56 protein-coding genes, 2 tRNA genes and 2 other annotated features (2 of these 60 cut by a window edge) are annotated in these 57,671 nt (G+C 48.0%); of the genes, 9 read left to right on the top strand and 49 right to left on the bottom strand.

Features of this window, described 5'->3' with window-relative positions:
* The 34 genes from obgE to lonB all read right to left on the bottom strand — a co-directional run.
* Window positions 1-253 carry the 5' portion of a GTPase ObgE gene (gene obgE, locus AM231_RS03000; protein WP_053489377.1) on the bottom strand. 1,058 nt of this gene lie to the left of the window's left edge, so only the first 253 of its 1,311 coding nucleotides appear in the window; its start codon is at window positions 251-253; its stop codon lies beyond the left edge, outside the window.
* Window positions 254-266: 13 nt separating this feature from the next.
* The gene (locus tag AM231_RS29820; RefSeq protein ID WP_242615060.1) at window positions 267-1,007 is read right to left on the bottom strand and encodes a Spo0B domain-containing protein; all 741 of its coding nucleotides are present in this window, start codon (window positions 1,005-1,007) and stop codon (window positions 267-269) included.
* 170 nt (window positions 1,008-1,177) lie between these two features.
* Window positions 1,178-1,489, bottom strand: coding sequence for a 50S ribosomal protein L27 (gene rpmA, locus AM231_RS02990; protein ID WP_053489378.1), 312 nt, complete (start codon window positions 1,487-1,489; stop codon window positions 1,178-1,180).
* Window positions 1,490-1,506: 17 nt separating this feature from the next.
* On the bottom strand, window positions 1,507-1,839 hold the full coding sequence (locus AM231_RS02985) for a ribosomal-processing cysteine protease Prp (RefSeq protein ID WP_054401292.1): 333 nt from the start codon (window positions 1,837-1,839) through the stop codon (window positions 1,507-1,509).
* Window positions 1,840-1,852: 13 nt separating this feature from the next.
* Window positions 1,853-2,164 carry a 50S ribosomal protein L21 gene (rplU, locus tag AM231_RS02980; protein WP_006208810.1) on the bottom strand — a complete coding sequence of 104 codons (312 nt, stop codon included), beginning with the start codon at window positions 2,162-2,164 and terminating at the stop codon, window positions 1,853-1,855.
* A 163-nt stretch (window positions 2,165-2,327) separates the two neighbouring features.
* On the bottom strand, window positions 2,328-3,560 hold the full coding sequence (locus AM231_RS02975; RefSeq protein WP_054401291.1) for an Rne/Rng family ribonuclease: 1,233 nt from the start codon (window positions 3,558-3,560) through the stop codon (window positions 2,328-2,330).
* 117 nt (window positions 3,561-3,677) lie between these two features.
* Window positions 3,678-4,541 (bottom strand): M50 family metallopeptidase, encoded by an 864-nt coding sequence (locus tag AM231_RS02970; protein WP_054401290.1) that lies wholly within the window; start codon window positions 4,539-4,541, stop codon window positions 3,678-3,680.
* A complete protein-coding gene (locus AM231_RS02965) occupies window positions 4,534-5,427 on the bottom strand; it encodes a M23 family metallopeptidase (RefSeq protein WP_054401289.1) in 894 nt (297 codons plus the stop codon). Before AM231_RS02965 ends, AM231_RS02970 begins: the two co-directional genes overlap by 8 nt.
* A 176-nt stretch (window positions 5,428-5,603) precedes the next feature.
* Entirely contained in the window at window positions 5,604-6,398 is a 795-nt protein-coding gene (minD, locus tag AM231_RS02960; protein ID WP_053489383.1) for a septum site-determining protein MinD, read from the bottom strand.
* A gap of 3 nt (window positions 6,399-6,401) precedes the next feature.
* A complete protein-coding gene (gene minC / locus AM231_RS02955; RefSeq protein WP_054401288.1) occupies window positions 6,402-7,064 on the bottom strand; it encodes a septum site-determining protein MinC in 663 nt (220 codons plus the stop codon).
* A gap of 82 nt (window positions 7,065-7,146) precedes the next feature.
* A complete protein-coding gene (gene mreD / locus AM231_RS02950; RefSeq protein ID WP_054401287.1) occupies window positions 7,147-7,674 on the bottom strand; it encodes a rod shape-determining protein MreD in 528 nt (175 codons plus the stop codon).
* Window positions 7,671-8,546, bottom strand: a complete 876-nt coding sequence (mreC, locus tag AM231_RS02945; protein WP_054401286.1) for a rod shape-determining protein MreC — start codon at window positions 8,544-8,546, stop codon at window positions 7,671-7,673. Before mreC ends, mreD begins: the two co-directional genes overlap by 4 nt.
* Window positions 8,547-8,604: 58 nt before the next feature.
* Window positions 8,605-9,639 (bottom strand): rod shape-determining protein, encoded by a 1,035-nt coding sequence (locus AM231_RS02940; RefSeq protein WP_053489387.1) that lies wholly within the window; start codon window positions 9,637-9,639, stop codon window positions 8,605-8,607.
* Window positions 9,640-9,677: 38 nt separating this feature from the next.
* Complete coding sequence (gene radC, locus AM231_RS02935; protein WP_054401285.1) at window positions 9,678-10,367, bottom strand: RadC family protein; 690 nt, start codon at window positions 10,365-10,367, stop codon at window positions 9,678-9,680.
* A gap of 87 nt (window positions 10,368-10,454) precedes the next feature.
* Window positions 10,455-11,066, bottom strand: a complete 612-nt coding sequence (locus AM231_RS02930) for a Maf family protein (RefSeq protein WP_054401284.1) — start codon at window positions 11,064-11,066, stop codon at window positions 10,455-10,457.
* 27 nt (window positions 11,067-11,093) lie between these two features.
* On the bottom strand, window positions 11,094-11,336 hold the full coding sequence (locus tag AM231_RS02925) for a DUF4321 domain-containing protein (RefSeq protein WP_053489390.1): 243 nt from the start codon (window positions 11,334-11,336) through the stop codon (window positions 11,094-11,096).
* Window positions 11,337-11,463: 127 nt separating this feature from the next.
* Complete coding sequence (locus tag AM231_RS02920) at window positions 11,464-12,687, bottom strand: SPOR domain-containing protein (RefSeq protein ID WP_054401283.1); 1,224 nt, start codon at window positions 12,685-12,687, stop codon at window positions 11,464-11,466.
* Between the two features lie 196 nt (window positions 12,688-12,883).
* Window positions 12,884-14,260 (bottom strand): UDP-N-acetylmuramate--L-alanine ligase, encoded by a 1,377-nt coding sequence (gene murC / locus AM231_RS02915; protein ID WP_054401282.1) that lies wholly within the window; start codon window positions 14,258-14,260, stop codon window positions 12,884-12,886.
* A gap of 6 nt (window positions 14,261-14,266) precedes the next feature.
* Window positions 14,267-15,643 carry a bifunctional folylpolyglutamate synthase/dihydrofolate synthase gene (locus tag AM231_RS02910; RefSeq protein ID WP_207383593.1) on the bottom strand — a complete coding sequence of 459 codons (1,377 nt, stop codon included), beginning with the start codon at window positions 15,641-15,643 and terminating at the stop codon, window positions 14,267-14,269.
* Window positions 15,644-15,677: 34 nt separating this feature from the next.
* Window positions 15,678-18,347 (bottom strand): valine--tRNA ligase, encoded by a 2,670-nt coding sequence (locus AM231_RS02905; RefSeq protein ID WP_054401280.1) that lies wholly within the window; start codon window positions 18,345-18,347, stop codon window positions 15,678-15,680.
* A 110-nt stretch (window positions 18,348-18,457) separates the two neighbouring features.
* Window positions 18,458-18,758: a binding site (T-box leader), on the bottom strand.
* A gap of 212 nt (window positions 18,759-18,970) precedes the next feature.
* Window positions 18,971-20,323 carry a LysM peptidoglycan-binding domain-containing protein gene (locus tag AM231_RS02900; RefSeq protein ID WP_054401279.1) on the bottom strand — a complete coding sequence of 451 codons (1,353 nt, stop codon included), beginning with the start codon at window positions 20,321-20,323 and terminating at the stop codon, window positions 18,971-18,973.
* 163 nt (window positions 20,324-20,486) lie between these two features.
* Complete coding sequence (locus AM231_RS02895) at window positions 20,487-21,395, bottom strand: RluA family pseudouridine synthase (protein WP_054401278.1); 909 nt, start codon at window positions 21,393-21,395, stop codon at window positions 20,487-20,489.
* Window positions 21,392-22,687 (bottom strand): glutamate-1-semialdehyde 2,1-aminomutase, encoded by a 1,296-nt coding sequence (hemL, locus tag AM231_RS02890; protein WP_054401277.1) that lies wholly within the window; start codon window positions 22,685-22,687, stop codon window positions 21,392-21,394. Before hemL ends, AM231_RS02895 begins: the two co-directional genes overlap by 4 nt.
* A gap of 34 nt (window positions 22,688-22,721) precedes the next feature.
* Entirely contained in the window at window positions 22,722-23,720 is a 999-nt protein-coding gene (gene hemB / locus AM231_RS02885; RefSeq protein WP_054401276.1) for a porphobilinogen synthase, read from the bottom strand.
* A 61-nt stretch (window positions 23,721-23,781) separates the two neighbouring features.
* Entirely contained in the window at window positions 23,782-25,338 is a 1,557-nt protein-coding gene (gene cobA / locus AM231_RS02880) for a uroporphyrinogen-III C-methyltransferase (RefSeq protein WP_054401275.1), read from the bottom strand.
* Window positions 25,339-25,342: 4 nt separating this feature from the next.
* The gene (hemC, locus tag AM231_RS02875) at window positions 25,343-26,299 is read right to left on the bottom strand and encodes a hydroxymethylbilane synthase (protein WP_053489400.1); all 957 of its coding nucleotides are present in this window, start codon (window positions 26,297-26,299) and stop codon (window positions 25,343-25,345) included.
* 3 nt (window positions 26,300-26,302) lie between these two features.
* Window positions 26,303-26,962, bottom strand: a complete 660-nt coding sequence (locus tag AM231_RS02870) for a precorrin-2 dehydrogenase/sirohydrochlorin ferrochelatase family protein (protein WP_054401274.1) — start codon at window positions 26,960-26,962, stop codon at window positions 26,303-26,305.
* Between the two features lie 5 nt (window positions 26,963-26,967).
* Window positions 26,968-27,798, bottom strand: coding sequence for a cytochrome c biogenesis protein CcsA (gene ccsA / locus AM231_RS02865; RefSeq protein WP_053489402.1), 831 nt, complete (start codon window positions 27,796-27,798; stop codon window positions 26,968-26,970).
* 18 nt (window positions 27,799-27,816) lie between these two features.
* On the bottom strand, window positions 27,817-29,220 hold the full coding sequence (gene hemA / locus AM231_RS02860; RefSeq protein WP_054401273.1) for a glutamyl-tRNA reductase: 1,404 nt from the start codon (window positions 29,218-29,220) through the stop codon (window positions 27,817-27,819).
* A 328-nt stretch (window positions 29,221-29,548) separates the two neighbouring features.
* On the bottom strand, window positions 29,549-29,947 hold the full coding sequence (speD, locus tag AM231_RS02855; protein WP_006208786.1) for an adenosylmethionine decarboxylase: 399 nt from the start codon (window positions 29,945-29,947) through the stop codon (window positions 29,549-29,551).
* 354 nt (window positions 29,948-30,301) lie between these two features.
* Complete coding sequence (locus tag AM231_RS02850) at window positions 30,302-30,892, bottom strand: hypothetical protein (RefSeq protein WP_053489404.1); 591 nt, start codon at window positions 30,890-30,892, stop codon at window positions 30,302-30,304.
* Window positions 30,893-31,105: 213 nt separating this feature from the next.
* Complete coding sequence (gene yihA / locus AM231_RS02845; RefSeq protein ID WP_053489405.1) at window positions 31,106-31,750, bottom strand: ribosome biogenesis GTP-binding protein YihA/YsxC; 645 nt, start codon at window positions 31,748-31,750, stop codon at window positions 31,106-31,108.
* Between the two features lie 17 nt (window positions 31,751-31,767).
* Window positions 31,768-34,104: an endopeptidase La gene (gene lon, locus AM231_RS02840; protein ID WP_054401272.1), complete on the bottom strand. Its 2,337-nt coding sequence runs from the start codon at window positions 34,102-34,104 to the stop codon at window positions 31,768-31,770.
* Window positions 34,105-34,188: 84 nt separating this feature from the next.
* Window positions 34,189-35,898, bottom strand: coding sequence for an ATP-dependent protease LonB (gene lonB, locus AM231_RS02835; RefSeq protein ID WP_423212915.1), 1,710 nt, complete (start codon window positions 35,896-35,898; stop codon window positions 34,189-34,191).
* Between the two features lie 185 nt (window positions 35,899-36,083).
* Here lonB and AM231_RS28750 point away from each other — a divergent pair, with 185 nt between their 5' ends.
* Window positions 36,084-36,272: a hypothetical protein gene (locus AM231_RS28750; protein ID WP_131724717.1), complete on the top strand. Its 189-nt coding sequence runs from the start codon at window positions 36,084-36,086 to the stop codon at window positions 36,270-36,272.
* 266 nt (window positions 36,273-36,538) lie between these two features.
* Here the strand turns inward: AM231_RS28750 and ispG are convergent, their stop codons facing one another.
* The 5 genes from ispG to AM231_RS02810 all read right to left on the bottom strand — a co-directional run bounded on the left by ispG (window position 36,539) and on the right by AM231_RS02810 (window position 42,218).
* On the bottom strand, window positions 36,539-37,648 hold the full coding sequence (gene ispG / locus AM231_RS02830) for a flavodoxin-dependent (E)-4-hydroxy-3-methylbut-2-enyl-diphosphate synthase (RefSeq protein WP_053489408.1): 1,110 nt from the start codon (window positions 37,646-37,648) through the stop codon (window positions 36,539-36,541).
* A 113-nt stretch (window positions 37,649-37,761) separates the two neighbouring features.
* A complete protein-coding gene (gene clpX, locus AM231_RS02825; protein ID WP_054401270.1) occupies window positions 37,762-39,027 on the bottom strand; it encodes an ATP-dependent protease ATP-binding subunit ClpX in 1,266 nt (421 codons plus the stop codon).
* A gap of 14 nt (window positions 39,028-39,041) precedes the next feature.
* Window positions 39,042-39,632, bottom strand: coding sequence for an ATP-dependent Clp endopeptidase proteolytic subunit ClpP (gene clpP / locus AM231_RS02820; protein ID WP_053489410.1), 591 nt, complete (start codon window positions 39,630-39,632; stop codon window positions 39,042-39,044).
* Window positions 39,633-39,904: 272 nt separating this feature from the next.
* On the bottom strand, window positions 39,905-41,233 hold the full coding sequence (gene tig, locus AM231_RS02815; RefSeq protein ID WP_054401269.1) for a trigger factor: 1,329 nt from the start codon (window positions 41,231-41,233) through the stop codon (window positions 39,905-39,907).
* Between the two features lie 145 nt (window positions 41,234-41,378).
* Window positions 41,379-42,218, bottom strand: coding sequence for a hypothetical protein (locus AM231_RS02810; protein ID WP_054401268.1), 840 nt, complete (start codon window positions 42,216-42,218; stop codon window positions 41,379-41,381).
* A 356-nt stretch (window positions 42,219-42,574) separates the two neighbouring features.
* Here AM231_RS02810 and AM231_RS02805 point away from each other — a divergent pair.
* A tRNA-Arg gene (locus tag AM231_RS02805) sits at window positions 42,575-42,648 on the top strand.
* Between the two features lie 689 nt (window positions 42,649-43,337).
* On the opposite strand, the gene AM231_RS29400 is transcribed toward AM231_RS02805, so the two are convergent.
* The 3 genes from AM231_RS29400 to AM231_RS02795 form a co-directional block, all read right to left on the bottom strand.
* Window positions 43,338-43,484, bottom strand: coding sequence for a hypothetical protein (locus AM231_RS29400; RefSeq protein ID WP_207383525.1), 147 nt, complete (start codon window positions 43,482-43,484; stop codon window positions 43,338-43,340).
* A gap of 389 nt (window positions 43,485-43,873) precedes the next feature.
* On the bottom strand, window positions 43,874-44,830 hold the full coding sequence (locus tag AM231_RS02800; RefSeq protein WP_054401267.1) for a copper amine oxidase N-terminal domain-containing protein: 957 nt from the start codon (window positions 44,828-44,830) through the stop codon (window positions 43,874-43,876).
* 552 nt (window positions 44,831-45,382) lie between these two features.
* Window positions 45,383-45,826: an acetyltransferase gene (locus AM231_RS02795; RefSeq protein ID WP_054401266.1), complete on the bottom strand. Its 444-nt coding sequence runs from the start codon at window positions 45,824-45,826 to the stop codon at window positions 45,383-45,385.
* 133 nt (window positions 45,827-45,959) lie between these two features.
* Between AM231_RS02795 and AM231_RS02790 the strand changes: the two genes are divergently transcribed.
* The 3 genes from AM231_RS02790 (at window position 45,960) to AM231_RS02780 (ending at window position 49,508) form a co-directional block, all read left to right on the top strand.
* Window positions 45,960-46,388: an EamA family transporter gene (locus tag AM231_RS02790; RefSeq protein WP_054401265.1), complete on the top strand. Its 429-nt coding sequence runs from the start codon at window positions 45,960-45,962 to the stop codon at window positions 46,386-46,388.
* 144 nt (window positions 46,389-46,532) lie between these two features.
* Window positions 46,533-47,300 (top strand): class I SAM-dependent methyltransferase, encoded by a 768-nt coding sequence (locus tag AM231_RS02785; RefSeq protein WP_054401264.1) that lies wholly within the window; start codon window positions 46,533-46,535, stop codon window positions 47,298-47,300.
* 56 nt (window positions 47,301-47,356) lie between these two features.
* Window positions 47,357-47,580 (top strand) — a binding site (T-box leader).
* A 65-nt stretch (window positions 47,581-47,645) separates the two neighbouring features.
* Complete coding sequence (locus tag AM231_RS02780) at window positions 47,646-49,508, top strand: arginine--tRNA ligase (protein ID WP_054401263.1); 1,863 nt, start codon at window positions 47,646-47,648, stop codon at window positions 49,506-49,508.
* Window positions 49,509-49,600: 92 nt separating this feature from the next.
* On the opposite strand, the gene AM231_RS02775 is transcribed toward AM231_RS02780, so the two are convergent.
* Both AM231_RS02775 and AM231_RS02770 read right to left on the bottom strand, forming a co-directional pair.
* The gene (locus tag AM231_RS02775) at window positions 49,601-50,041 is read right to left on the bottom strand and encodes a hypothetical protein (RefSeq protein WP_054401262.1); all 441 of its coding nucleotides are present in this window, start codon (window positions 50,039-50,041) and stop codon (window positions 49,601-49,603) included.
* A 336-nt stretch (window positions 50,042-50,377) separates the two neighbouring features.
* A tRNA-Arg gene (locus AM231_RS02770) sits at window positions 50,378-50,451 on the bottom strand.
* 161 nt (window positions 50,452-50,612) lie between these two features.
* Here AM231_RS02770 and AM231_RS02765 point away from each other — a divergent pair.
* Window positions 50,613-50,909: a magnetosome magnetite crystal formation protein family gene (locus AM231_RS02765; protein ID WP_054401261.1), complete on the top strand. Its 297-nt coding sequence runs from the start codon at window positions 50,613-50,615 to the stop codon at window positions 50,907-50,909.
* Window positions 50,910-51,070: 161 nt separating this feature from the next.
* Here the strand turns inward: AM231_RS02765 and AM231_RS02760 are convergent, their stop codons facing one another.
* A complete protein-coding gene (locus AM231_RS02760) occupies window positions 51,071-51,436 on the bottom strand; it encodes a hypothetical protein (RefSeq protein ID WP_054401260.1) in 366 nt (121 codons plus the stop codon).
* Window positions 51,437-51,495: 59 nt separating this feature from the next.
* A complete protein-coding gene (locus AM231_RS02755; RefSeq protein ID WP_054401259.1) occupies window positions 51,496-51,804 on the bottom strand; it encodes a hypothetical protein in 309 nt (102 codons plus the stop codon).
* 163 nt (window positions 51,805-51,967) lie between these two features.
* On the opposite strand from AM231_RS02755, the gene asnB reads away from it, so the two are divergent.
* Window positions 51,968-53,812: an asparagine synthase (glutamine-hydrolyzing) gene (gene asnB / locus AM231_RS02750; protein WP_054401258.1), complete on the top strand. Its 1,845-nt coding sequence runs from the start codon at window positions 51,968-51,970 to the stop codon at window positions 53,810-53,812.
* 73 nt (window positions 53,813-53,885) lie between these two features.
* On the opposite strand, the gene AM231_RS02745 is transcribed toward asnB, so the two are convergent.
* The 3 genes from AM231_RS02745 to AM231_RS02735 all read right to left on the bottom strand — a co-directional run bounded on the left by AM231_RS02745 (window position 53,886) and on the right by AM231_RS02735 (window position 56,454).
* The gene (locus AM231_RS02745) at window positions 53,886-54,518 is read right to left on the bottom strand and encodes an XTP/dITP diphosphatase (RefSeq protein WP_054401257.1); all 633 of its coding nucleotides are present in this window, start codon (window positions 54,516-54,518) and stop codon (window positions 53,886-53,888) included.
* A gap of 3 nt (window positions 54,519-54,521) precedes the next feature.
* Window positions 54,522-55,280 (bottom strand): ribonuclease PH, encoded by a 759-nt coding sequence (gene rph / locus AM231_RS02740; RefSeq protein ID WP_053489424.1) that lies wholly within the window; start codon window positions 55,278-55,280, stop codon window positions 54,522-54,524.
* Window positions 55,281-55,395: 115 nt separating this feature from the next.
* On the bottom strand, window positions 55,396-56,454 hold the full coding sequence (locus tag AM231_RS02735; protein ID WP_054401256.1) for a GerMN domain-containing protein: 1,059 nt from the start codon (window positions 56,452-56,454) through the stop codon (window positions 55,396-55,398).
* Between the two features lie 165 nt (window positions 56,455-56,619).
* Here AM231_RS02735 and AM231_RS02730 point away from each other — a divergent pair, with 165 nt between their 5' ends.
* Together AM231_RS02730 and AM231_RS02725 are read left to right on the top strand one after the other, a co-directional pair.
* Complete coding sequence (locus AM231_RS02730) at window positions 56,620-57,183, top strand: phosphatidylglycerophosphatase A family protein (RefSeq protein WP_054403518.1); 564 nt, start codon at window positions 56,620-56,622, stop codon at window positions 57,181-57,183.
* A 372-nt stretch (window positions 57,184-57,555) separates the two neighbouring features.
* Window positions 57,556-57,671, top strand: partial view of a hypothetical protein gene (locus AM231_RS02725; protein WP_053489427.1) — the start only. Its footprint extends 253 nt past the window's final position; only the first 116 of its 369 coding nucleotides appear in the window; it begins with the start codon at window positions 57,556-57,558; its stop codon lies beyond the right edge, outside the window.

Raw genomic sequence — 57,671 nt, 5'->3', positions numbered from 1 at the left:
TACTGTCCGCATTCGCACCATGCTGACTTTTATTTCGGCCTTTTTCCCCGCGCTTAGCCTTAAAATGCTTTTGGTAACGAAAGTCCATCAAGGTGCGCAGTCCTTCATCCACCCGGAAAATCACGTCGCCGCCCTTACCGCCATCGCCGCCGGCAGGTCCGCCTTCAGGAACGTATTTCTCACGACGGAATGAGATGAGTCCATCGCCACCGTCGCCGCCTTTTACATATACTTTTGCCTTATCTACAAACATGAAATCACCTTCCTCAAGTCACAAACGGCAGATACAAACGATAGGAGATCTCTCCCGGTTCCATCTGTTCCACCCGAATGCCTTCACCTCTTACGGATTGTTCGATCTGAAGTTTCAAGCTGTCTGGTTCTCCAAAGGTTCCTTCCCCTTGAGCCCATACAATCAGCTCATGCTCTTGCTGCATAAATGTTAATGTTAACTGCCGGGCTTCTCCCCATGACGCTTTTCCGCTCAATTGGAAAGCCCTCACCGTTTGAATGATCGCTTCGGTAATAGACTCTGCCGCTTGTGGCGATACTTTGTCTTCCAGCTGAACCTGATCCACAACTTCAACATCAAGCTGCAGATTGCTGCTGAACGAACGATATGAATGTAAGTAAAAAACCAGCGAAGGAATGCCTAACTTGGAGATTCTACTCTCCGTCGCCATCCTGTCTCTTATTCTTTCCACAGAAGCCACTGTTTTATCAAGTTTTCTAAGCTGAATGTAGCCATACAAAATTTGAAGCTCATTCATCCAATCGTGACGATGATGATTCAGCATCTGAATCGCCGTCTGCTCGATATTCCGAACGATGGCTTGCGCTCTTTGCTCCTCCATTCTTCGGACTTGCCATGCCCCGAAGACAGATGCGGCTATTACCCAAGCCGTTAACACTGCTCCTGCAGCCAAAGTTGGTTTCCATACCATCCAAGCTACCGGTATTACGGAGGTTATCCCCGCCCCAGCTGCTATCCATTTCCAGGATTTCATCGCTTCTCCTCGTCTTTCAACACCAATTGGTTACATTCACCAAATCCAAGTATATCACAGACTTTCGGGGCGGTTCATCCCCCTTGATTATCATTCTTGAGTAATTTCACAAAAAAAGAAGCCCCGGCAACGATGCCGGAAGGCTTCTTCTGATGCAGTTTAAGAAACGATTAAGCTTCTACTGCAGCCGCTACTGGAGCGACATCAACCGGGTAGACGCTCACTTTCTTGCGATCACGACCCCAACGTTCAAATTTCACAACGCCGTCAACTTTCGCAAACAAAGTATCGTCTTTACCGATACCCACGTTCGTACCTGGATGAATTTTCGTTCCGCGTTGACGAACCAAGATGCTGCCGCCAGATACCGCTTGACCGTCTGCACGCTTAACACCCAGACGTTTCGCTTGGCTATCACGACCGTTCTTTGTGGAACCTACACCTTTTTTCGATGCGAATAACTGAAGATCCAATTTCAACATGTTGTCTACCTCCTTCTTCAAGTAGTCAATTCTTGTATTCTTATATACTTGCCGTATGAACCGGCAATACCCTGCAACATAACAACCATGGATTCGAGAAGCAGTTGAACTTGTCCGGAGACGGATTCATCTGCACTGGACGGAAGCTTTGCGCTAAGAAAGCCGCCCTTCATCCGGGTCTCCATAACGGTTCCGGTTAACGCTTCAATGGAATTGACCGTTCCCACTGTAATGCTGGAGACTCCAGCACATACAATATCTTCTCCAGGATCGGCATATCCGGCATGTCCCGTTACCTTAAAGCTATGGATTCCTCCATCTTCCCTGCGTAGTATTTGTACAGTAATCAATCACTGCACCTACTTATGCCTGGATTTTCTCGATGGTTACTTTAGTATAAGGTTGACGATGACCCTGCTTCTTGTGGTAGTTTTTCTTCGGCTTGTATTTGTATACAACGACCTTACGGCCTTTACCGTGCTTCTCCACTTTCGCAGTTACAGTTGCACCGGAAACAACCGGCGTACCTGCTACCAAACCGTCTTCTTTAGAAACGGCCAGTACACGGTCGAAAGTCACGCTCTCGCCGTCACCTGCAGTCAACTTCTCGATGAACAATACGTCGCCCTCTTGAACTTTGTATTGTTTACCACCTGTTTCGATAATAGCGTACATTTGCTTGCACCTCCCTATGTCTCAGACTCGCCTGGTATAAGGTGTCCGTTCCAAAAGAAACGTCCTTGCCAACCCATCCGGAGCGGTTACAGCATGTGCAGCAATCCATCACTAAACACATACCCAATGATATTATCACATTCTCCATACATCGTCAACCTATTTACTCTATAACAGTGCCTCTACCTCCGCATGTTTTGCAAGGCTTGGTAAAAGGAAGCGCCGTGCTCTCCCGAGCTTTTTTACGTGTCATCTCAAGCAGGCCCAGCTTTGTCCATCCCACAACAAAACTCTTGGTACGGTCCCTGCGCAACACATCCTCCATGGCGGAAACGACCTGCTGCCGGTGCTCTTCACGATCCATATCAATGAAATCAACAATGATGATTCCACCAATATCCCAAAGCCGCAATATTCTTGCAATCTGCTGCGCAGCCAGGAGGTTGGTATTCAGCACCGTTTCCTCAAAATTCTCACCACCGATATACTTGGCTGTATTCACATCCATGATGGTCATAGCTTCCGTTTCGTCTACAACGATGGTCACACCCTCAGGAAGCGTGATTTTTCTTGCAAAGCTGGCTCTCAACTGTTCATCCAACCCGTACGCTTGAAAAATGGGGACACCTTCCGAATAGTATGTAACCTTGGGCTCTGTGTCAGGAACAATTTCCTTCAAATAACTTTTGGTTTCCTCACCTCTTTGCTTGCTGTCAATCACGAGCTCATCATGAAGCGGATCAAACGAGTCCCGGATAAACCGCTGCAGCAAGCCTAAATCCCGATGAAGAAGCGCCGGGGCGGATGAATGCTTGGCCTTGTCGAGAATCCGTGTCCATTCTTTTCGCAAATATTCAAGATCTCCGCTGAGAAATTCCAGAGGCTCGTCCTCCGATACCGTTCGGATAATGATCCCCTCTTCGTCCTTGCGGAGCTGTTCGCCAATGCTCTTGAGTCTTGCTCTTTCCGCATCACGCCCGATTTTCTTGGAGACAGCAACATAATCCGCAGTGGGCATGTACACCATGCATCTACCGGGAAGTGAAAAGTGAGTAGTCACTCTTGCTCCCTTGCCGCCTCTTGGTTCCTTCATCACCTGTACGACCAGTTCTTGACCAACCGTCAGCAGCTGCGAGATCGATGGTTTCTGCTTGGGCTGCTTCTCTAGATGAGGATGCAGCACATCATCAATATATAAAAATGCGTTCTTTTTCAGCCCGATATCTACAAAAGCCGCCTGCATCCCTGGCAAGACATTCACTACCCTGCCCATATAAAAGCTTCCAACGACACTCTGCTCACGACTTCGCTCCACAGCGAATTCGGCTAACCTCCCATCTTCGATGAGGGCCATCTGAATGGTCTCATGTTCACAATGAACTATCATTTGCCTCATGGCTTCACCCCTCAAATGGAAGACGATATTCTGTTTTTTTATCCTATCACCACCACTAACAATGTGAACGGATAGGAATGTAGGACCACCCTGTGTCTTCCTCATGTTGTCTACGATTTACGCTTGCCAGGGTGGACCATTGGATGAAAAATAAGAAGAAATCACATGTTGCTCGGGAACGACGGCGAGCAAACTCCCCCGACCGCTCATGACATAAATCAGATGATACTTCTCTCGTTTAAATAGACGCATGATATCGTCCAAAGGTTTCGAAGAATCTGCAACGATAGGCTGAGCGGGACCGAGTCCGTCCGGATCTCGTTCATAAATCGAATTCCGATTGAATAGGAACCGTATGAAACGATAATGCACATTTCGATAATCTTCAAAATTGGAGTAGGCCAAAAAGCAACCGATCATCACGACATTTAAACGAACGCCTCCGCCAGAGAATAACGGCTGCAATCCGTATCCGATCATCAACAAGCTGCACAGAAATCCTGCAAGGGAAGCCCACAGCAGAGTAGCATGGTAAGGTGCCAGGAGGCTGATGACAGCCTGCAGTACTTTGCCGCCGTCCAAAGGCATAATCGGAAGCAGATTAAACAGCGCAATCATAATATTGCCTTGAATAATATAAGTCAGTAATTGCTCGTCTCCCCATCCTGCCCATCTGCATGCCAACGTGATTCCAATCATGAAAACATTTTGCAGCGGGCCCGCGAGTGCAATTCCGATTTCCTTCATGGCGGTCATCTTGCCGTCATCTTCAATGACAGCTACCCCGCCGAACGGCAGCATCTGAATGGCTCGTACTTTGAACCCCATCGCTGCTGCTGCGGCAGCATGTCCCAGTTCATGAATAAATACGATCATGAACAAGATCAGCAATTCCAAAAAGCGGCCGGTAAATACAGATGCCAGCATGACGATAACAAAGAGAGGATGCAGCGACAATACCGTTCCCCTAAACTTAATCAAGCGGTATCACTTCCGCAGGATCGACATCCCGCTCCCCCTCTTTAAGTTCAAAATAAAGGGAAGGAGGACTGCCCGTGCTTGAAGATGCCAATGTGCCAATGATATCTCCGCCTTGCACCCAATCATTCGTCTTAAGCGAAGTTTCCGCCAGCCTGCTATACAGCGCAGTTCTGTCACCTGTATGCTGTATGACAACTGTGATACCGTTCTCCGGGTGTCTCTTGACCTCAAGTACACGCCCGGTCTCTATACTTTTAACCGCCCGCTCCGCTAAAGAACCCCCTCCGGCCTCTAAAACAATCCCTTTGAGATCCACGGCAAAGGATTGGACCACCTTTCCAGACAATGGGGAGACCAAAGAAGTGCCCGCGTTGACCTTCGTAGAATGCTCGTCGGTTTGTCCAAAAATCGGGATAAATGAAGGCGCACTTCCAAAATACTCCTCATACCACACTTGGGCCGCCTGAAAATCCATCTCCGTACTCAGCCCTTCTATGATAAAGGCCTGTGTTCGAAGTGCCCACGGCTGCTGAAATGAAAATACCCCCCATGTCAATCCAAATACCAATACACTCACTAGGATGCGGCGCATCAACCCTGGCAGAAAAGAAGCCCTCTTGGGCGGTTCTCCAGGATCAACATCAAGGGGATCATACCAGCCACGATGCCCTTGCTTCCAAAGTCGCTCAGGATCCGGCTCGGTCTTAGCTTGACGTATTGTGTGATTCTGTATGACATTCGTCTTATGATCATCAAAATTCCCTGATATTCTTTCCAAAGGAACAGTTCTGGACGACGCGTTGGACAGTATTGGCGACTGTTCTCCTTCCAATAACTCTCGTATTCGGGCTTCTCTTCGGTTCTTGACTGAATTTTTGATGTCCATTAGTCTTTCCCCCCTGGGGCTAGTATTCTTTAATCTATCCTATGAGGATATTAAAGAAATTTAGAACAAGCCTTCATTAAGAGGAAATTGAAGTTTTGGGGACACCACAGCTCATGAATGAAAGAGTAGCTTTTAAAAAAACCGGCGCCTCGCGGCACCGGTTCAGATTACATGCTCTAACCCATTCCAAAAAACTTTTTAAATTTTGTGAACATTCCTTTTTTCTGATGGATTTGCATCAAAGGAACGGTATCACCCAAGATTCGCCGGGCGATGTTTCTATAAGCGATTGCAGCCTGGGAATCCGGATTCATGACGGTAGGTTCTCCGATGTTGGCCGCCTTGATGACCATTTCATCATCAGGCACGATACCGATGAGGTCTATATTCAACACCTGCAATACATCTTCAATCTCCAGCATATCGCCGGTTTTCACCATATTCGGGCGAATCCGGTTCACCACGAGTTTCGGTGACTCGACATGTGAGCTTTCCAACAGACCGATAATGCGATCTGCATCGCGCACAGCCGCATTCTCCGGTGTCGTGACCACGATCGCTTTATCTGCACCGGCGATCGCATTCTTAAAGCCCTGCTCGATTCCAGCCGGACAGTCGATAATGACGTATTCGAATTCCTTTTTCAATTCAAGTACAATATCTTTTACCTGATCTGGAGAAATGGCATTCTTGTCTTTGGTCTGGGCTGCTGGAAGCATGTACAGCTCATCAAAGCGCTTGTCCTTGATCAGCGCCTGGTTAAGACGGCAGCGCCCTTCTGCAACGTCGCACAAATCGTATATAATCCGGTTTTCCAGGCCCATCACGACATCCAAATTACGAAGACCGATATCCGTATCAACCAGACACACTTTTTTACCTAACAGTGCTAACGCTGTGCCGATGTTCGCCGATGTCGTCGTTTTACCGACTCCGCCTTTACCTGAAGTTACGACGATTGCCTCTCCCATGTTCTACACCCCTTTAAACACATTAAAATCCCGACCCAAACGTGATATATTACTGATCTTGTCGATCTTCATGCTCCCGTCCTTCAAATATGCAAACTCCATGACCGTTTCCCGTGTCTCCCATTCATCCGGCGGTCTGCTGATCATCTGGGAGATACGAAGCTGGGTAGGGGCAAAATAAGAGGCTGCGATTATAGCTTCTTCATTTCCGTCTACGCCCGCATGCGCTGTTCCGCGCAAAGCGCCCAATATGTATATATCGCCAGTACAGGTAATGGTTCCACCGGGATTCACATCGCCGAGAAACAAGAGGTCGCCGTCATGATGCAGCACCTGTCCGGAACGCACCATCCCCGTCTTAAGTGTAAGCTTTTCCTCCGGAACGAGCTCGGACTCAAGCGGCGGTGATTCCACATTGCGAATCAGCAGATTGCCCTTTTGCTTCAATATATCAAGAATCGTCTGCTTCTCTTCTTCGGTAATTTGCCGGGACCCAAGCTTCACATCCACATGAATAATAGGTCCGGTCAAGATATTCTGATGACTATGCTCCAGCTTATAGCGCAGCTCGCTGAGCAATTCCTCCAGCTCGCACTGATCGTCAAGCAGGAATACCAGGCCATCTTTTATGCCTTTAATCGTCACATGATTGGATTTTACAGCCATAAGCCTGTCCCTCCCATCCCTATACATTTCGCGCTCAAACCTTCAAGTTCCTGCTATTCTAGTAAAATGTCATATTGGGAGCTCAGGATGCCTTCCTTCTCTGGTTCTTCGTAATCAGCTCAATCTGTTTGCGAAGGGGAACATAAATCACCAGAGCAAAAGCAAAATGAACAAGGAGATTGGGAAGCATATGATGAAGCAGCGACCAATTATAGGAAGTCGGATTGAGTCGAAATACCTTATATATGCCAAAGAGCGTACTATCAAATAATAAACTCCCCAGGATAATTATCGTCATCATCATAGGCAGAGGCGCCCGCGGGGATTTGAATACGAGTCCCACCAGATATGCGGATACGCCCATAGCAAATGAATAAGAGCCAATCATCTCGCCGTAATACACGATGTCGTGCAGCATGCCAAAGATCAAGCCGAGCACCAATCCGGTATGGCGATGGTAATAGACCGAGACAAAGAATAAACAAACCAGCACGAAATTAGGATAAATCTGAAGCTGCAGCGAGCTTGGCGTTAACCAGAAGAACACCGTACCCTGTAGAATAAACAACACGAACAACAGGAGGATGAGAATCTGCTTGCGCGCCATCATTTCGGCTCCTCAGGGGTAACCACGATAATGACGTATCTCCAGTCCTCGAATTTGGCGGCAGGAGTGATCGTAGCCGTTCTGCTCTGACCGTATTGGCTTGTTTGAACGCTAATGACTTCTCCGATGATCATGCCTTGAGGAATAACGCCTCCGGCACCGGATGAAATGATCTTATCTTTTTTCTTAATCGGATCATCTTCCGAAATGCGCGTCATAAGCAGCGTATTCGTCTTCTCATCGTAGCTCTCGACCACGCCAAACGTTTTGTCCTCCTTGCCGATCGCCGTAACCGAGATCGGCTGCGGATTCGGATCCTGGGCATCCATCGTAGTCAGCAGCTTCACTGTAGAGGTGAAATTGCTGACATTGCTAATGATGCCGACCATGCCGTCGACCGTGGTGACCGACATGTTCGGTCGGATTCCGTCGCGCTCACCCAAATTGACGACAAGTGTCCGATTGTTCGGATCCGAGTTAACACTGAGCACTTCTGCCGTACGGAAATCGTATTTATCCCGGTTTTTCTGGTTTTCAGTAAATCTGAGATTTTCCTGAAGCTTGTCGTACTTGGCTTTCATCGTATTGTAATTCGCACTCTCTCGCGAATACTGCGCAACCGCCCGGCGCAGCTCCTCATTCTCTTCATAGATCCCCTTCATGTTCCGTACATCTTCAAAGAAACCCGCTATATAAGAAGCGGGCTTATAAAACACACTTTGCACAAATCCAACCGTATCTTTGACGAATTTTTCAGGCCAAGATAAAGAAGCTCTCGGGCCGAGCGTAAACCCCATAATAGCGATAAACGCTACCAGCCCGATGAGCATAATAAACAAACGCTTATTGCCTAGCAGCTTAAACAGTTGCAACACCCTCTAACTTACTGTTTTTCTCTCCCACCATTAGGGGTTTACACGTTTTATCAGATTTCTACCGTTTGGAACGGACGGCAGAGCTGCTCCGGGATTTAAACAAATGAATGTTATCGAGCGCTTTACCTGTGCCAATCGCTACGCAATCCAGCGGATTCTCCGCTACGATTACCGGCATGCCAGTCTCTTCTGCAAGCAGCTTATCCAGATTGCGAAGCAATGCCCCACCTCCGGTAAGCACAATGCCGCGATCCATAATATCGGCAGCAAGCTCAGGAGGGCATTTCTCAAGCGTCACTTTGACCGCTTCCACGATGGCATTGATGGTATCCGCCAATGCTTCGCTAATCTCGTCAGAAGTAATGGTAAGCGTCTTAGGCAAGCCTGTAACCAAATCGCGACCGCGAATTTCCATTGTTTCCACGGTCTCCAGTGGCATTGCAGAACCTACTTCCATCTTGAGCAATTCCGATGTGCGTTCACCAATCATCAAGTTATACTGACGTTTGATATAAGAGATGATAGATTCATCCATTTCATCGCCTGCAACACGCACAGAACGACTCGTTACGATGCCGCCAAGTGAAATGACCGCAACCTCGGTCGTACCTCCGCCAATATCAACGACCATACTGCCGGTAGGTTCCCACACAGGCAAGTCCGCACCGATGGCGGCCGCAAATGGTTCTTCAATCGTGTAGGCTTCACGCGCTCCTGCTTGCTTGGTAGCATCTTCAACCGCGCGCTGCTCTACCGCTGTAATGCCGGAAGGCACGCACACCATCACATTTGGATGACGAGGGAAGATGGAACGCTGCTTCTGCGCTTGACGAATAAAATATTTAATCATTGTAGCTGTCGTATCAAAATCAGCAATGACACCGTCTTTCATCGGTCGGATAGCACGGATATTGCCCGGTGTCCGTCCAATCATCTTCTTAGCCGATTCACCGACAGCTTCGATACTTTTTGTATCTGTACGCAGAGCAACCACCGAAGGCTCTCTAACGACAATTCCTCTCCCACGAATATAAACCAGCGTATTGGCCGTCCCCAAATCGATTCCCAAATCTTTCGTAAAACCACCTAACATGAAGTATCTCCCTTTCTTCGTCAATCTGAACTATTATATTACATCAAGCCCCGTTCCTTCAAACTTACAAACGATCCGTCCCCAATGATCAGATGATCCAGTACGTCGATCCCGACAATCTGTCCCGCTTCCACTAATCGCGCAGTCAGTGAAATATCTTCCGGACTTGGCGTCGGATCTCCGCTTGGATGGTTATGCGCACATACCAAGGATGCACTGCTACATTTGATGGCAGCTCTGAACACCTCGCGAGGATGGACGATAGAGGAGTTTAGGCTCCCCATCGATAACGTCTCCTGGGCAATGACATGATTTTTCGTATTTAAAAATACACAGACAAAATGCTCTTTTTGTAAATAGCGCAACTGTTCACTTAGCAGCTCTGCCGCGTCATGCGGACTACGGATTATAATCGGCTCCACATGCCGAGATGCGGCCAAGCGCCGTCCAAGTTCGATGCCAGCCTTCAGCTGGACAGCCTTTACATTACCAATTCCTTTGATTTGCTTAATTTCGTCAATGCTAAAATCAACGAGCTGCCGGATGCCGCCTGCTTCATTGAGCAACCGCTGAGCTATATGTACGGCAGATTCCTGACGTGTTCCAGTCCGAAGCAATATCGCCAGCAATTCTGCATGGCTTAAAGCGCTCGCCCCATATTGCATCATGCGCTCTCGTGGTCGTTCATCATGGGGGATGTCGCGCAGCAATAATGTTGGCGACTCCATATATTCCCCTCTTTTCTAAAATTTAAGTCAGCAGGTCAGCCAAACTTCAGGATACTCCTTACATTCGGATGCCGTTGTTCGATATATCTATAAATCGGTTAATACATCCATTCCCATTGCAGACAGCATGTCCGACAGCAAAGAAAGAGGAAGGCCAACAACGTTAAAATAATCGCCCTCAATTCCCTCCACGATGGTTGCTCCCAGACCCTGAATCGCATACGAGCCTGCTTTGTCAGCAGGTTCACCACTCTTCACATAGGCTGTGATCGCATCTGCACTTAACGATTTCATCTTGACGGTCGTCACACGATGCGAAACCTGTTTATCACCTGAGCTTTGATCAATGCAAGCCACACCCGTATACACAAAGTGAGCTCTCCCCTGAAGCATGGACAACATTCTTGCAGCGTCAGCATGATCTACGGGTTTTCCCAAGACATGCCCATCCACAACTACAATCGTGTCGCTTCCCACAATGATACCATCTCCCTGATCATCCGTCAGCTTATGAAGAACCGCTTCCGCTTTTCGTAGTGCCAGTGATTCCACAATTCGCTCTGGCGACCACCCATCCGGAGTGTTCTCATCCGCTTCACTAGGCATAATTCCAAATGGGATACGAAGGGAAGCAATCAATTCCTGACGTCGAGGAGAGGTGGAGGCCAATATAATGCGGCGGTTTCTCTTCTCTTTCAAGGGGGTTAATCTCCTTTGTCAAATGTCTTAGAGCCTGCGGTATAACCAAATGGCAGCGATAATGCCGATCAGGCTTAGCAGGCAAAAGTTAAGTTCAAGGTTAATGTCATAACGAATAATGTCAAAATCGGCTTGAGGCGACCACTTGATGGGTGTAGAAGACGTCAGAAACGACAAAGCCTTAACAGGTTCAAGCGCCTTGGCAAGCCATGTTCCTGTTAGCCACCCTAGCAGCAAAAACAGGATGAGCATTCCTTTGTTTTTCTTCATGCATCATCTTCCCTCGCCATTTTTTGACACCCTATTTATTATACGGTGAATCGATAAGCAATACAAACAGAAATCCGGCAGGGGGAACTATTTCCAGTTCCAAGCCGGATTTTACGTAAATTTGAATTTATAGGCCTTCCAGGAGTTTCTTTTGACCCATAACATAGTTCATCATACCCGTCTGAATCTCCCACAAATGCCCCTTGGATTGATTTTTGTTATATTCGAAGAGCGCGGTGATCGAACTATTCATCGACTGTTCCATCTCCGGCAGCACGGTCTCAGACTCTGGACCCAAGCCTGCGGACAGCAATGGCCATATTTGAATCCACTGTTGATGCAGATTTGTGATCGTGTTCATGATCTGAGGCGTCACCGATTCCGTCTGCTGCATACCAAGCAGGGAAACTGATAGTGTACTCAGCTCCGAAACCAGCTGCCCGCTTACCGTAAAATAGTCACTCAGCGTCTGCCCCTCACCAGCAAATGCTGCTGACTCTATGCCCGGAAGCGTGATTTCCTTTACATATAATTCTACACCTTCGGCCATAAGCTGATTACTAAGCAGCTTGGCTTGCTCGCGGTCAGGTGATATTCCCGCGTAAACACGGTTCTCTTCATCCAGATCACCACCGGCTGCAATACCGGACTGCTCCAGTTCCACTCTCGCTTGTGCGGCCCGTTCGGACGTGCTAAATACTCCGTATTGGAGCATATAAAACAGTTGACCAGGAACGTGAACGCCCGACTCAATTAAATCGGGGGTTAATGTAGACTCCATTCCCCCGAATGAATCATCCTTAGCTGGATTGCCTGCAATCTGGCTCTCCACCTGTTCCGCTGCAGGTTTCTCGCTTGCATTTTCACCGTTAAACATAGACAGCATCATATACCCAAACAGCAATCCCGTTATGACAGCAGCCGAAACAGATAAAATCATCTTCCACAAGGAGGTTGGTTTGCGTGAACGATAATAGCTGTGATCATCGGCTGGAGACTCGTATAGATCCGACTCGTACCCATGGCTCCAACGATTGTCGTTCACTTCCATGTCGACGCTCTCACGATGGAGATCAGGATGAAGATCATAATGCTCCTCACGCGCATCATAATATATATCCTCTTGCACGGACGCGTCCCCACTCAGCCAGCCATCATTTTGGTCCAGACGTCTTCTTTCCTCTGCTAATCGACCTCTGGAACGGTTATTTGGCAGGGGTCTCCATTCCGGATCAGTTTCATCACCGTCATCTTCCCTCTCCCTGATAGGCGGAACGACGCGCAGTTGATCATGTTGAGTTTCTTTGGGTGGATTGGGTTCAAAACGAATCGTCATTCTTGCTTTATTCATATCAACACACCTCACTTGTCCCTTCTATCCCTAGCTATATGATCAAGCGAGACAACTTATGAGTATGCCGGAATAAAACAAAAAGGGCCGATCAAGAGAGCATCTTGATCAGCCCTTAATGGAATGCCGGTGCAGCTATTCTTTCACATGAACTAATTCATGCTTCCCTACACAGCAAGACATTTGTGTACTTCATTTATTGTTTGCCTTTAATAGTCTCCGCTAAGGCTGTGCCGACTTTCCAAATATCACCCGCACCCATCGTAATTACAAGATCGCCGTCCTTTAGACGATCTTTGAGATCAGCCAGGACATCCTCTTTGGAAGGCAAATATCGAGCATTGGCGTTGCTGTTCTGGACAATCAGCTCCACCAGCTTCCCGGAACTGATTCCCTCGATCTGCTTCTCGCCGGCAGGAGAATAAATGTCGGTGATAATGACTTCATCCGCTTCCCCGAATGCACGGCTAAACGCGTCCAGAAGGAAAAAGGTCCTTGAATACCGCTGCGGCTGGAAAACAGCAATAATCCGTTTCCCTGTTGCTTTCGCAGCACTAATCGTTGCCTCAATCTCTGTTGGATGATGCGCATAGTCATCAATAACCAGAATGCCGTCTGCTTCGCCAAGCACCTGGAAGCGGCGCTTTGCTCCGTTGAACTTCACAATGGCCTCGGCAATCGCTTCAAAAGAGATGCCGCCCTTCAAACAGCATATTACCGTAGCCATGGCATTGTAGACATTATGTTTGCCTGGTACAGACAATTCTATCTTGCCTAGCTCCGTACCGTTATGAAGCATCGTAAAGCTAACATGCCGGTCGCCAAGCACCACATCGGTTGCCGTATATTCAGCCTCCGAATGAATGCCATAGGTGGTGACGTTGCATTTGAGATCAGGCAAAATAGCCTGAATATTATTATCATCCGAGCATACAACCGCCGTACCGTCTGGCTTGATTTGACTGAGGAATTGTACGTAGGCAGCCTTGAGGCGATTGAAATCTCCTTCGTAATTCTCCAGATGATCAGCTTCAATGTTGAGGACAACTCCGAGCCATGGGTGATATTGCAGGAAGGAACCATCGCTCTCGTCCGCTTCTGCCACTACGTGCTCACCTTCACCCGCTTTAGCATTTGTGCCAACATTCATAATTTCTCCGCCGATAATAAACGTCGGGTCCACACCACACTCTTCCATCACTAGTGCGATCATGGACGAAGTGGTAGTCTTACCGTGAGCACCCGCTACGGCGACACCTTTGCGTTCGTTCAACAGACGCGCCAGCATCTGTGCGCGGTGAAGAACTGGAATGTTCAGCTTTTCTGCTTCGACTCGCTCCACATTGTCTTTGGACAGCGCCGTAGAGTAAACTACAAGGTCCGCACCTTGAACTTGCTCGGCGGTATGTCCAATGTATATTTTGGCGCCCTTGGCCGCCAGTTTTTCTGTTAATTCTTGCGATGCCACGTCAGAACCCGTGACTTTATAACCCATCTCCAGCATAACTCTTGCAATGGCGCTCATCCCGTAGCCGCCAATTCCTATAAAATGAACATGTTCCGATGTATTCAACAGATATCACCAACCTTTTTCAGAATCGGAAAGACCCAGGAGGTTGGAACGCACGTCGGCAATCAGGTACAACGTGCCCGACACCACCCCAAGATCCTCCGCTTCCGTCCGTGACTTCAACTCTTCAAGTGCGTTTTTCCAATTTGGTTCTATGATGATTTGCAGTGTATGTTTGGCGTATTTCTCCCTTACCTGCTCTACGATGTCGGCAAACGCCTTGGCGTCCAGTTTCTTCCTGAAATCCGGTTCAGTCAGGATAAGCGTATCCACTATTGGCAGTATATGCTGCAAATACGATTCATGATGCTTATTTGCCAGCATTCCCATCATGAAGTTCAGTTTCCGATATTTATAGATCTGTGGCAAGCTCTTAGCCAACGATTCAGCACCTTCGGGATTATGCGCACCATCGAGAACAATCCGAGGATTAGACTGCACTTGTTCCAGTCTTCCCGCCCAGAAAGCATCTTTAAACCCAGTGCGTAATTCTTTATCATCCACAATAAAGGCCATATACTGGCGGAGCACTTCTAACGTCATCATGGCAAGCGCGGCATTCGCGCATTGATGCTCACCAAGCATCGAAATCTCCAGCTCCATGTCCCGGAAAGGACCCGAAAAATGGAAAGTCTGACCTTCCTCATTCCCATGCAGTCGTTTATAGGAGAATTGCTCGTCTACGAGATAAAGACTCGTTCGATTTTTTTCTGCCGTTTCTTTCAGAATCTCGACAGCCTCAGGCTGGGTTACCGTGCTTACGACAGGAACTCCGGGCTTGATAATGCCTGCCTTCTCCATGGCAATCTCTTGAATGGTATCCCCCAGAACATCCGTGTGATCCATCCCGATGTTGGTGATCACCGAAATGATGGGATGAACGATATTGGTCACATCAAGGCGACCGCCAAGCCCCGTTTCCCATACCACAACGTCCGGATATGATACCTCGCCATAATATAGAATCGCAAGCGCTGTGGATACCTCGAACATCGTCGGCGAACCCAGTCCCGAATCTGCAATCTCAGCCACAAGCGGCTCCAAGCGATTTGCGAGCTCAAGCAGCGTTTCTTCCGGTATGTCCTCGCCGTTATACTGAAACCGATTGGTGAACTTCGTTATATAAGGAGAAGTGTAGGTACCAACCGTAAATCCTCCTTCAAGAAGAACCTTTGTTAAAAAAGCGCAGGTGGAGCCTTTTCCATTCGTGCCGGCCACGTGAATGAATTTCAAACGACGCTCGGGATGTCCAAGAAGCTCCATTAATCGCTGAATTCTCTCCATGCCAGGACGGATTCCAAATGGAATCAGCCCATTGATCCAAGCTACCGCTTCGTCATAGGTTTGGAACGGAGCTGCCACTGCAGCTTCCGATTGATCAACCATCGTACTCACCTTCTGGTCTTGATTCATCTTGTCCTCAGCCTCTCAATTCTTCGATGCGCGCAATTACTTTACTACGTTTGTCCGAGTAATCCGCAAGCTTCGCCCGTTCTTCCTCAATCACCTTCTCCGGTGCTTTTGATACGAAACCAGGATTGTTCAGCTTCTTCTCTACGCGCTCGACTTCGCTGTTCAAGTGCAGAATTTCCTTCTCCAGACGCGTAATCTCCTGAGCGATATCGATCAATCCGGCAAGTGGCAGGTACATTTCAACACCTGTAACCACGGCGGTCATTGCTTTATCTGGAGCTTCCAGTTCAGAGGAAGATTCATACTCTGACGTGTTACAGAAACGACGGATATAGTCCGCATTACGATCGATGATGCTGGCTACTTGCCCGCTTACCGGTTTTAATTGCAGCTCTACTTTTTTGCTCATCGGTACGTTCACTTCTGCCCGGATGTTGCGAACAGCGCGAATGACATCCATCAACAGATTCATTTCGGTAACGGCTTCCGCGTTCTCAAATGCCTCATCATAGGTCGGCCATGAAGCCAGCATAACGGTCTCACCCTCATGCGGCAAATGCTGCCAGATTTCTTCGGAGATGAAAGGCATGAATGGATGGATCAAGCGCATCGTGCGGTCCAGTACATAAGCCAGTACCGATTGCGTTTTTTTCTTAGCTGCTTGATCTTCGCCGTACAAGGACAGCTTGGCAAACTCAATATACCAGTCACACAGATCATCCCAGATGAAATTGTAGAGCAATCGACCGGTTTCGCCAAATTCGTAGGCATCAATAAGACGCGTAATGTCACGAGAAGTTTCGTTCAGACGATGTAAAATCCACCGATCTGCTGTTCCCAGCTCCCCAGAAATGTCGATATCTGCGGTTGTAAAGCCATCCAGATTCATCAAGGCAAAACGTGAAGCGTTCCAGATCTTGTTCGCGAAGTTACGCGCTTGTTCCACGCGTTCCCAGCGGAACCGAAGATCCTGACCCGGCGTACTGCTGGTCGATATCATATAGCGCATGGCATCTGCGCCATACTGTTCAATAACCTCCAGCGGGTCGATACCGTTGCCGAGGGACTTGGACATTTTGCGGCCTTCGCTATCCCGTACCAGACCATGGATAAGCGTATCTTTAAACGGCATTTGACCCGTAAATTCAAGCCCTTGGAAGATCATGCGTGATACCCAGAACGGAATAATATCATAACCCGTTACGAGCACGCTTGTCGGGTAATAACGTTTGAAATCCTCGCTGTCCAGGTTCGGCCAGCCCATAGTCGAGAACGGCCACAAAGCAGAACTGAACCAGGTATCCAGCACATCTTCATCCTGTCTCAGATCATCCTTGCCAAGCTTCGCACGCGCCTCTTCTTCATTCATGGCGACAACCACTTCGCCGGTAGATTCAGAATACCAGGCCGGAATTCGATGCCCCCACCACAATTGACGGGAAATACACCAATCACGAACATTCTCCATCCAATGCAGGTAGGTTCTCTCAAACCGGTCAGGCACAAAGTTAACGCCCTTGCCGGATTTCTGTGCATCAACAGCTGCTTCGGCAAGCGGCTGCATCTTAACGAACCACTGCGTGGACAGATAAGGCTCAACTACCGCGCCGGATCTTTCGCTATGACCAACCTGGTGGACGTGGTCTTCGATACGAAGAAGTACACCCGATTCCTTCATGTCGCTTACGATCTGCTTGCGGCATTCGCTCCGGTCAAGGCCTTGATACTTACCTGCGAATTCATTCATCGTCCCGGACTCATCCATTACTGTAATTTGCGGCAGATCATGTCTAAGACCCATCTCGAAGTCATTCGGATCATGGGCAGGCGTGATTTTAACAGCACCGCTTCCAAAATCTTTCTCAACATATTCATCAGCGATGACCGGAATTTCTCGGCCTACTATCGGCAGAACCAAGGTCTTGCCAATCATATCTTTATAACGCTCATCCTCAGGATGTACAGCAACCGCCGTATCGCCAAGCATGGTCTCCGGACGCGTCGTTGCCACGGTTATGAAGCCACTGCCGTCTTTCAGGGGATATTGCAGATGGTACAAATGACCGTTTACTTCCTTGTACTCCACTTCAATATCGGACAAAGCCGTGCGTGCAGCCGGATCCCAGTTAATGATGCGTTTGCCGCGGTATATGAGCCCCTTATCATAGAGCTTAACGAATACTTCCCGAACCGCTTCTGACAACCCTTCATCGAGGGTGAAACGTTCTCTGGAGTAATCCAGGGACAAGCCGATCTTGGACCATTGGTCACGAATCGTATTCGCGTACAGGTCTTTCCATTCCCATACTTTCTCCAGAAACTTCTCGCGTCCCAGATCATAACGGGTAACGCCTTCTTCCCGGAGCTTCTGCTCAACTTTGGTTTGTGTCGCAATGCCCGCATGGTCAGAACCTGGCAGCCACAATGCATCATAGCCTTGCATCCGCTTCACGCGGATCAGAATATCCTGCAATGTGAAGTCAAGCGCGTGACCGATATGAAGCATCCCCGTCACATTGGGAGGAGGAATAACAATGGTATAGGGCTCCGCGTCCGGTCGTTTGCCGGCTTCAAAGAAGCCGCCTTCCTTCCAATACGGATACCATTTTTGTTCCGCTGCCTTAGGATCATATGTCGTTGGCATTTCTAATTGGGATTGGTTTTGTTTTTGTTCCATATTTTCGTACCTCCGATACGGTTCATCAGTTTGGCCAAGCCAGAATATTGTTATCTCCAAGCGTGGCATAAAAAGAAAGTATAGCGTGAAACAAAAAAAGCCCTTCGTCCTCAAAGGACGAAAGACTGTTCTCTCGCGGTACCACCTTTGTTTCGTGCTTACATGGTTCATCAACCGTTGTCCTTCCACGGTGTACATGAAAGGCTTCCGGTCAAGCACGACACTTTACGCAGATAACGGCTGCGGCCGGCGAACTCTAACCAGGGTAGCGATTAATTCCCTACTCTCTCTCAAGTCCGCAACTCCGGGGCGACTTCGGTAAGCTGGTTCCTGCGGAATCTCACAGCGCTCGGTAGCAATTCCGCTCTCTGAAGGCCATACCTTCCTACTCTTCCCGTTCAACGTTATTCAAGCTTTTGAAATACCTGTACATATTCTATTCAAATATACCGTGGTTGTTGCATATAGTCAATATTTCGAGTGTTTCCAAACGATTTTGACATCATACCTGCTGCAGCAAATAAATATCATCTGACAAAATTAGTCTTTTTACACACAAACGAAGAGCAGGCCAAGAAATATCCTTGACCTGCTCCTATACAAAAATCTGTATCTTCAAGCATTTATTGCGGAATATATAATACCTGTCCTTCCTCCACCGTCTGCTCGGACATCCGATTATATAACAAAAGCTCTCGCGGCGTTAGTTGGTACCGCTCTGCTATCAAATCAAGTGTCTCCTCACGCTGAACAATGCACATCCGTACCTTGCGGAACGGCGTATCCTCACGACGGCTGCCCAAAAACAGACTTTTCCATTCCACATCCTCAGTCAATGCAGGCTCTGCCAGCTCATCCTTTTCCACTTCCTCGTCACGGGCAGCTTGATCCTGATCCTGAACTGTTCTGCTCGATTGAAGCAACGAAGAGAAGCCTAAGCCCGATGTGCTGTTAGTTAAGCTGCTGTCCTTGGTGCTGAAAGCGACCTTTAACTCCGGCTTAGCCGGAACCTCATCCGCTTTAATGGAAGCTTCCTCGGCTGCTGTCTCTGCAGTCAAGGTCCCTTCTGCGAAGACGGCTTCCGCTTCCTCCGTGACTCCAGATTCGAGTACAGGTAAGGCTTCCACCTCTTCTTCTTTTCGCTCTGCAATACCTGGAAAATCAGCTGTGGACTCTTCCTGAAGCGCCTCCGGCTGACTAGTGTTCCGCTCGAATTGCCATACACTTGGAATCGAAGGCTCAGCTGTCTGAGTGTCCGTCTCGTTATGTAAGACATATTCGATTGAATCAGGGGCTTCCGGCGCATCCGAGAAGCTTGCTGCATTATCAGCATCCTCTGAATTACGGGTTTGCTTCTCAAATTGTGACCAGGACGTCAGATACTGCTGTGTTCGAACGTCAGCCTGGCTCTCCTGGGTTTGGGATTGGGCTTCACTAAAGTAAGAAGGGGAATCTGTATGAGATTCAGCATCATCTCTTTCGCCTTGAAGTTGTTCATACGGATTGGCTGCGGTCTGCTGTTCGGTGTTAGGATAAAAATCAGGCGTTTCAGGAGCATGTACCACTGTGAATTCCTCATTGGCCCATCCTTGGTCTCGGCCCCCCGGAGCAGCTGCCTGAATTCCTTTAAGAGATAAAACACCTGTAATGTTCAAGCTGCGTTTAGATAATAGATCAACATCAAAATTCTCAATCTCGACCGCGATATCATCCAATGAGGATACACGATTCATAGGGACTGTGATTTCGACAGGAATCCAGTGTTCAAGCGGTTCCGTTTCCCCTGCTTCAGTGTCCCCTTTATACAGGCCTGCAAGAAGCAGATGCCCTCGCAGCGTGGCCTGATCCTGCTGGCTGATCACCTGGATATGCGGAATCAACTCCGCCTCTTCCAATTCATCAATTCCCGGTAAATCTTCCGTTAAAATAATTCGCTCGTAAATGTCGAACCGCAATCCGTAGGACTGGTCAAACACGGGAATGTCCTCCTTTTTGGCATATACTATCCGTGACCTGTCATCACGGCATGAGCCTAAGTTTTGCCACTCAATTTATCTATATGCCAAAAATAAAAGTGCATGACTTTTTTACGAATTGTGCAAGAAAGTTACAGGCTTATTGTGGTTGATGAACCGTTCTCTAACGATCTGCCGTCTCTATGATTCGCTCTCTTAAATTCACCATATCCTGAGGCCAAGGAGCGAGTACCTCAAGCGTCTCCCCCGTTAGGGGATGATCAAACAACAAGCGTTCGCCATGCAGCGCTTGGCGTGGAAATACGGCCGATCCACCGTATAAGGAGTCTCCCAGTATCGGATGTCCCATATGACTGAGGTGAACTCGAATTTGATGCGTCCGGCCCGTTTCTAGACGAACTTGCAATAGACTTGCCTTGGGATATACCTCGGACGATAAAATATGCGTAATCGCAGCCTGCCCGGTTAATGAAACCCTGCGGCGACTTGCGTGGTAGCGGTCCTTGCCGATTGGCAAATCGATTCTCTGCAGGTCCGAAGACACCCGCCCCTCAACGATAGCTGCATAGATCCGGACAACCTTCTTCTCTCGCATAGCTTCGTCCAGCTTCAACTGCGCAAATTCATTCTTGGCATAAAGCACTGGGCCTGTTGTATCCTTATCCAGCCGATGGATATGCCGAACAGCCGTATGAAGCCCTGCGGCTTCATAATATGCGGCTACCACATGATTCAGCGTTATCTCCGTGCTCTCGCCGTCTGGATGGACCGCCATGCCCGCCGGTTTGTTCACGACGAGGCAAAAATCATCCTCATATAATACATGAAGTTCCTGCCATCTCGGTTCGATACCATAATCCCGATAAGGAAAAAGGACCAGCCGCAGCCGGTCCCCCCTCCATTGAATCCCTTGCTCATGATGAAGCTTGCGATACAGTTTCTCGGGCATACCGACTGTTTCCAGAAGCCACTTGGCTGTGGCCTCAATCCGATCCGGCTGGTTCAACAGCGCCTTGCCGGGTGTCATCTCCAGCCATTCACCCCGTTTGCTCCATCTGCCCGTGTAACTCATAGGCTTTTGAAAGCTTGGTAGTTGGCTTCAATCGTAGCATCAATATCTTCCACCGTATGAGCTGCGGAGATGAACATACCTTCGAATTGAGAAGGAGGTACGCTGACTCCCTCTTGTACCATCGCTGCGAAATATTGACGGAAGCGATCCAGATCGCTTATCTTTGCTGTATCAAAATTCACGACCGGTGTATCGGTGAAGAACGGACACACCATGGACCCGATGCGATTGATCGTAAGCGGAATGCCAAACTCCTTCGCGTTACGCTCGAATCCAGCCTGAAGGCGGGCTCCCCGTTCCTCCAGCTGTTCATAGACGGCAGGCGTCAACAGGTTCAAGGTCGTATAGCCAGCTGCCATAGCCAGCGGATTACCGCTTAATGTCCCTGCCTGATAGATCGGCCCTGCCGGAGCGATCTGATCCATTAGCTCACGCTTGCCCCCGTAAGCACCTACTGGCAAACCACCGCCGATTACCTTGCCCAGGCATGTCAAATCCGGCGTAACGCCATAGCGTCCTTGCGCGCAATTCAGATCGACGCGGAATCCCGTCATAACCTCATCGAATATAAGTACGCTGCCGTAGTCGGATGTTACCTTGCGGAGACCTTCGAGGAAACCTGGCTGCGGAGGGACTACGCCCATATTGCCCGCTACCGGTTCAACGATAACTGCGGCGATCTCCTCGCCAAACCGTTCAAAAGCCAGTTGAACGGATTCCAGGTCATTATACGGGACCGCAATGGTATTGGAAGCGACACTTTCCGGCACACCAGGACTATCAGGTAATCCCAGCGTTGCGATACCCGATCCTGCCTTAATGAGGAGGCTGTCTGCATGACCGTGATACGAGCCTTCGAATTTGATGATTTTGCTGCGTCCCGTATAACCACGAGCCAAACGAATGGCACTCATGGTAGCTTCCGTACCGGAATTCACCATGCGCACAACTTCGATGGACGGCACGCGCTCGCAGACAAGTTTCGCCATCTTCGTCTCCAAGAGGGTGGGTGCTCCGAAGCTGGTACCCTTGGCTGCGGTCTCTTGAAGTACTTCAACAACCTCAGGGTGTGCATGACCCATAATCAGCGGTCCCCAAGAACCTACATAATCGATAAAGCTGTTGCCATCGATGTCATATACCCTGCTGCCTTCTCCACGATCGATATAAATAGGTGTTAGTCCTACAGATTTAAAAGCCCGGACAGGACTGTTAACACCACCAGGAATATATTGCTTCGCTTCTTCAAAAGCAGAACGCGACATTTCTTCTTTTCGCAAATTTTGGCTCATCTTATGCACTCCTAACTCTTTAGTCGATAATGGTCTAGCCGCGCATCCAACGTGCAGCATCCTTCGAGAAATACGTAATGATGATGTCAGCTCCGGCACGCTTCATTCCGGTCAGCAGCTCCATCACGATCGCCTGCTCGCTGATCCAACCCTGCTGAGCAGCCGCCTTAATCATGGAGTATTCGCCACTCACATTGTAAGCAACAATCGGCAGATCAAACTGGTCCCGAAGCAATCTGACAATATCCAGATATGCCATCGCCGGTTTCACCATCAGCATATCCGCGCCCTCCAGCACGTCGGTCTCCGCTTCGCGAAGAGCCTCCCTTACATTGGCCGGATCCATCTGATAGGTTTTGCGGTCCCCGAATTGCGGTGCAGAATCGGCAGCTTCACGAAACGGTCCATAAAAAGCGGAAGCGTATTTAACCGAATACGACATGATCGGCACGTTGTAAAATCCGGCTTCGTCAAGCCCCGAACGAATGGCTTGAACAAATCCGTCCATCATATTAGAAGGCGCAATGATATCAGCTCCCGCTTTCGCCTGGGAGACCGCTGTACGAACGAGCAGCTCCAGCGACTCGTCATTTAATACATCGCCGCAGATGTGGCCGTCACGCTCGAAGGTATGCACCATGCCGCAATGTCCGTGATCCGTGAACTCGCACAGGCATGTATCCGCAATGACTAGCAGATCAGGATACCATGACTTGATAAGACGCGTAGCTTCTTGAACGATTCCTTCATCCGCAAAACCCGAAGTACCTACACTGTCTTTGGTCTCTGGAATGCCAAACAGAAGCACAGCAGGAATACCCAGGCTAACGATTTCATCTACTTCCTCTTTCAAGGTATCGAGCGAAAAATGGTAGACGCCCGGCATCGAGGAAATTTCATTTTTCACGCCGCTACCGTAGGTAACGAAGATCGGCTGAACCAGATCCTCTGTATGAAGCACGGTCTCACGGACCATGCTGCGAATGCCGGCATTTTGACGAAGCCGGCGATGACGTACGATTGGAAAACTCATGACGTTATCCCTCCTGATGATGTGCTTTATAGATCATATTTTATAAAAGTTTAATAGGATATTATGGCTTAATTCGGCGTGGATTATTTTCGTTCCAATCACAAAGAGCTTTCACGAGACTGTCAATTGTTGCTTCCTCTGCGTGAATGGACACATGCAGACCGGCCTCCTCTGCCGTCTGAGCAGTTAAAGGTCCGATGCAAGCAATCGTTGATCCTTTCAACAGTTCGGCAGGATGCTCTACGCCCATTCCTTTCAGTACTTGCAGCAGATTGGTAACGGTAGAGGAACTAGTGAACGTAACGGCGTGAATTCCGCCTTCTTGAAGCAGCTTCAAGAGCTCATCATCATCTTCACCGCATAGCACGTTCTCATAAATCACAGCTTCCGTTACATGCAATCCCATTTCCGTCAGCTTCTCAGGCAGCCAGCTGCGTGCCAGGTCACCACGGGGGAGCAGGACGTGCTGACCCGGCTGCAGCTCAGCGCTATATGCATCGATAATGCCTTCGGCCTGGTAACGCTCCTTAAGAACTTCAGCTGCAATGCCGTAGTTTCCAAGCGCATTGGCCGTCCCTGGGCCGACGGCTACGATGCGAGCAGAGGCTAGGGAACGAATGTCCTGTCCTCTTTCCTTCAAGTGGCGGAAGAAGAATTCCACTCCATTTACGCTCGTAAAGAATACCCAATCATAGGACTGGAGCTTGTCCAGTGCCTGTTGAACGCCCTCAAGGGTCTCTTCCCTTGTTGGCATCACTGTTTGGATGACAGGGAATTCATAAGGTTCTCCCCCCAGATCCTCTATTTGGGAAACCAAAGCGCTGGCCTGGCTTCTGGCTCTAGTAACCAGAATCCTGGTGCCGAACAGAGGCAGCCGTTCTGCCCACTTCAGATGCTCCCGCTGAAGCACCACTTCTCCTACTACGATTACAGCAGGTGGTTGGAAGTCTGCTGCCTTGACCCGCTCCTCAATGTCAGCCAGCGTTCCGGTCAGTGTATCCTGCTCCGCCCGCGTTCCCCATCTTATAAGAGCTACCGGTGTTTCGGGCGGCCTGCCGTGCTTCATAAGCTGGCCGCTGATATATCCGATCTTGGCAACACCCATCATAAATATGAGTGTTCCTGTAGCATTGGTGACCTTATCCCATTGAATCATCCGATCCAGCTTCTCTGGACTCTCGTGCCCTGTAATGATAGATAGGGAAGAGGCATGATCACGATGCGTTACGGGAATGCCGGCATAAGCAGGCACACTGATCGACGAGGTAATTCCCGGTACGATCTCATACATAATCCCGTTCCGGTATAAGAGTTCTGCTTCTTCACCGACCCGTCCGAATATGGTTGGATCTCCGCCCTTTAAACGGACGACTGTCTTGCCTTCCAGGGCAAAATCAACAAGCAGCTGATTAATCTGTTCCTGCTTCATCGTGTGTCGATCCGGCAGCTTACCCACATAAACCTTCTCTGCTCCCGGCTTCATCCACTTTAGCAGCCGGGGACTGGCTAACCGGTCATACACCACGACATCCGCTTTTTCAATGCATTCCTTCCCTTTGATCGTAATCAGGCGCGCATCGCCTGGACCTGCTCCAACTAGATAAACCTTGCCTGCCATCCCCTCATCCCCTAACTTGTGCCAGTATCTTCTCCGCTCCTTTAGCTCTCAACTTCGCTGCTACTTCGGCTCCGAGCGATTCAGGATCAGTTCCTTCGGCGCTTTCCTTCAACACAATTTCGCCATCGGGGGAACCAACCATTCCTGTCAATTGTATAACTTTTTGCGCTCCACGAGAATCACTTGCTTCCCCATTCTTCAGAACAGCATAAGCTCCAATCGGCACCTGGCATCCACCGTTCAGCTCACTTAAAAATTTCCGTTCGGCTGCAACAGTCCTCGCAGTTACTTCATCATTATATAAAGATAGCAAATGCAGCAGCTCCGCATCGCTTTCACGACATTCAATTCCAAGTGCGCCCTGGCCCACAGCAGGCAAACTAATCTCAACCGGCAGGTACGAAGTAATCCGGTCTTCCCATCCCATGCGTTGCAGACCTGCGGTCGCGAGGATAATAGCTTGAAATTCGCCATCTTCCATTTTGCGAATACGAGAATCGATATTCCCTCTAATCCAATGAATCTGCAGATCAGGTCGATAAGCTTTCAACTGGCTGGATCGGCGCAGACTGCTTGTCCCCACCTTGGCACCTTGAGGAAGATCATCCAGCGTTGTCCCTTCTTTGGAGATCAGACAATCGCGAGGATCCTTTCTTGCCGGCACGGCACCCGACACGAGACCTTCGGGCAGAACAGATGGCATATCTTTCATACTGTGAACCGCCATATCAATCTCGCCATCTAACATGGCCTGCTCAATTTCTTTAACAAACAGGCCTTTACCGCCTACTTTGGAGAGGGTTACATCCAGGATACGGTCGCCTTTTGTGACAATTTTCTTGATGGTGAAGTCATATTCAAGCCCATGCTCCTTAGCTAACCGCTTTAGATCATCAATAACCTGTCCCGTCTGTGTTAGTGCCAAAACACTTTGTCTACTGCCAACTACGATTGTGCGCATGTTTCATTCCTCCCGATTAATCTCAATCCATTGTTTCATTTTATCCGCATTCCAAGGCTCATAACCTCCTAGGCGAATCTCGCCGAGCAAGTCGATGCCGTATACTTTGTCTAATAATCGGCTGCGTGCATCTTTGCACGCTACCTCTTGCTTAATCATCGTACGCATCTCGTATAAAAAATCCAAATATTCCTCATACTCCGGTCCGAACTGTTCTTCAAGCTGCTGAAGTATATCACGTGCGGCCCTCGGGCCGGCTCCTGATGTAGATACAGCCAGAGTCAGCCTTCCCCTACGCAGCACTGCCGGAGTGATAAACGTTCCCTTCTCGCCATGGCTGGCTATATTCACAAGCACACCGAGCCGATCGGCATTCGCCGCAATTTCCAGGTTCAGCTTGCTGTCATCGGTGGCTGCATAAACCAAAAAGACGCCTGTCAAATCATCTGCTTGATACTCCCGCTTGGTCCACCTAAGGACATTCTTATTCGCCAAACGTTGAAGCGTCTCGCTTCGTAATACGGGGCTTACTATATGTACGCTTGCTCCGACGTCCAGCAGATGGATGGCTTTACGTTCCGCCACCTTGCCGCCGCCGATAATCAAGCATGATCGCCCCTTGCAATTCAGCAGTACGGGCAAATACTGATGATCCTCCGTCACTGTCCTCACACTCCTGACCAGCTGTGAAAAGCAGACCACGTATTCAGAAAAAAGTTCAATATAATAAAACCATATCCGATCAAAGCCCATATGGCTGTTTCTCTGCCGGATCTTCTCCATAAACGACGTTTAATAAAATAGACAATATACATCGCCAGCGCCGTCAGAGTAGACATCACTTTGATATCCAATAACAAAGCCCATCGTCCAGCCATGACTACCGACAGGACTGCCAGGATGAGCGATAGCACCAAAATAATCGTTCCGGCCATCAGCGCTTTATAGGAGTAATCATCCAGCTTCTCAAGGCTTGGCAACCTGCGAATCGTATCATTCCATTGCTTGTGCTTCAACTTGCGATGCAGGAACATGTAGATGGCCGCAAACACCGCGCCTACCGTCAAAGCGGCAAAGCTGACACTAGCTAGCGCGATATGAACTAGCAAAAGACGGTGCTCTGTCTCCCAGCTGGACAGCGCATTATCGCCTGCCGTAAACCACAAACGATTAATCAGCATGACGCTAAATCCCACAAGGTTTATCAATAGAACGGCAAATTCCGAGAGCTTCATGTACGTCAGGGCTATTGAAGTGATCGATATACAGAAAGCCAGCAGGTACAAGAAATCAAACAATGTAAAGACAGGGAAATGGAAATGCCCGCCCTCCATCGCTCTGATACCGATCCCCACTAGTTGAAAAAGTGCAGTAATGGCAAGAAGCCCTGTGCCTATCCGCTTCGCCACCGAATTGCGTGAAATGCAATCCGAGATATAAAACAGAAGGCTCAGGGCATAGATACAAATGCCGGTGATATAAATGATATTTAACAACATAGGCTACCCTCACCCTCCTCAAAGGGTGGCAGGAGCCAGAGTCACCTTCAGCGGCTTCTCTTCTGCCTGCTGATCCGAAGCATTCTTTGTTCGTTCAGCTTCAATGGCGGGAGTAGCTTTCTTGTGACGGCTGGCACGCTGCTCATTCTCATGAATCAGGCTTTCTAATGCAAAAATTTGTGAAAAATAATCCAGTGCTTCGCCGCCCTGCTTACCGCCCGTCATTTCCTTGATCCGGTTAATAGGATCATGCATCATCTGGTTCACGATGCTCTTGGTCAAACGACGAATGACTTTTCGCTGGCGTTCATCCAGTTCCGGAAGCTTGTTGAACAGACTTTCCATGGTTTCTTCATGAATGGCATTTGATTTTTCCTGTAAGGCCCGGATGGCCGGTCTGACGCCAAGCGTCTTCAGCCAGGTGTGAAAGGCATCCATTTCTTCTTGAATCATCACTTCAATCTTCGCAGCTTCCACCCGGCGCATTTCCATATTGGTCTCTACAATGCCTTCTAAATCATCAATATCGTATAAGAATACATTCGAGAGATCGCCTACTGCCGGATCAATATCACGTGGTACTGCAATATCAATCATGAACAACGGACGGGATGGCCGTTTCTTCATGCTCTCCTTAACCCGTTCCGCATTGAGCACATATTCATTAGAACCGGTGGAGCTGATAATGATATCCACTTCATTCAACGAATGGATCGCTTCGTTTATGGTACAAGGCGTTCCTTTGAATTTGCGTGCCAACTCCTCTGCTCTAGTGAGCGTGCGGTTAGCTACGATCACTTCTGCGGCACCATTGGCATACAGATGCTTCACGGTAAGCTCGCTCATTTTGCCTGCGCCGAGAATCATGACCTTCTTATTGTGGAACGCACCAAAAATCCGTTTGCCCAGCTCAACTGCAGCATAACTGACAGAGACGGCACTTTCGCCGATTGATGTCTCCGAATGAGCCCGCTTGCCGAGCGTAACAGCTTGTTTAAATAACATATTGAACCAGGTTCCTGTCGCATTATGCTTCTGTGACGTCAAAAAAGCATTACGCACCTGTCCAAGAATCTGCGTTTCTCCAATGACCATGGAATCCAAACCGCAGGTGACCTTAAACAGATGGGAAATAGCTTGTTCGTCTTCATATATATAGAGATGTTGTGTAAATTCTTCACGATTAATGCCGAACCACTGTTCCATAAAACTGCGGATAAAGTAGCCGCACATATGAAGGCGATCTACCACAACATAAATCTCAGTCCGGTTGCAGGTAGCGACAATGACGCCCTCCAATACGCTCTTGGTCGAATTAAGCTGTTCTAATGCCTTTGGCATGTCATCTTCCGAGAATGTAAACCGTTCTCTGACTTCCACGGGCGCTGTACGATAATTCAACCCAACAACGACGATGTGCATTGCATGTTCACCTGCCTATTTCTCCGAGTAGTTTTGCCGTATAGACATACTGTTCTTTACTCTGTTCATTATATCACAGTATGCTGAGCAGCCTTGTCTATTTTATGAAATGTTTATGAAATCCCCATACTTCTTCATTCCAAGAACAAGCTTACTTTTCCAAAAGATTGCACCTTACTATTGTGGATATAGAACAACTTAGATATACGTACGAATTGTTACGAATTCATGATTACGAAAACAACTGCCTGGCTTCATACCCATACAAAATAAATAACCATGGAAATCTCCATGGTTATCAATATACACATTTGATTAGTTGGCCAATTTAAACGAGCTCAGCCTGTTTCATCTCTGGCGTTTCCACGGTCATTTCGCCGAGTCCGCGCACGAGCTTTTTAGCATAGCATTTTTCAGGTTTCAAAGCGGATACCAGATAGTCAATAGCCAACTGCGGATCTACTGTCTCCCCACAGGTATAACAGTCAATCGCAGCGAACCCTCTCTCAGGGTATGTGTGAATCGAGAGATGGCTTTCCGACAGCAACACCAGCACAGTCGCACCTTGTGGTTCAAACTGCTTGGATTGGACAGACAACACCGTTGCTCCACATGCTTCAGCGGCTTCCACCATCTGAGCTTGCAAAAATTCTGCACTGTTCAATAGTTCAAAATCGACACCCCAAGTATCAACAGCAACGTGTCTTCCGAAAGTTGAGTATTCCATCTTCCGGTTTCCCCCTTCCTAGGAATAAAATATTTGAAAATTTCATCCGCTAGGACCTACGTCATTCACTTCCCGAGGGAATAATCTCTCGCAACATTACATGTCCTGAGTGAATCCTGGTTCCTATATTCTTTTCAACGAGATTAAAAATAACATCTATAACGTTTAATTGCAACACCTTTTTCAAAAATACCCAATAAATATTTTACAGCTCAATATATGTGGGTTTGAACGATATGGTGAATCCCCCGGTTTAATTGAGCATAAACAAAGATTTATCTCACGTGTACACATAATTTCGAGAATCTATGTATTGACAATAAATAAAAAAGCCGCCCTATTCAGGGCAGCCGCTTAAGCCTCAAGAACGAATAGACGTTGATTAAATCTTCGCAGACGTTCATCGATCGTCGTCGTTTTTAGTTTATCATTTCCTGCTGCAATCCGCTGATCCAGAAGCACATTAATATTGCGCTGGATGGATTCAATCTCTTTCTCTGCTTCATTACTGTTGAAGAGACGCTGCAGCTCACCAGCTGTATTCTTGTACTCGTAGATGACGATGCTGTCGTCCCCGGCGATCTGAGTAATTCTATGCACCGTTCCTACATGATAGTCGTAGCTCATCGTAAAGCCGCGATAGATCCGATTCACTCTGCCTGATCCACTAAAGGCCGCAAACAGTTTCCGTACGGCATTAGTCAGATGGGGAGTAACCAATCGGCACGACAGCTCACAGACGTACAAGCCATTCTTGCGTTCAAAGGGCAAATGAACTTCTTCCCCGCTTTCATCTTCGAGCACGAATACCTGCTCTCCGCTGTCCATCACTTTCACCCGGTTCGATATCCGGAAAGCTTGGTTATATTGCAGAAATTGATCCATTTGAATGTCCGTCATTTGCATTGTGGCATTAACATATTCTGTGGCTAACCGCTGAGCCATAAAAATCTCCCTCAATTCTTTTAACTTATTACCATTATACAGCAGACGCCAGCGGTATTTCTTGCCGTCCGAACGAGATTATCCATCATATTTCATAAAAAAACGGAATTAGCCGGAATCAAGCTAACATTTCCCGCATGATGCTCACTTTCCTATGAAGAATGCACCGAATCCCTGTGTTACCTTGAAAAAATCACAACAAAACGAACCAGTTCAGACTGGTTCGCTGCCTTCCCTATCCGACTCAAGAGCCGGCTCTGCCTTTGTTTCCTTAGTCCCCATATGAGACTCCATAATGGCCCATAATTCATCTTTACCCAGACCTAGCTCGGATGAAAACATGACGAATGAATGATAGGGTTTGAACCCGAGTGTTTCTTTCACGATTTTTACATGCTTCTGGCGGCGCGTCTTCGGAATTTTATCCGCCTTGGTCGCGACTACGCACACTGGACGGTTGTAATGCTGCAGCCATTCATACATGCTGATATCGTCTTTTGACGGCGGGTGACGCATGTCTACTATAAGTAATACGAGCTTCAGCTCTTCACGGCTGAGCAGGTATCTCTCAATCATTTCGCCAAACGCCGCACGCTGGGTTTTGGATACCTTCGCATAACCATAGCCCGGGAAATCAACCAGATACAGATCATCATTCACCCGATAATAATTGAGCTGCTGTGTTTTCCCTGGTGTCGCACTAGTGCGCGCCAGGTTCTTGCGAGATATCATTCGGTTAATCAGTGATGACTTGCCCACGTTGGAACGCCCTGCCAGAGCAATCTCCGGCAAGGCGTCATCAGGATATTGAGCAGGTACGACAGCACTGATGACAAACTCGGCCTTCGTAACTTTCATAACTTAGACTTTCCTCTCTAGTGCACTCCCGTTTGTTCAACGAGCGCGTGCTCCAGAACCTGATCCATATGGGATACCGGAACGAACTCCACGTCGTTCTTCACGCTGTCAGGTATATCACGCAAGTCACGTTCGTTATCCTTAGGGAGTAATATTTTTTTGTAGCCGGCACGGTGAGCTGCCAATGATTTCTCTTTCAAGCCGCCAATTGGCAGAACGCGTCCCCGAAGTGTAATTTCTCCTGTCATCGCCACATCACGGACTACATGCCGTTTCGTTAAGGATGAGATCAACGCTGTCGCAATCGTAATACCGGCTGAAGGACCATCCTTCGGAATAGCGCCCTCAGGGATATGGATATGGACATCAAGCTTCTCATGGAAATCCGGATCAATGCCCAATTCCACCGCTTTCGAGCGGGTAAAACTGAAGGCGGCTTGAGCCGATTCCTTCATTACATCGCCAAGCTTCCCTGTCAAAGTCAACTTGCCGGTACCAGGCACCACGGTTACTTCAATGGTCAGCGTCTCGCCGCCGACCTCCGTCCAGGCAAGTCCTGTTACCGTGCCCACTTGATCCTCAAGTTCGGCCATGCCGTAGCGGAACTTCGCAATTCCAAGATATTCCTTAATATCGTCTGCCTTAATCTCAATGGATTCCGATTGATTCGTTACGATCTGTTTGGCGACTTTGCGGCACAGCGCAGCCACTTGCTGCTCCAGATTCCGCACTCCGGATTCACGGGTATACTCCCGAATTACCTTCATCAGCGCTTCCTCATCCAGAACTAGCTGCTCCGGTGCTAACCCGTGCTCACTCTTCTGTTTAGGCAGCAAATAACGATTGGCGATCTGCAATTTCTCCAGTTCGGTATAGCCTGGAATGTTCAGCACTTCCATCCGGTCCAGAAGCGGCCTCGGAATGTTATGAAGCACGTTCGCCGTCGTGACAAACATGACGTTGGACAGGTCAAAAGGAATTTCCACGAAATGATCGCTGAACGTATTGTTCTGCTCGGGATCCAGCACTTCAAGCAGCGCGGAAGACGGGTCACCGCGGAAGTCGGATGCCATCTTATCGATTTCATCCAGCAGAAACACGGGATTCATCGAACCCGCCGTCTTCATGCCTTGAATGATACGTCCAGGCATGGCTCCTACATACGTGCGGCGGTGTCCACGAATTTCAGCCTCGTCCCTTACTCCGCCCAAAGATACACGAACGAATTTGCGTTCCAAAGAGCGTGCAATTGACCTGGCGAGCGATGTTTTACCGACGCCAGGAGGGCCAACCAAGCACAAAATTGGCCCCTTCATCTTCTTCACCAGCTTCTGGACCGCTAAATATTCAAGCACGCGTTCCTTCGGTTTTTCCAGACCGTAATGATCCTCGTCCAGCACTTGCTCCGCTTTAACGATGTCCAGATCGTCTTCGGTCTTGTTACTCCAAGGCAGCCCCAGCAGCCAATCGACATAATTCCGAATCACGCCGCCTTCGGCAGAGCTCGACGGCATTTTCTCGAGTCGGTCAATCTCCTTCTCAACCTTCTCCTGAACGCGCTCCGGCAGTTCAAGCTCCTCCAGCTGGCTTCGAAGCTCCTCTACTTCTCCTGCACGGCCTTCCTTGTCGCCAAGCTCTTTTTGGATGGCCTTCATCTGCTCACGCAAATAGTATTCCTTCTGGGTCTTCTCCATTTGCTTCTTAACGCGCTGGTTGATTTTGCGCTCCAATTCCAGCACTTCACGCTCATTATTCAGTATATCTAGAAGTTTCTCGAGCCGTTTGCGAACGTCAATTGTTTCGAGAATTTCTTGCTTATCTTTGATCTTCAGTGACAGATGACTTGTAATCACGTCAGCCAGTCTGCCCGGCTCATCAATATCGGAAACGGCCGCGAGTGTCTCTGGCGTCACCTTCTTCGACAAATTGATGTAATTCTCAAACTGGGACAGTACGGTTCGCATGAGTGCGGACACTTCAGGGTCATGGTTCTCCTCCTCAGGAAGCTCCCGGGCAATGACCTCATAGTATTCCTCTTGATCCGTATATTCTATAACCTCCGCCCGTTCCATACCCTCCACTAGCACACGTATGGTACCGTTCGGAAGTTTAAGCATCTGGCGTACATTCGCAACTGTGCCAATCCGAAAAATATCATCCTGCGTAGGCTCTTCAATGTTCACTTCCGATTGAGAACATAGGAGAATCAAATTGTCTTCAACCATCGCTTTTTCTAAAGCCTTTACCGATTTCTCCCTGCCTACATCCAAGTGAAGCACCATGCTTGGATAGACAAGAAGACCTCTCAAAGGCAGTAAAGGAAAACGACGACCTTTGGATTTACTGGGTCCCATCGCTTTCGCACCTCCAATGGCTCTCAATGTTGACACTATTCCTATTTTATCAAATCTGCGTATAAAAAACCAACCATATGAAACTTAACATCCACCAGCATCCGTAATTTTACCATTGCGTGGAGGTGTGGCCTGCAGCAATGAAGCAGAAGAGGTTGGAAAAATCTCGTTCCCTGGGAGCTGCACCACCTCGGGAGTGAACGCTCCTCCAAAAATATGACCGAATACCTCATCTACCGATTCTACCGGGATGACCCGTAAGCCGCCGCTCAAATCTTGAAATAACGTCTGCCAATTGTCCTTGGGAATGATCACGCGGGTTACCCCAGCTTGAAATGCCGCTTCTACTTTAGCTATGACTCCGCCAATTGGCTTCACCTTTCCATGGATGCTCATCTCGCCGGTCATCGCGACCTTATTGTCGACTTCAATTCCTTTAATAGCCGATACGATCGCCGTCGCCATTGCAATACCCGCCGAAGGGCCGTCAATTGGTGTTCCTCCAGGAAAATTGATATGCAGATCATAGTTTTTAGGGGTAAAGCCCATCGAGCCCAGAACGGTCAAGACATTCTCGATCGAGCCTTTGGCCATACTCTTACGGCGCAGCTTCCGCGAACCCCCGCCAAATTCCTCTTCATCCACAACGCCTGTAATATTATATATTCCCCGTCCCTTCTCAACAGGAACTGCAGACACTTCTATTTCGAGCAGCGCCCCCATATTGGGACCGTATACGGCCAACCCGTTTACTACGCCAACTTGAGGCTTCTCCGGTATTTTCCGGTCGGGCCTTGGCTGAAGCTGGCTGCTGCTAGCCACCCACTCTAAATCCCCTGCGCTAAGAGCATCTCGCTTCTCGGTCAGAGCAAGTCCGGCAGCCAATTGAATCATATTAACCGCTTCACGGCCGTTGGAGCAGTACTGCTTCACAACTTCCACTGCTGCGGGAGCGGCATTCAAACCGATTTTTTGAATGGCGTCCTCTGCGATCTTCCCAATCTCTTCAGGCAGAAGCGGACGGAAAAAAATCTCCATGCAGCGTGAACGAAGTGCAGGAGCAATTTCTTCCGGTGAACGCGTCGTGGCACCGACCAGTCGAAAATCTGCCGGAAGTCCATTTTGAAAAATGTCGTGTATATAGGCAGGCGTGTTGGCATCCTCAGAATTATAATACGCACTTTCCAGCAGCACCTTGCGGTCCTCCAGCACTTTTAACAGCTTATTCATCTGAATAGGATGCAATTCCCCAATTTCGTCAATAAACAGAATTCCTCCGTGTGCCTTGGTCACAGCACCTGGCTTCGGTTGAGGAATACCTGCTACGCCCATCGCACCCGCACCTTGATAAATCGGATCATGAACCGATCCAATAAGCGGGTCGGCAATTCCGCGTTCATCGAAGCGGGCCGTAGTGGCGTCAATCTCGGTGAATTTTGCATCATATTTGAACGGGGATTGCGGGTTCTTCTTCGCTTCCTCCATCACCACGCGAGCAGCAGCAGTCTTACCGACCCCCGGTGGACCGTATACAATGACATGCTGTGGATTCGCACTGCATAGCGCCGCCTTCAACGCGCGCAAGCCGTCCTTTTGTCCCACAATGTCATCCATCGTTTGCGGCCTTGTTTTCTCGGCCAGCGGTTTCGTTAAGGATACCGACCGAAGCTTGCGTAATTTATCGAGTTCCTTTCGCGATTCACGATCTACCGCTGTTTTGCTCGTCTTCTGTCCACGCAATAAGTTCCAAAAATAAATGCCGATGATGACTGCAAAGAACAGCTGCACCAGCATAATCACGATACTTAAATTCACAAGTCATTCCTCCTGTATTCCATATGTCTTCATCCAAAGCGTTAATACATGGTAGTATTGCCGATTCCTTGGATGGTAAAACGCTGGAGGCGGAAAAGTATCAAAAAGTGTATGGAGACGCTTAAGTAGGATGCGTAAGTTGGACTCATAAGCGGGACGTTTAAGTGAGACGCTCCGCGTACGTATCGTTCCTCCGATCGCTGTTGTTTCCGAATTTCATGAATGGGGATACCAAGGTAGAAATTCGGCAACAAAGGCGACCGCTTCGCTTCTCCGGAATCGATTCGTCCGCTCCGCTGATGCGGCGCATGGCATCCTTCTTCATCGTGGGGGTGGGGAGAGGGAAGAACTGAGCTTCATAAAAAAGAAGCTCAGTAAAGAGCAATGGATAGTCACTGTAAAACACACCATTGAAACGGACTTCTACATTTACCGTGCATCCGAAATCAACGAGCTGGACTACTTGTTCTGTTTGTCATTTCTACACTTTAGACCGTTCAAAGAATTTTTTAGGATATACCTTGTCTCCCCTTTACAAAACAACAAAACGGCAGTCTCTCCAATCCCAGAGACTGCCGTTTTAATATAAGCGGATATTCCAATAACTTAGTGATCAAACTTACACCGTGGATTTGTGCTTGCGGCCCGGGATTTCGCCCGTTTCCTCGTACACCTTCACAATATGATCAATTTCCTTCTTAAGCTCTTCCACCATGGTTTCTTCCGGAACCTTGCGAATCATTTCACCATAACGGAAGAGCAGGCCTTCGCCGCGAGCACCGGCAATACCGATGTCTGCTTCCCGGGCCTCGCCGGGACCGTTCACGGCACAACCCAGTACGGAAACCTTGATCGGCACTTTAATCTTCGAGATGTACTCCTCAACCTCATTGGCAATGGAGAACAAGTCGATATCAAGCCGTCCGCAAGTCGGGCAAGATACCAAGGTGGCCGCATCTGAGATCAAACCGAAGGATTTGAGAAGCTCCCGTCCGACTTTGATCTCTTCCACAGGATCGGCACTCAAGGAGATTCTCATCGTACTGCCAATACCAAGCGACAGCAGGGCGCCGAGACCAGCAGCACTCTTCACAGTACCCGAGAACAAAGTACCCGCTTCGGTAATTCCAAGATGAAGAGGATATGGAATTACTTCCGCTGCCTTAGTATACGCTGCAATCGCCATCGGCACATCCGATGCCTTCAGGGACACGATAATATCGTGGAAATCCAGTTCTTCGAGGATGCCGATATGATACAAAGCACTCTCCACCATAGCTTCAGGTGTAGGATATCCGTATTTTTCAAGGAGATGATTCTCCAGGGAACCAGCGTTTACCCCGATCCGAATCGGAATCCCCTTCTCTTTGCACGCCTTCACAACAGCTTCAACTTTCTCACGCTTACCGATATTCCCCGGATTGATCCGAACCTTATCAATACCGTTCTCGATCGCAATCAGTGCAAGCTTATAGTTGAAATGGATATCGGCAACGAGTGGAATATGAATACGTTTCTTGATTTCCTTGATGGCCGCAGCTGCTTCCTCATTATTTACCGTTACCCGGACGATCTGACATCCGGCTTCTTCCAAACGAAGGATCTCCGCAACGGTTGCCTCCACATCTGCGGTTTTGGTGGTGCACATGCTTTGAATAATGACTTCGTTCTTTCCCCCAATGGTGAGGTTCCCCACCTTGACAGGCCGTGTGTCTTGTCTCAAAAACATGGTACGATCTCTCCCATATAACGCCAAAGCTCCACTCCAGCAAGCCCCTTTGGGCATAACTGAAAGTGGAGAATCAGCGTAGATTTATTCCACGTCTAACACCCTAAAGGGCATTAGGCGCTTTCTTCTTGTTTCTTGTCGTCTTCGTCACTTTTGACTTGAAGTTCTGGGATAATTTTATCCCGAACAACCTGCTCCGTAATGACACAATCCTTGATGTCGTCTCTGGACGGCACTTCATACATCACATCAAGCATGATGCCTTCAATAATGGAGCGCAGTCCACGTGCACCAGTGTTTCGCTTAATCGCTTCACGGGCAATCGCTTCAAGAGCGCCTGGCTCAAATTTGAGGTTGACGTTGTCAAACTCAAGCAGCTTTTGGTATTGTTTCGTCAAAGCGTTTTTCGGCTCGGACAGAATACGCACCAATGTAGCTTCATCCAGCGGCTCAAGGGTAGATACTACTGGCAAACGTCCAACGAACTCGGGAATCAATCCAAATTTAAGCAGATCTTCAGGTAGGACCATCGTGAGGTACTCACCTGGTTTCAATTCCTTCTGGCTTTCGCCGGAAGCATTAAACCCGATAACCTTCTTACCGATCCGACGTTTAATGTATTGCTCCAATCCGTCAAATGCGCCACCGCAAATGAACAGGATGTTTGTCGTATCGATTTGGATAAATTCTTGGTGCGGATGCTTGCGGCCACCTTGCGGAGGTACAGATGCAACGGTTCCTTCCAAGATTTTCAGCAAAGCCTGCTGAACCCCTTCACCGGAAACGTCACGCGTAATGGATGGATTCTCCGATTTACGGGCCACTTTATCGATCTCATCAATATAGATAATGCCGCGTTCCGCTTTTTCCACGTCATAATCCGCAGCTTGAATCAGCTTCAGCAAAATGTTCTCAACATCCTCACCCACATAACCGGCTTCGGTCAGTGAAGTTGCATCTGCAATAGCAAACGGAACATTGAGAATCTTAGCCATCGTTTGGGCAAGCAATGTCTTACCGGAACCTGTAGGTCCAAGCATCAAAATATTACTCTTTTGCAGTTCAACATCCTCAATCTTGCTCTGGGTGTTGATACGTTTATAGTGGTTATAAACGGCAACAGAAAGAGATTTCTTCGCTTGATCCTGTCCGATTACGTATTGATCCAGAATGTCCCGAATCTCACGTGGTTTCGGAATATCCTTCAGATCCACTTCTTCTTCATGGCCAAGCTCTTCCTCGACGATTTCGGAACACAAGTCAATGCATTCGTCGCATATATAAACACCGGGCCCCGCAACAAGCTTGCGGACCTGCTCCTGGGATTTACCGCAGAAGGAGCATTTCAGCTGCCCTTTGTCATCGTTAAATTTAAACATGCTTTTACCACCCCTTAAGATTTGGTCGGTGAAGACAGAACATCATCGATAATACCGTACGCCTTCGCTTCGTCCGCGCTCATAAAAAAGTCGCGGTCCGTATCGCGTTCGATTTTTTCAAGGGGCTGACCTGTACGATCCACATAGATTTGATTCAACTTATGTCTGGTCTTGATGATCCAATCTGCATGGATTTGGATATCAGATGCCTGACCTTGAATGCCCCCGAGCGGCTGGTGAATCATTACTTCACTGTTCTCAAGAGCATAGCGCTTGCCTGGTGCTCCGGCTGTAAGCAGCAATGATCCCATGCTGGCGGCCATGCCAACACAAATGGTTGACACATCTGGCTTAATTAACTGCATCGTATCATATATACCCATCCCGGCCGTTACCGAACCGCCAGGGGAATTGATGTACAAAGAGATATCCTTTTCCGGATCTTCCGCAGCCAAAAACAGCAGCTGGGCAATAACAAGATTGGCAACATCGTCATCGATCGCACTGCTGAGGAAAATAATGCGATCCTTCAGTAATCTTGAGTAGATATCGTAAGATCTTTCGCCTCTACTGGTTTGCTCAACAACCATAGGTACAAGACTCATGCGACCAACCTCTTTTCCTTGAAAATATACTGCAGCGTTACAAAAGTTATTCTAACATGTTCAAAGCTCCATGTCATTTTTTAACCCTTTTTACATCCTATGAATTTCGCTTGGATTATATCCAGCCTGCTTGTCCTGTTTATGTATGTCGAATTTAATAACCATTTCATGTCATAACTAGTACCCAATTGGCTATTGTTAGGTAAAAATAAGGCACGCATGATATGTACGTGCCTTATCGAATGTGAGGCGACCTTGCAGACGCCTATTTATTATTCTTCAGATGCTGCATCTTCTTTCTTCTCAACAGGTGCGCCTTCTACGCTGTTCTCAAGCAAGAAGTCGATCGTTTTGCGAAGAAGCAATTCTTCACGAAGACTGTCAAGGGATCCATTAGCACCTAGAATGCTGCGGATTTCATCAACGGGACGCTTATACGTGTCAGCCATGTTTTCGAGCTCTTTGTTGATTTCCTCTTCGGAAACTTCAAGCTTCTCTTCTTTTGCGATTTGCTCCAGAACGAGATTGTTGCGAACACGCTTAGCCGCATCGTCCTTCATTTGCTCTTCCAGATCGGAATTGCTTTGACCGGAGAAGCTAAGGAACATTTCCAAGTTCATGCCTTGCTGGCGAAGACGGTTGTCGAAATCGCGCATCATGTTTTGAACTTCGGATTGAATCATAGCATCTGGAATTTCAATTTCAGCGTTTGCTGCTGCTTTTTCAACAACTTCGTTCTCGCGAACGCCTTGAGCTTCTTGCTCCTTACGAGCCAGCAGCTGCTTCTTCAGATCTTCCTTGTACTCGTCAAGCGTATCAAATTCGCTAACGTCTTTAGCGAATTCATCATCCAGCTCAGGAAGCTGCTTGCGCTTGATTTCATGTACTTTCACTTTAAAGACGGCTTGTTTGTTAGCCAACTCTTCAGCGTGATATGTCTCAGGGAATGTAACTTCCACGTCCTTGAAGTCCCCTGTTGCCATACCGACAACTTGATCTTCAAAACCAGGGATGAAACTGTTGCTTCCAAGCTCGAGAGAATAGCGCTCAGCTTGTCCGCCTTCGAAAGGAACACCATCAACAGAACCGTCGAAGTCGATCACGACGATATCGCCCGATTGGGAAGCTCCTTCGTCGATAACAGTAAGCTCCGCATGACGCTGCTGCAAGCGCTCCAACTCTTCAGTCAATTCCTCATCAGAAACTTCAGCAGTTACAGGTGCTACTTCGATACCTTTGTAATCGCCAAGCTTAACTTCCGGCTTCACGGTTACTTTAGCTTTGAACTTGAAAGATTGACCTTTGCCGAATTGCTCGATTTCCACATCCGGACGATCCACAGGGAAGATATCTGCCTGTTCTACAGCTTCGCCGTATACTTCCGGAAGAAGGATGTCGATGGCATCCTGGTACAAGCTCTCAACACCATAACGAGCTTCAAAAACCGGCCGAGGCACTTTACCTTTGCGGAATCCAGGTACATTTGCTTTTTTTGCTACTTTATTAAAAGCTTTGTCAAGAGCGGATGCAACGCGTTCTGCATCTACCTCAACTTCAAGAACACCAAGGTTCTTCTCTATTTTTTCCCAAGTTGCTTTCATTTATGCTTTCCCCTCCAAAATAATTCACGTGGTCGACGTAATAATGTATCACGTACCGAATAACCACTATAGTATAAACAACATTATATTCTTTTTCAAGGGCGAACCCTTATGCTACGATGCGGTAAACGTTTTCCAATTCGTGCTAATCCTCCACACCTGCAGCCACAAATTGCTTAAGAGACCGATAGGCCCCCTCATAGCGGAATCGCATGGTGTCTGTTATGCCGTACAGCGGGCGAATCTCATCTTCATTTCGAAACCCCTTCAGACTCTCCGACACGATATCATGAAGCGCTGCCGCCCAAATATCCAATGTCGATTCTTCTTCATCCAGCATCGAATGGTAATCCTCGGTTCCATAAATCGCCATAATGAACTGGGACCATAATTCCTGGGCAAAATAAAACAGCGTCGGCTCATGCACCTCGGTCTGATTTGCAACGCGCTCCAATATTTTCGAAATTGCAGCTGGAAATCCTCCCGGATCCAGGGGTACCGTTTCAATCTCAATCTCAACGGCTTCTTGTCCACGGTGAAGACGAACCTGCCCTTCCATTCCTCTTCTTCGGAGAGTTTGAAGCACCCGAAATTGTAAAAGCGGGTGAAGGGGCGTATCGTGGAGCCACTCCACCAATACCGCATCGATTTCCGGACGCTCCAAATAGGCAAGCTGCTCCAGCGCCAAAATGGTCTGTTCTGTCAAGGGGCCGTTCATCACAGAGTCCAGCAGCTTGTCGGCATATCCGGCATCCTGAGCTGCTTTTTCCTTAACCAATTGCTTTGCCATATCCGCTTCATCCGGTTCCTCTTCTGGATCGGGTTCAGCGTCAGCTGAGCGAGGTGCCGCCTGCTCCGGAAATGCCGCTTCCAGCCATTCAAGAAGGGATTTCCACTCATCATAATTCCGTTCATTCTGTCCGCCGCACTTCAGCAAAAAACGAAGAACTTCCATCGCCTCGCCATAACGTTCATTCTCGAGCATAACCGTAAGCTGAATCTGGTAATAATCCAGCGTCTTCGGAAACAGGATGATGTTCTTGTCCTCTTGTTCTTGGGAGTAAGAGTCCTTGATAAGGACACCTCCTTTCTGGTCCTGTTTTATTTTTCGTTGATTATAGCATATGTAATGCCAAGTTTAAAAAAGCGAATTAATGACAAGCTTTCAGTCGCTCAGCATTGATAAAATATCCCATATGTACGTAGCTCCCATTATACCTTATCAATATAACCCGGAAGGATGGACTCATAATCTTGTGACTTCAAATTCATGGTGATAAAAAAATGGTTGTATTCTCCCAAGGTATATGATAATATATTTTTTGCTTGAAAAAATTCTGTGTCCCAGTAGCTCAGCTGGATAGAGCAACGGCCTTCTAAGCCGTCGGTCAGGGGTTCGAATCCCTTCTGGGACGTAAATAAGGAAGCCGCCAATGTTAAAATTTGCGGCTTCTTTGCGTATTCCAGAAGGGTGATGAACCCAGGTTGGGTTCGTCGGAGCATAAGCTTCGGAAGGATGACTTCGCAGTCGGCCTGGAAGGCCGTACCCCGACTGGGACGTTTTTTTTGTGTCCCGTGAGGATGAAAACCCCAAGGGGGCTCGTCGGAGCATACGCTTCGGGAGGATAATATCACAGTCGGCCTGCAGAGGGCGTCTCTCTTCTAAGGTACAGTCAGACATATGACCTCCATAGCAGTTCCCCAACATCCCAAACAGAACACAAACTTCAACGAACCGTAGATTCGTTATTTCAGCAAATATGGCTAATTTAGAATTTAACGGACACAAAGGGCGAGCGTTTTCCCTCAATTAATAGATCCTGAGTCCTTTAAGGCAACGCAGCCCCCCACTTGCTCTAAAGCTTCTGCAAACCATCCTTTAACTATCGCCAAACACTAACCCGCTCCGATTTCTTCATGTAAATAGAGAGCGATACTCTTGTTCGTGCAATCAGGAGTATTTCAAATCTTCGCTGTACCTCTTTAGACTAGATGCCGGATCAACCCGGTTGGATTACCGTGCTTAGCTCGAACCGCTCGTCCTTTCATCTGGTAGGCAAGCATGAATAAAACTACATACCCATCCCATGATCAAGGGGCTTATTCAATGGGCATCGCGCCCCTCGCCCAATAAAGCCGCTGTACCGATCAGCACCTGAATGCCACAGAATACACTTGCGTTAGGATCGCGACGACAATAGCCTAAATGATTCACATCACGAACATCAACCGTTACACATATGCCATGCATCCAAATTTCAAGTTCCCATCGTGTTCTCTCGATTCAACTACTGAACATATGGCTGCGTCTAAATATTACTTTCTCCTTCCTCTTTGATCCAATAGGTAAACGACACGTTATTTTTGCACATCCACAGCTTCATCCGATCTTAATCTTGTATTCCCCTACCGAACGTTGACCTGCTGAATACGTCCATTTTCCCTTTACGTGGAGGCCGAAAATCTCCATTTTCAGTTCCTAAACCTTAAACTTATGACTTTTAGTAGCCATTAAAAATGCACCCACTAGAATTCATCGGTCAACCCAGGGTTTTCCAATGTTATTCTAAGGGGTGCACTTCAATCCCAAATACACATTTGATGAATAAGGCTCCCCCCCAGAATTTAGGGGGCACTTTTTTAGTAGGTAGTATTATACATAGGGATCAAGTCATCTTCATTGTCGATGAAATAACCGTCAAACTCTCTAGTTGTTGCAATATAGCTTAAAAAGAAACTCGATTTACGAATGTGATAATACCCATTACTTAAGACATCAATATTCTGGGAGCCAAAGACATCAGTATAGATTGGAGAGTCAAAATCTAAGTACAAAATAAAGTTTATATCGTATGCGCCATATTTGGTTTGTAGGTCTTGTGCGACAGGCTTGATTAGTTTGAAAATGTGAGTTTCATCTATTGCATTATTGATTAGAGTTTTGTAGTTTTCGAAATCAAAGTTTACGCCTACAATCATTTTATCATTGACAACTGCATCATACGATACGTCATAAGCACTGCTACCCGAGACTAATATAGAATGATTTTGATTTAGATAGGTTTGGAGTTGTTGAGGTGTGGGTGTTGACGAACTAGGTTTAGAAGGCTGAGTCACTGGTTTGGTCGGCGGTACGTACGTTTGGTTTACAGAAGGAGCACTTGTAAAATTATTACCATTGCCACTAAATACCTCAATAATATTGCCATTGTTTTTGACGTTCAATGATGCTCCCGTCGCCTCACTGATGAATCTTAATGGTACGAATACTTTTCCCCCTACAACGGTAGGTGCGACTTGAAGTTGAATGGGTGAACCGTTTACATATGCAGTTTTGTTACCAACATTAAGGATAATTTTAGTTCCACCTTTAGATGCAACAACTTGCTTCTTCTGCTGATCCCAGGATGAGGTTATTCCCAACCTCTTAAACACAGGTGTGAACTGAACTAAAGTAGTACCGTTAACAACAATAGGATTTTGATCAAATAGAATGGCTTGTCCATCGACAACAACGTTCTTTCTTGCGTCCGCACTTACACTTGAAGAGATAAGTGTAAGCAGCAGAGTGGTAATGATTATAACCTTCTTTTTCATTCAAGCACTCTCCTTTTGAGTAGAATCTAGGCAGCATGGTTCATCTATTGATAACACCAAGACTTATTTCCTAGTAAAATAATACTATTTCATATAAGTGATTAACAGGTAAAAGTATACATATTTTTATGAAATAATCTAATTGATACTGTTTATAACCTATCGGTAAACAATGCAGCTACGGTTAAGGGTCTGAATATACATTAAGTTTGAAAATGTAACCCGTCTCATATTAAAACAAAACTAAACAACCACTCGTCAGATCGATTACGGCAACTGGTTGCTTAATACTTTAAAGAGTTTGATTCCTGTCTCATAAACTAAGGCCAGTCCCTCCAGCTTAGCTCCTCCCTTTTTTATCGAATTGGATAAGATATTACGACTATCGAAGTTCGTTCAACGAAGAAGTGGGCGTCTGCCGCTACCGCGGCTGGCGCCGGTTTGGCGCGCCGCTTCCCACGAAAAAACTCTACGAGTAATCTCGCGGAGTTTTTTGCTGAGAATGTTATACTTGTGACTATCGATGGGCTCAGCCTGCGCTGCTCCATGACCTTACTGCAGCAGCATGTGAATAAGCGGAAACGGCTTCCCTGAGCCATCCAGCTCGGAGCGGCCGATTTGCACGAAGCCGTATTTTTTATAAAAAGCATGGGCCTTGGGGTTCTGTTCATTCACATCAACTTGCAGCCTCCGCCCCTTCAGCTGTTCGGCATGCCGGATCAGTTTCGTTCCCGTGCCTTGGCCGTGATGGAGGGGATCCACAAACAGCATTTCGATTTTGGGGCCATCCAGCCCTATAAATCCAATAGGTTCCTGTTCCGGATTTAAGCACACCCAGATCTCCACGGCTCTCAATGCTCCATTTTGCATCATCTCATAAAAAAACCGGATATCTTCCTCCGTTAGGAAATCATGCGTTTGGGATACGGCATGAAGCCATATTTTCACCAGCCGATCATGATACTCTTCTGTGTAAGGCGCTATACGCAACGTCATTTTTCATCCATTCCTTCCTAATCGGCAGATCATATCGAAATTCATGATATTGTTAAAATTGCTCTATACTATTATAAAGTAATCCGGTACATTAAACAGAGAACTTATCTTTATCAAGAAGGAGAAAAACGACATGCCATTATGGCTTGTATACGCATTGCTGTCGGCGGTTACGGCAGCGCTTGTCGCTATTTTTGGAAAAATAGGCTTGCAAAATATCGATGCCAATTCAGCAACAGCCATTCGCTCTGTCATTATGGCATTGTTTTTGCTGGGGGTCGTAGGGGTTCAGGGGAAATTCTCCGAACTCGGCGACATACTGGTTCAGAAGAAAGCATTAAGCTTTATTGTGCTCAGCGGCATTGCGGGAGCATTATCCTGGCTGTTTTATTTTCTCGCCCTCAAATACGGCAAGGTATCGCAGGTAGGGCCTATCGATAAATTGAGCGTTGTCATCGCGGTCATTCTGGCCTTCGTGTTTCTTGGGGAGAAAATATCCTGGATTAATGCGGCCGGAGTGGCACTTATCGCTGTTGGCGCACTTCTCGTTGCCGTTAAATAATGTTCTACATAAAACCGCTGCTCAGCGGCTTTTTGTTCGATCGTTTATTGATATAACCTATCAAATTAATTACAATTATATATTTCTAATTATAAGTCAAACATGCCACAATGAGAATAATTCATAGGTGAAGGGGTGTTGTTTATGTCAGAGCAAGTATGGAAGCCTTACGATTATGATCGGCAGCTATCGTTTGTCTCGGCTTATGGAAAAGGGGTTGCAGAGCTTCTTGCACCTCAGCCCGGAGAACGGATTCTCGATCTCGGCTGCGGAACAGGAGATTTGGCTTATGATATATCCGCTTCGGGCGCACATGTAACCGGCATGGATTATTCGGCCGAGATGATTGAGCGTGCTAAAAGCAAATACCCCGGGCTTACATTTGTGGTCGGCGATGGCGAGAACTTCAGCACCGAAACGCCGTATGATGCCGTCTTCTCGAATGCCGCTCTACATTGGATGAAGGACGCTGCCAGCGTGGTACGCTCCGTCTATGACTCCCTCAAGCCCGGTGGTCGATTCGTGGCGGAATTTGGTGGAATGGGAAACATAGATGGGATTTATCAAGCTTTGAAATCGGTATTCGCCAATCATTATGGAATCGATGCGGACATCCGGAATCCATGGTATTTTCCCAGCTTGGGCCAGTTTACATCCTTACTTGAATTCCAAGGGTTCCGCGTGCATATCGCCCATTACTTCGACCGTCCGACGAAACTGCCTGGGGGCAAGGACGGCATTAAGCACTGGCTGCTGCAGTTTGGCGATCACTTCTTTGCCGAATTCTCGGCTGAAGAGAAGGACGAAGCAATCACTCGCATTAGTCAAGCTGCTCAAGCGACGCTCTGGCATGAGGATGCTTTCTACGGGGATTACCGGCGTCTGCGAGTCTTTGCGGAGAAGGTTTCATAATTTTGGGGTTGCTTTTCTGAAAAGAATAGTTAATAATATGGAAAAACTTGAACATGTCATTTTCGTTGATTGGGAGAGTAACTGCACTTGACTTTAGTCCAAGCGAGCCGGGATGGTGGAAACCGGTACAGAGTCTGCGGTGAAACGGACCCAGGAGATGGCCTTCCGAAATGAAAAATTGTAGGAAGCCCCGGTTTACACCGTTATCGTATAAAAGTGGTTAAACCCGTTCGGTTTAACAACAAGAGTGGTACCGCGAGCACAAGTCCTCGTCTCTTTATGAGATGAGGGCTTTTTTTGTTTATCAGAACATACTTTTGCTTATTTTTCAGAGGGGGATTTAACATGTTAAGTCAATTCATTACTTCAAGCCTTCAACAAGCTGTAAATCAGGTATGTGAAGCTTTGGGTGCCAAACTGCCCGATTCCACTCCAGTCCGGATTGAACAGCCTGCTAATATGGAGCATGGGGATTATGCCACCAACATCGCGATGCAGCTTGCAAAGGTGCTACGTAAGACTCCGTTGCAGATTGCCGGGTTAATACAAGCCGAGCTTGAGCAGGATACATCCTACAAACAGCTTGTCTACGCCACTGAAATCGTGGCACCCGGATTTATGAATCTGCGTATCAATTGGGAATATTGGGCGGAACGTCGCTTTGAATTACCTGCGGCAGCTAACCAAAAAATCGTCATTGAGCATACTTCCATCAACCCGAATAAGTCCGCCCATATCGGGCATCTAAGAAATTCTTGTATCGGAGATACGCTCGTAAGACTGATGAGAAAGCTTGGCTACGAAGTTGAAGTTCATAATTATATCGATGACCTAGGTAATCAATTGGCAGATACGGTAGTCGGGATGCTTCACACGCCGCTGTCAAAAGAACACGCCCGGTTTGGCGATTACTGCTGGGATGTATATTCAAGCACAAATAAGGCTTACGATAGAGAGCCTGGACTGGTTCAGCATCGGACCGAGGTTTTGCATGCTTTGGAGGAAGGCAACCAGAACCTGTCGTGGATCGGGCTGCTCGTGGCCGAGAGAATCGTCAAAGAACATCTGGAAGAAATGAAGCAGTTCGGCATTGACTATGATCTGCTTGTCTGGGAGAGCAACATTGTCAGAGAGGGATTCTGGGCATCCGCTTTCGAGCTGTTGAAGAACACCCCGCTCTTCCATCAGGAAACCGAGGGCAAGCTTGCAGGCTGCTGGGTGCTCAAGCAATCAGGAACAGAAGCCGGGGACGATCCGGAATCAGATCACAGCATGGATAAAGTACTCATTCGCTCCAACGGCATCCTGACTTACACGGCCAAAGACATAGCCTATCACCTGTGGAAATATGGCCTCCTTAGCAACGATTTCGTATACAAAAAATTTACAGACGAGGTTTGGACGACGAGCACTTACGGAGAGCAGCTCAGCTTCGGTAAAGCAGACATGGTCATCAATGTCATTGATCATCGGCAGCAGTACCCGCAAGCTATGGTAAAGCAGGCACTGGAAAGCTTGGGTTTCCATGAAGAAGCCGCCAAACTTCGTCATGTGAGCTATGGAGTGGTCTCACTTAGTCCATCCGCTGCGGCGGATCTGGGGATCGATACTTCCGAAGGGAAAGCATCCTACGCGATGTCCGGCCGGCAGGGTATCGGGATCAAAATTACGGAGCTCATCGAACAAGTTGCCAAGGTTATCGAAGACACACGTTCCGATAAAAGCGGATTATCGAGCCATATGATCGCAGCTGCCTCGATCCGTTACTATTTGCTGCGTTTTGCCTTGCATACCGAGGTGGTGTTCGACATGAAGCAGGCTACTGAAATATCAGGTAATACCGGGGTATACTTGCTCTACTCCTACGCACGTGCACTCAGCGTGCTCAACAAAGCTCAAGAAGCCGATATCTTGCCGTCGCTGCCTGCCCAGTTCCCTGCCATGGATAAAGCGGAACATGCGCTGATACGGCATATCAGCACATGGCAGGATACCCTGTACGCCGCAGGAGAGGAGCTATCCCCGAGCGCGATTTGCAACTTTACCTATGAGCTTTGCTCCCTGTTCAACAATTTCTACTCGGCGTGCCCGATTCTGAAGGCTGGGGAGGATGTGCTCCCATTCCGTGTATGGCTCACTTCCTTATTTAAGGATACCTTGGGAGAAGCATTAGAAGTGCTGGGACTGCCCACCCCTAGCCGGATGTAACTCATACTCTGCAGAAAATCGAATCACGCTATATAATTAAAAAAAGGCCACCCTACTCATTCTATAGAATAGTAGCGGTGGCTGATTCTGTATTATTTAAGACCTCTGACAGTCAATCTGACAAGGACTCCATCTGCTGTAGGCTCCTCCTCTAGGGTCCAGTTGACAGCCAGTGCTTCCTTCAAACGAGCCACCTGTTCCTCTTGGAGCTTCAGTCCTTCAATAATGCCTTCACCTACATGGAAGTCTGACTCGGAACTGATGCGGAAAGCTTCTTCCAGCCATATTTTCAACCCATTCCGTGTATTAAACGTTATTTGATATCCTTCGCTCACAGCCTTCTCTAAGTCTTCCCCATGCTCTCCTGCATAAATGAACAATTCATCATAGTTAAAATGATCATGATTTGCGATCTGAAATCTCTCTATATCACCCGAGCGGACAGCCTCCAGCAACTCGAGAGAAACAAGCCCTGATTTTCTGGCATGCTCTAATAAGATGGCGGTATTCTGTGATATTTTAGTAAGCTGCATGCTTGTTGCCTCCTCAAAATGGTCCTCAAAAATATTTTCTCTTCTATTATAAGATGAATGGCCTGCGATGTCAGGAATTTCTTCAAGACAGGGTTCTCATCCTCACGGGGTACGGCCTTCCAGGCCGACTGCGGAGTAATCCTCCCGAAGCGTGTGCGTAGGCGAACCCCATTAGGGGTTCTCATCTTCACGGGACGTTCTTGTCCCAGTCGGGATACGGCCTTCCAGGCCGACTGCGATGTAATCCTAACGAAGCTTATGCTCCGACGAACCCCCTAGGGGTTCTCATCCTCATGGGACGCAAAAAACACCGTCATTTTGACGGTGTCTTTTTTACGTCCCAGAAGGGATTCGAACCCCTGACCGACGGCTTAGAAGGCCGTTGCTCTATCCAGCTGAGCTACTGGGACATATATGTAGAACAAACTTTTTAAACAGTAACGAAGTATATTATATCGCATCTTTTGTATTTTTCAAAGCACTTTTTTTGAAAGGATCTTTTAACCGAATCAGGATCAGGCTTACGGGGTAATATGTATATCATTAGAACGACTTTAGGAGTGTGATACCATTGAGACAACTGTTATCGTCTTTATCCTATTTTAGCATCTTCTTTGCGCCGTTCATCCTTCCTGTCATCGTCTGGATCTTGTCTGCAGATGCTTACGTTGCTAAGCACGCCCGTCGTGCCCTGTTCTCACATATATTCCCGGTTATAGCTGCGATACCGCTGATTTACATGGCCGTCACCTCAGGATCCTTCGGTTCCATAATCGGATACCTCGTCCTGTTCGGCATCATCTACTTCGGTGCTTTTGTATACAACGTAATCATGGGTATTCAAGTATTAAGAGAGCATGCATATTGAGCTGTTGATTATAGTTAAGGGCCCTGCGTTCAACGCAAGGTCCTTTGTTTTTTTATTTCGTTGTGATCAATCCTTTGCTGAATGATGCACTTTTTCGTACCGGTTTCCTTGTACTTAAAAAAGACCTGCCGATTCAACGACAGATCTCTTCCTCCTTACTTTTAAAAATATTGGGGGCCCTCGCTTAACCGCTGGTTTAGCTGCTCATATAACTGGCCTGTCGAAAGAAGCTGCTGCTTAAACGCATCACGACTTTCCTCGGCGCTTGAATGAACGCTATTCTCAAACGCTTCGTCCGTGGCATCCACAAAAGCATCATTCATACTGTTGTCATACCAATCCACTTCCAAGCTGGCATTACTGCGAACGATTTTCACCAAATCATAGCCTCCCAGGGGAGAGGATGGCGTCAGATAGGCGAGCAATGCATTTTCTCCTTCGACTGCCGGATACACCTCTACTTCTGCACACGGTGCGCCGTTCACTTCCGTGATCCGGCGAATTTTGGCATCTCTAATGGTATACATTACATCCATTCTCCTTCATCAAGACGTGCAAGACTGCTCCGTCCCTATTATTTTCATATCTATTCTGACAGTAACCGCAGCTCTTCCATTTGCTGGCGCGTAGCCGGCGTACCCAATTGATAAATGGTTCGATACACCTTGTCCAGGGAAGATTGAAACAGTACATTGGTGGATTGCTCGGTGGTATCCGGCCAAGGAAACATGTACCCTGTAACTTCTTCGTCCTTCTCCTGCATCATGTCCAGTTCTATCCGAACCTGATCCGCCTCAGCGGGCGTTGCTTCAATCTCCCATTCATAAGCGCTCGCTCCCTGCTCAGTAAGTACCGAGCGGCTCTGCACAGACACATAATAGATTGACTTATCCATGGACGGTTCTCTCCTTCTCTTTGATGTTCGTCCGGCTTTCTTAGTTTTCGTAAAAGGACAGACATTTTATGCTTTCATTCGGCATATATCTGTATCACTTTGGCGACGTAGGATTATAAAGATGGGGCAGCGTATGAATTAGACCAAGAGAGGATGAGCCGTCATGTGCGGAATAACCGGTTTTATACAATGGAGCGGCGATTTGACGCAGGATTCACAGCTGCTGGTAAGAATGACAGAAAGTTTGGCTCATCGCGGACCTGACGGATCCGGCACATGGATTTCTAACCCGTGCGCATTTGGCCACCGGAGACTTAGTGTGATCGACCCCGAAAATGGGGCTCAGCCGATGATTATTCATCAGGAAGAGAATGTCTATGCCATTGTATATAACGGTGAATTATATAATGCTGCGGAGCTTAGGAACGAATTGGTGCGACGCGGACATCGTTTCCACACCAAATGCGACACGGAAGTCTTGTTAGTCACTTATATCGAGTGGGGTCCGGAATGTGTGGAGCGCCTCAATGGAATATTCGCGTTCGCAATCTGGGACAGTGTGCGGGAGCAGGTTTTTTTCGCTCGGGATCGTGTAGGAGTAAAACCCCTCTTCTACAGCTACGTTGACGGGACGCTTGTATTCGGCTCAGAACCCAAGGCATTGCTTCAGCATCCTAAAGTAGAACCTGTTGTCGGAGCTGAGGGGCTGGCTGAAATATTCATTATTGGACCTGCGCGCACCCCAGGGCATAGCGTTTATAAAGACATTGCTGAGCTTCGTCCCGGCATGGCCATGATTTTTAATCGCGAGGGTTTACGCAAATATACGTACTGGAAACTGGAGAGCAAGCCTCATGAGGAAGATGCCAATGAAACCGCACATTACCTTGGTGATCTTCTACGTGACACGGTTGAACGTCAGCTGGTATCTGATGTGCCAGTCTGCTCTCTGTTATCCGGCGGGCTGGATTCCAGCGCACTCTCCTTGCTTGCCGTGGATTACTACAGACGGACGGGCCAAGGACAAGTGCATACCTACTCCGTCGATTATGTGGACAATAACAAATACTTCAAGTCCCATTCCTTCCAGCCTGGTGCAGATGCGCCTTGGATCAAGCGCATGCACGAGGAGCTGGGCACGAACCATCATTGGATCGAATTTGACACTCCCGAACTGGTTGAAGCGCTTGATGCTTCTACACTGAAGCGGGATCTCCCGGGGATGGCGGATGTTGATGCCTCCTTGCTTCTCTTCTGCCGAGAGATCAAGAAAGGTGCAACCGTGGCCATCTCTGGTGAAGCCGCTGATGAAATATTCGGCGGATATCCGTGGTTCTATCGGGAAGAAATGCTGAATTCGGATACCTTCCCATGGGCAGTTGCTCCGGATATGCGGGCCGGGCTGCTATCAGCCGAGATCCAGGAATGGATCAAGCCGCTGGAATACCTTGGTGACCGCTACTCCGATGCAGTCGCCGAAGTACCTAAACTGGACGGAGAAAGTGGACAGCAGGCCAAAATGCGAGTGATGTCGTACCTGAATATTACCAGGTTCATGCCAACGCTCCTCGACCGCAAGGACCGGATGAGTATGGGGGCTGGACTTGAAGTGCGTGTGCCCTATACCGATCACCGTCTGATTGAATATGTGTGGAATATTCCTTGGCATATCAAGACGACGGGCAATCGTGAAAAAGGCATTCTGCGCAAAGCGCTTGAAGGCGTACTACCAGACGATGTCCTGTACCGCAAAAAAAGTCCTTATCCCAAAACTCATAATCCGAATTATTTGGCAGCCGTTAAAGCCCAACTGTTGTCCATTTTGGACGATAGTTCTTCTCCACTCCTTCCCCTTATCGATACTGCGCGAATTCGGGAGCTTGCGTCTTCACCGGATGCTTCCTCGAATCTCCCTTGGTTTGGTCAATTGATGTCCGGACCACAGTTGTTCGCCTACTTAGCTCAAGTTCATTTTTGGTTAAAAGAATACAATGTTTCCGTACGTTGATCTTATGCTTCCGATAAAACAAAGAAACCATACCGGCTCATGCCGACATGGTTTCTTTTACCTCATAACAGATTCAGCTATCACTCCGAAGGTCCGCTACGAGCTTGCGCAGCGCTTTCCCGCGGTGACTGATCTCCTGCTTCTCCTCTATGGAAAGCTCGGCCATCGTCTTCTCATGACTTGGCAAGTAGAACAGCGGATCATAACCGAAGCCGCCGTTTCCCGACGGGTCCGAGGTGATCCACCCTTCAACACTTCCCTCAGCTTCAAGCTTTTCACCAGACACGGGATCATACAGCACCAGAACACAAACAAATCGGGCCGGACTTAATAACGGCTGTTCGGTGTCCTCACCAAGTCTTAACTGTTCCAACTCGCCAAGCAGCTTCTCGTTATTATCTTCGTCTGCTCCATGCTCGCCGGCATATCTTGCGGAATAAACGCCGGGAGCGCCGTCCAGCGCATCCACGCATAAACCGGAATCATCGGCTAACACAGGCAATCCCAGTGCATCGCCAACCGCCTTTGCCTTCTTGAACGCATTAGCTGCAAAAGTTGTTCCGTCCTCTACAACATCAGGCAGATCCGGATAATCATACATACTCCTCACTTCTGTGCCAAAAGCAGCAAAAGCATGCGCAAACTCCTTAACCTTCCCCTGATTTCGGGTAGCAACGATCAGCGTATCTCCAAGTGTCAATGCCATTAATTAAACACCTGTCCCCGCATTCACGGAACCGATTTTAGCCGCAATCGGTCCAAGCGCTTCCTGCTGACGTTCGATGAGCTCGCGTATCCCCTGTTCCCCGAGCGCCAGAATTTGATCCAGCTCCTCACGGGAGAACGGGCTCTCTTCACCGGTTCCCTGAACCTCAACGAATGTCCCGCTTCCGGTCATAACCAGATTCATGTCGACCTTCGCTTTGGAATCCTCTTCATAGTTCAAGTCCAACAGCGCCTGTCCACCCGCAATGCCCACGCTAATGGATGCCAGGTAATCCGTGATCGGAAATACAGCCAATTTATGCTGCTCTGCTATTTTATTTACCGCTATGGCCAAGGCTACAAATGCTCCTGTAATGGAGGTGGTCCGCGTTCCGCCATCTGCCTGGATCACATCGCAATCCAGTGTAATGGTCCGCTCGCCAAGAGCATGCAGATTCACAACAGACCTGAGCGCTCTGCCGATCAGCCGTTGAATTTCCATCGTTCGGCCACTGAGTTTACCGCGATTGGCTTCCCGTTGGTTGCGGGATTGCGTAGCGCGTGGCAGCATGGAATATTCAGCCGTCACCCAGCCCTTTCCTTGTCCTTTCAGAAATGGGGGTACCTTCTCATCCACGGTTGCCGTTATTAGCACCTTGGTGTCTCCCATCTCGATGTACACGGAGCCTTCCGCATATTTATTCACATGGGTCGATAAATTCATCGGTCGAAGCTCATCGCTCTTACGTCCGTTAGATCTCATGTTTTCTGCCTCCTACTTCTTATCGCAATCCTGATTAGCATTCCCTATTCTACCAAAGTGCAGGCACAAAAGCATCTTCGCTGGGCATTTTTCGCAAAAGAAAGCGATGTGTCCGTTAAATCGAAATCTCGTTTATGAATTCAGGACGACTGACTGGCTCACTGTAATTTCGACTGTCCGTTCCAACCACTTCAGCCAGATCATTCATCCGGATTCTTACCTTGGCATCACCTGAATTTTCAGCAACGGTGAGCACGACAGCCTGCAGCAGCTCGGTCGGAACCTGCTCGCCCTGCTCAAACATGCTGTCCTGCAAGGATACGGTTACTGCTCCGTCTTCCCCTTTTTCAATCGAAGCAATGGTAGTATCATCCGGAATAACCTCAACTAATCCATCTCCATAATGCGGCCCCCGAATCAGCTCGTTCAAGGCAGCCTGAACGGAATCTTGCCCTGTCGGGACAAGCCTTGTAACAGGCACATAATATTGAATGCCATCAGGCGTCAAGGAAGAGAAATAGACCGTAACCGGGGAAGAAGAGCTGTACATAGCATCATCCGCTTTTTGGAGGTTGATCCCCATTGCACGGGAAAGCGGACGATCCAGCGGCGTATGATTGACCGGCATTTCCGTCAGTTTGACGCCGTCCACCCATACCTGCATCTGCTCAATACCTTCGTGTCCTGTCAGCGTCCAAGTCAACGCCTCCAATATTCTGCGCTCATCCGCCGCTTTATAGTTTGTAAACGATTTATTAAATTCCACAACAGCCAGTTTGTTCTCCGGATCGACCTTCACTTGATGAATCTGCGTACCGGCTGGCAGCAGAGCCTGGAAGCCCTGAGGAACATACCCGGCATAACGGCCTCCGCTTACAAGAACCTCAAGGGATTCCTGTGCTGCATTCGCTCCCTCCACCTTCGGAATTCCCAATGTTACAGGCGCTAACATTCCTCGCGCATCTGCAAGGTACACCGTTGTCTGCGTGCCAATATCCCCTTGGGCCGCCGTTGATCCGGCCGTGTTCAGCATCTGCTTCTCCACTTGCGCAGGCGGCGGGTCAATTCCTTCCGATTGCTTCCCGGATAAAATACCGCAGCCGGACAATACGATCGGAACAGCAAGCAGCCCGGCGGCGGAAAGCCTGCGAAGATTACGTTTGTTACGTTTCATGTATTGTTCCTCCCTAACATTTTTTGTACAGGTTGTACTCCTATGTATACGAGCCCTTTTCAAAAAAATAACTCTCAGTTTTCCCCTTTCTGGACAAAGGGGGGCGGAAAAAGTACAATCGTCGTAAGCATCTTTCATAACCACGAAAATGAGGTGAGTTCCACCATGGCAGAAAACGATTTAAACATTCCGTATAGTTTGAACAGTAAAAAAGTAGCGGAGGCGACGCGGAGCCTGCTCCATAAGCGTGGGATCAAGTTGGAGGAAATCGCGGAACTGGTGATGATCCTTCAAAAAAAATACTATCCGTCTCTAACCATGGAAGAATGCATAGAGAATGTGGATGCCGTGCTCAGCAAACGCGAAGTTCAAAATGCGGTATTAACGGGAATTCAGTTAGATATTTTGGCAGAGGAAGGCAAGCTCTTTTCTCCGCTTCAAGAAATGCTGGCCAACGATGAAGGTCTATATGGCGTGGATGAGATTTTGGCATTCTCCATCGTGAACGTATATGGAAGCATCGGCTTCACCAACTATGGATATATCGACAAGCTCAAACCTGGTATTCTTGAACAATTAAACGATAAAACAAGCGGCCGGGTTCATACATTCCTTGATGATATCGTCGGTGCGATTGCCGCTGCCGCCAGCAGCCGAATCGCTCATCGCAAGCAAGCCGACCGAGAAATCGAGTTGTATGGTACTACCGAGGAACTTCCAAAAGATTAAGTGAAACAGCTTAAAAAGGAGATTCGCCTCATGCGAATCTCCTTTTCTGTGCTAATACGAGAGAGGTTATGCCGAATATAGTTATGAGACTACCGTTTGTTATTAAAGAATCATAGACGATTACAGGTGGATCGCATGAAACCTCACCCCCAGATACGGTGGGTTTCTTCTATAATAAAAGATTAAATGGAGGCCCCATACCTGAAACAAATTATTAGCAATATTTCAACACGAATATTCACATATTCAACCTGTATGCTAAGTATAATGAAACGCAGAAGGGTTTTCACAACACAACAGAACGCTGGCCAGCATTCATGCACCTAGAGAGGAACTCCTTCTACCATCCTCCAATTTGAAAGGGCGATATGAATGAAATTGAAAAAGGTAGCTATCCTGCTCATGACTGTTGTTATGCTTCTCATGACTTCTGCTGTTGCGAGCGCATCCGTTCCGCTCAACCGCACCGATACGGTGACGGGCCAAGG

Origin of the sequence: Paenibacillus solani (genome assembly GCF_001277345.1) — a bacterium.
Lineage (GTDB): Bacteria > Bacillota > Bacilli > Paenibacillales > Paenibacillaceae > Paenibacillus_AQ > Paenibacillus_AQ solani.
This window is presented reverse-complemented; position numbering and strand designations above follow the sequence as displayed.

Excerpts from the sequence above, each read along its gene's own strand:
- clpP (WP_053489410.1), bottom strand. The coding sequence starts at position 39,632 with ATGAGTCTTGTACCTATGGTTGTTGAGCAAACCAGTAGAGGCGAAAGA.
- hemA (WP_054401273.1), bottom strand. The coding sequence starts at position 29,220 with ATGCACATCGTCGTTGTTGGGTTGAATTATCGTACAGCGCCCGTGGAA.
- AM231_RS02920 (WP_054401283.1), bottom strand. The coding sequence starts at position 12,687 with ATGAATAAAGCAAGAATGACGATTCGTTTTGAACCCAATCCACCCAAA.
- AM231_RS02905 (WP_054401280.1), bottom strand. The coding sequence starts at position 18,347 with ATGGAACAAAAACAAAACCAATCCCAATTAGAAATGCCAACGACATAT.
- AM231_RS02745 (WP_054401257.1), bottom strand. The coding sequence starts at position 54,518 with ATGGCATTGACACTTGGAGATACGCTGATCGTTGCTACCCGAAATCAG.
- rph (WP_053489424.1), bottom strand. The coding sequence starts at position 55,280 with ATGAGATCTAACGGACGTAAGAGCGATGAGCTTCGACCGATGAATTTA.
- AM231_RS02760 (WP_054401260.1), bottom strand. The coding sequence starts at position 51,436 with ATGTATACCATTAGAGATGCCAAAATTCGCCGGATCACGGAAGTGAAC.
- radC (WP_054401285.1), bottom strand. The coding sequence starts at position 10,367 with ATGGAGTCGCCAACATTATTGCTGCGCGACATCCCCCATGATGAACGA.
- lon (WP_054401272.1), bottom strand. The coding sequence starts at position 34,104 with ATGGGACCCAGTAAATCCAAAGGTCGTCGTTTTCCTTTACTGCCTTTG.
- AM231_RS02790 (WP_054401265.1), top strand. The coding sequence starts at position 45,960 with ATGCCATTATGGCTTGTATACGCATTGCTGTCGGCGGTTACGGCAGCG.
- hemC (WP_053489400.1), bottom strand. The coding sequence starts at position 26,299 with ATGCGCACAATCGTAGTTGGCAGTAGACAAAGTGTTTTGGCACTAACA.
- AM231_RS02735 (WP_054401256.1), bottom strand. The coding sequence starts at position 56,454 with ATGAAACGTAACAAACGTAATCTTCGCAGGCTTTCCGCCGCCGGGCTG.
- minD (WP_053489383.1), bottom strand. The coding sequence starts at position 6,398 with ATGGGAGAGGCAATCGTCGTAACTTCAGGTAAAGGCGGAGTCGGTAAA.
- speD (WP_006208786.1), bottom strand. The coding sequence starts at position 29,947 with ATGGAATACTCAACTTTCGGAAGACACGTTGCTGTTGATACTTGGGGT.
- hemL (WP_054401277.1), bottom strand. The coding sequence starts at position 22,687 with ATGAGCCAAAATTTGCGAAAAGAAGAAATGTCGCGTTCTGCTTTTGAA.
- AM231_RS02780 (WP_054401263.1), top strand. The coding sequence starts at position 47,646 with ATGTTAAGTCAATTCATTACTTCAAGCCTTCAACAAGCTGTAAATCAG.
- AM231_RS02775 (WP_054401262.1), bottom strand. The coding sequence starts at position 50,041 with ATGCAGCTTACTAAAATATCACAGAATACCGCCATCTTATTAGAGCAT.
- AM231_RS02785 (WP_054401264.1), top strand. The coding sequence starts at position 46,533 with ATGTCAGAGCAAGTATGGAAGCCTTACGATTATGATCGGCAGCTATCG.
- AM231_RS02755 (WP_054401259.1), bottom strand. The coding sequence starts at position 51,804 with ATGGATAAGTCAATCTATTATGTGTCTGTGCAGAGCCGCTCGGTACTT.
- AM231_RS29400 (WP_207383525.1), bottom strand. The coding sequence starts at position 43,484 with ATGCATGGCATATGTGTAACGGTTGATGTTCGTGATGTGAATCATTTA.
- clpX (WP_054401270.1), bottom strand. The coding sequence starts at position 39,027 with ATGTTTAAATTTAACGATGACAAAGGGCAGCTGAAATGCTCCTTCTGC.
- rpmA (WP_053489378.1), bottom strand. The coding sequence starts at position 1,489 with ATGTTGAAATTGGATCTTCAGTTATTCGCATCGAAAAAAGGTGTAGGT.
- AM231_RS02975 (WP_054401291.1), bottom strand. The coding sequence starts at position 3,560 with ATGAGGCAAATGATAGTTCATTGTGAACATGAGACCATTCAGATGGCC.
- rplU (WP_006208810.1), bottom strand. The coding sequence starts at position 2,164 with ATGTACGCTATTATCGAAACAGGTGGTAAACAATACAAAGTTCAAGAG.
- AM231_RS29820 (WP_242615060.1), bottom strand. The coding sequence starts at position 1,007 with ATGAAATCCTGGAAATGGATAGCAGCTGGGGCGGGGATAACCTCCGTA.
- ccsA (WP_053489402.1), bottom strand. The coding sequence starts at position 27,798 with ATGTTGTTAAATATCATTTATATCACCGGCATTTGTATCTATGCCCTG.
- AM231_RS02800 (WP_054401267.1), bottom strand. The coding sequence starts at position 44,830 with ATGAAAAAGAAGGTTATAATCATTACCACTCTGCTGCTTACACTTATC.
- tig (WP_054401269.1), bottom strand. The coding sequence starts at position 41,233 with ATGAAAGCAACTTGGGAAAAAATAGAGAAGAACCTTGGTGTTCTTGAA.
- lonB (WP_423212915.1), bottom strand. The coding sequence starts at position 35,898 with ATGCTGGTGCAGCTGTTCTTTGCAGTCATCATCGGCATTTATTTTTGG.
- asnB (WP_054401258.1), top strand. The coding sequence starts at position 51,968 with ATGTGCGGAATAACCGGTTTTATACAATGGAGCGGCGATTTGACGCAG.
- AM231_RS02940 (WP_053489387.1), bottom strand. The coding sequence starts at position 9,639 with ATGTTAGGTGGTTTTACGAAAGATTTGGGAATCGATTTGGGGACGGCC.
- AM231_RS02965 (WP_054401289.1), bottom strand. The coding sequence starts at position 5,427 with ATGGACATCAAAAATTCAGTCAAGAACCGAAGAGAAGCCCGAATACGA.
- AM231_RS02730 (WP_054403518.1), top strand. The coding sequence starts at position 56,620 with ATGGCAGAAAACGATTTAAACATTCCGTATAGTTTGAACAGTAAAAAA.
- AM231_RS02895 (WP_054401278.1), bottom strand. The coding sequence starts at position 21,395 with ATGAGTTACACGGGCAGATGGAGCAAACGGGGTGAATGGCTGGAGATG.
- AM231_RS02910 (WP_207383593.1), bottom strand. The coding sequence starts at position 15,643 with ATGGTTGATCAATCGGAAGCTGCAGTGGCAGCTCCGTTCCAAACCTAT.
- ispG (WP_053489408.1), bottom strand. The coding sequence starts at position 37,648 with ATGTTTTTGAGACAAGACACACGGCCTGTCAAGGTGGGGAACCTCACC.
- yihA (WP_053489405.1), bottom strand. The coding sequence starts at position 31,750 with ATGAAAGTTACGAAGGCCGAGTTTGTCATCAGTGCTGTCGTACCTGCT.
- cobA (WP_054401275.1), bottom strand. The coding sequence starts at position 25,338 with ATGGCAGGCAAGGTTTATCTAGTTGGAGCAGGTCCAGGCGATGCGCGC.
- AM231_RS02810 (WP_054401268.1), bottom strand. The coding sequence starts at position 42,218 with ATGCTCGAGAATGAACGTTATGGCGAGGCGATGGAAGTTCTTCGTTTT.
- mreD (WP_054401287.1), bottom strand. The coding sequence starts at position 7,674 with ATGATGGCGCGCAAGCAGATTCTCATCCTCCTGTTGTTCGTGTTGTTT.
- hemB (WP_054401276.1), bottom strand. The coding sequence starts at position 23,720 with ATGAGTTTTCCAATCGTACGTCATCGCCGGCTTCGTCAAAATGCCGGC.
- minC (WP_054401288.1), bottom strand. The coding sequence starts at position 7,064 with ATGGCTGTAAAATCCAATCATGTGACGATTAAAGGCATAAAAGATGGC.
- AM231_RS02925 (WP_053489390.1), bottom strand. The coding sequence starts at position 11,336 with ATGAAGAAAAACAAAGGAATGCTCATCCTGTTTTTGCTGCTAGGGTGG.
- AM231_RS02850 (WP_053489404.1), bottom strand. The coding sequence starts at position 30,892 with ATGGCTCAGCGGTTAGCCACAGAATATGTTAATGCCACAATGCAAATG.
- AM231_RS02795 (WP_054401266.1), bottom strand. The coding sequence starts at position 45,826 with ATGACGTTGCGTATAGCGCCTTACACAGAAGAGTATCATGATCGGCTG.